The organism is Rathayibacter sp. AY1F6, from assembly GCF_002932035.1.
Lineage (GTDB): Bacteria > Actinomycetota > Actinomycetes > Actinomycetales > Microbacteriaceae > Rathayibacter.
In genome coordinates this window covers 1-55830 of the sequence record NZ_PSVD01000017.1, presented here as the reverse complement: position 1 = coordinate 55830, position 55830 = coordinate 1, and the positions used below count along the sequence as shown (strand labels likewise).

Sequence of the window (55830 nt, the reverse complement as noted above, 5' to 3'; positions counted from 1 at the left end):
CGGCAAGGACGGCGACTACTCCAACGAGCTCGACGCCGCCGACATCCGCCCCTACATCGACGCGGCGCAGGCGGCGGGGATGTACGTGGTGCTCGACCTGCAGTCGGGGCTGACCGACTTCCTCACCCAGGCGAAGCAGTACGCGGACCTCCTGTCGCTGCCCAACGTCGGCCTCGCGCTCGACCCGGAGTGGCGCCTGCTGCCCGGCCAGAAGCCGCTGCAGCAGATCGGGCGCGTCTCGGCCGCCGAGGTCGACAGCGTGTCGGAGTGGCTGGCCGACCTGGTGCAGAGCGAGGGGCTGCCGCCGAAGATGTTCGTGCTGCACCAGTTCCGGCTGTCGATGCTGCAGGACCGCGACAGCATCCGCCGCGACCGGCCCGAGCTGGAGTTCCTCATCCACGTCGACGGCCAGGGCTCGCAGCCCGACAAGCAGGCGACCTGGGACGCGCTGCACGAGGGCGCCCCCGAGGGCATCGGCTGGGGCTGGAAGAACTTCTACGACGAGGACGCGCCCATGCTCACCCCCGCCGAGACCATGGCCGAGGTCCGCCCCCTCCCCGACCTCGTCACCTACCAGTAGGCGGAGACCGAGGGCGGGCGTCAGCGGCGCAGGAGCTCGCCGGAGACGACGCCCGCCTCGACCTCCTCGAGGGCGCGGCCGCGGGTCTCGGGCACGCGCTTCCAGATGAAGACGAGCGCGAGCAGGCCGACGGCGCCGAACAGGAAGAACGTTCCGGTGATGCCGACGCCGGAGACGAGGGTGGGGAAGAACAGGCCGAGCACCGCGTTCGTGATCCAGTGGCAGAAGATCGCGATGCCGACGCCGACGCCGCGGATCCGCAGCGGGAAGATCTCGGACAGCATCACCCAGGTGACGATGTTGAGGAACGTCTGCATGCTCCCCACGAACGCGACGACCAGCACCAGGATCACGTACGGCCGCGCCGGGTTCCCCACGGGGAGCGCGACGGAGGCGATGCCGATCAGGAAGTGCATCGCGGTGGTCAGGGAGTAGCCGAGCAGGAGGGTCGTGCGGCGGTTCATCGTCTGCATGAGCCGCAGCCCGATCAGGCCGCCGATCACGGCGATCGCCCCGGGCGCGATGTTGGCGACGAGCGCGCCGTCGTGGTCGAAGCCCGCCTCCTTCAGCACCGACTGGCCGTAGTACATGATCGAGTTGATGCCGGTGAGCTGCTGGGCGACTCCGATCCCGATGCCGACCAGCAGGATGCGCACCGCCCAGCGCTCGCGCAGCGCCTGCAGCAGGGGGATCCTCGGGCCGTCCTTCGCGCCGATCGAGCGGGCGATGGTCTCCGCCTCCGCATGGGCCCGGTCGGGCGTCCGGATGGTCGTGAGCACGTCGAGCGCCTCGTCGCGGCGGCCGTGCGCGATCAGCCAGCGCGGCGACTCCGGGACCCGGGTCATGCCGAGCAGGAGGGCGGCGGCGGGGAGCGCGGCGACGGCGAGCATGATCCGCCAGACGCCGGGCAGCTCGCCCCAGACGGTGCCGATGACGGCGTTGGCCACGAAGGCGGCGAGCTGGCCGATCACGATCATCAGCTCGTTGCGGCCGGCGAGGGAGCCGCGGATCTCGGAGGGGGAGATCTCGGAGAGGTAGATCGGCACGACCACCGAGGCGCCGCCGACGGCCAGTCCGAGGACCGCCCGCCCGAGGACCATCACGCCGAAGCCCGGCGCCACCACGCAGACCAGGGCGCCGACGAGGAAGAGCACGGCGAGGAGGCGGATCGTGGTCCGCCTCCCGAGGGCGTCGGCGAGGCGTCCGCCCGAGATCGCGCCGATCGCGGCGGCGAAGAGGAGCGAGCTGGTGACGACCCCCTCGGTCAGCGCGGTGAGGCTCAGCTCGGCCGACATCGGCTCGAGGGCGCCGTTGATGACGCCGGTGTCGTAGCCGAAGAGGAGGCCGCCGAGGGTCGCGATGAGCGCGATGAGGCCGAGACGCCGAGTCGGCGCCTCCAGGGAGGTGGTGGTCATCCGCTCACTCTGACGCATGGCCGCGCGGTGAGCGAACCCTGGACCGTCGGGGGAACCCGGTGTAGCGGGTCCCCTCGACGGCCCGGGGCCCCTCGGCGGCAGGGAGGGGGGAGAGAGCGTGCGGAGGGGGTGCTCAGGAGGAGACGCGCGCGCCCTCGCGCAGGCCCTCCTCCTTGGCCTGCTGCACCAGGGCGGCGATGCGGCGGCGCGAGCGCGAGCGCCCGGCGAGCAGCGCCGCGAGGATGAGGGCGACCCCGAGGATCACGAGCAGCTGCGGGACCGGCACGGCGGCGACCGTGATCGACTCCGTCACGGGAGCGGTGGCGACCGGCTCCTGATCGGCGGCGGCGACGGTCGGTGCGATGGTCAGGTCGGCGCCGACCCCGAAGAGGGGCCAGATGCCGTCGAGCTGCACCGAGACGCTGCGCCGGTCGCCGGGCAGCAGCTCCTGCTGGGGCGCGTCGGCCGCGACGACGGGGGCGGTGGCGCCCTGGGCGCTCGCCGTGCCGTCGAGCAGCAGGCGCACGTTGCCAGTGTTCACCACGTCGGCGACGAGCGAGAGGGAGCCGGGCTGGAACGGGTTCCAGGAGAGGCGGTAGTCGCTGGCCAGGTCCTCGACGGAGAAGGAGGGGGTCACCTCGCCGGTCACGCGGGTCATCACGCGGAAGCCGATGCGGCTCTCCACGCCGACGTTCGCGCCTCCCGCCTCGGTGCCCTGCGAGAGCACGGAGGCGGCGATGCCGGCGGCGTGGTCGCCGGGGGTGGCGTTGTCGGGGACCGTCACGGTGAACGGCACCACGCCGCTGCTACCCGGATCGACGGTCACGGTCTCGGGGGCGGAGATCCACAGCCCGGCGTCGACCGACTCCTGGTCCGAGTTGAGCATGTTGAAGCGGCCGGTGTCGGTGAAGTAGCCGTCGGCGCTGGTGATGCTGAAGGTCACGGGCTGGTCGCTGAGGTTCCGCACGACCGCCTCGTCCGAGGCGCTCGCGCCGGGGGCGAGCTCGAGCTCGACCCACGCGCGCTTGTCGGGGACGCCGTCGGTGGAGGGGCTGACCGCCCAGGTGATCGCTCCGTCGGCCGCGACGGCCGCCGGAGCGACCCCCGCGCCGAGGAGGGCGACGATCAGCGCGAGCAGCGCGGGGAGGAGCGGGCGGCGGGGAGCGGCGGAGCGGCGCGGAGCAGTCATCAGAACCTCATGGTCGCACGGGGGAAGCACGACGCGGCCGGGCGGGCGGGCCCGGCCGCGTCGGCCGTGGTGGGATCGCGGCCGAGGGAGTGCGTCCCCCGGCCGCGACGGGTCACTCGAAGAGCGACAGGGTGATGGTGGACGAGTACGCGCCGGCGTCCACGTTCACGGGGGTGCGGAGGAAGAGGTCGGCGTCGGCGCTCCAGGAGCCCTCGGGGTTGACCTGCTGGGAGTTGCTGGCGACGATCGCGAGCAGCTCCTTGCCCTTCAGGCCGACGCCGTTGGCGCCGCCGTCGATGGCGGTGCCGACCTCATCGCCCGCGGCGACCTCGCCGAGGTCTCCACCGTCGACCAGGTCCGGGGTCCAGCCGAGGTTCTCGGCGCCGATGGTCGAGCCGTCGGCCGACGTGAAGTCGCTCGCCGTGCCGATGACGTACCACGCGGAGTCGGGGGAGACGTCCGCGGCGTCACGGGTGTCGGTGACCGTGACGGTGGGCAGGGTGCCGGTGAACTGGCGGCGGACGTTGTCCGAGCCGGTCTCGGTCAGCGTCGTCGAGTCCGCGGCGACGGTCATCGAGAGGGCGCCGGTCCCGGGGAGGTCGGCGATCTCGACGTTGATGTCGACGTCGTCGTTGCCGTAGTTGACCTCGGCGGCGAACGCCGTTCCGGCGACTCCGAGCAGGAGGACGCCTCCGGCCAGTCCAGCGGCTCCGCGGATCAGAAGGGATCGGGTGTTCATGTCGGGTGTTCTCCGTTCTCCGGCCGGCGTCGTCGCCGGCTCGATCTCAATGGGTGTGGGTCGTGCCCGCGGATCAGCTGCAGCTGGCCGCGGAGTAGGGGGCGGTCGCGGAGGCCGTGGCCGGCTTCCCGCTGATGAACGCGGTCGCCGTGGCGGTCGCGGATCCGTCGGTCACGCTCGTCGCCCGGGTGGTGAAGGCGGCCGAGACGGTGGCGCCGGGAGCGACGTCGGCGAAGCTCTTGGAGCCCCACGTCGTGCCGATCACGATCTTCGCGGCGAAGGCGTTCGGGTTCGTGGCGGTCGCGGTGACGACGATCTTCCCGGCGGCGCAGCGCGTCGTGGAGGTCGTGGTCACGGCGATCGCGGGTGCCGAGTCGGTCACGGGACCGACGGAGGCGGAGGCCGTCGCCGGCGTCCACTGCGGCTTCGCGGCGGTCACGGCCACCGAGATCGTCGCTCCGCGGTCGGCGGCGGTGAGCGTGTAGCTCGACGCCGTCGCCCCGCTGATCGCGGTCCCACCGCGCTTCCACTGGAAGCCGGTCGCCGTCCACGGGGAGGAGGCGGAGGCGGTCAGCGTGCTGCCCACCGTCGCCTTCCCCGTGATCGAGGCTGCGAGCGGCGCGGTGTCGACGATCGTCTGCGCGGCGACGCTGGTGAGGGTCGGGACGACCTTCTGCATGAGCCCGGTCGTCTTGTCGAAGGTCACCCGGTCGATCGTCGTCTCGCGGTGCTGGCCGTCTCCGCCGGGGATGGCGAAGCGGTGGTAGGCGATGTACCAGTCGTCCGTGCCGGGCACGTTGACGATCGAGTTGTGGCCCGTGGCGAGGATGCCCTGCGAGGTGTCCTTCTCGAGGACCACGCCGCGGTAGGTCCACGGTCCGTCGACGCTCGTCGAGGTGGCGTAGCCGACCTTGTAGTTCTCCGAGCCGGTGTCGTCGATCGAGTAGGTGAGGTGGTACAGACCGTCGCGGTAGTTCAGGAACGCACCCTCGCGGAAGTCGGTCAGACCGCTGATCTTCTTGATCGTGCCGGTCTTGATCGAGAGCATGTCGTCGGACAGCTCCCCGTAGAGCGGGTCGCCGTTGCCCCAGAAGAGGTAGCTCTTGCCGGTCTTCGGGTCGGTGAACGCGGCGGGGTCGATCGCCTGGCCGGACCGCACGGACTCGCCGTTGGTGATCATCGCGGTCGGCTGCGCCGTGAACGGGCCCATCGGGCTGTCCGAGACGGCGACTCCGATCGTCTTGCGGTTCAGCGAGGAGTTCTCGCCGGAGAAGTAGAAGTAGTACTTCCCGTTCTTCTCGATGATCGTCGGCGCCCAGGCGTTGCCGGTCGCCCACGGCACGTTGCCGTTCGCGCCGTCGAGCGTCAGGAAGGGCTGCTCCGAGCGGGTCCAGTCGATGAGGTTCTTCGAGGACCAGGCGTAGAAGGTCTTGCCGCCCCAGCCGGCGAAGCCGTCCGAGGTCGCGTACAGGTAGTAGGTGTCGCCGAAGACCGCGATGTTCGGGTCGGCGTTCAGGCCTGCGAGGACCGGGGACTTCATGACGACGGCCTTCAGGGTCCAGGTGGTCGCGGTGCCGCCGGCGGCGGGCGTGAGCACGACCGTCTGCGGGGTGGAGAGGTCGCGGACGGTGCCGGAGGCGGGGCTCGCCGTGACGCCGGCCGCGGTGGAGAAGGTCGGGGTGAGCTTCGTCAGGTCGGTCCCCGGCTTCACCGGGAAGGTGACCGTCCTGCTCGCCGAGTCGACGATCGGGGCCGTCTTCAGGACGTCGCCGCTGAGCGACAGGTCGACCAGGGCCGACGTGTTGCCGGAGGCGGCGAGCACCTCGGAGGCGCTGAGGGCCCGGTTGTAGACCGAGAACTCGCGGATCTGGCCGCGGAAGCGGTTGTCGGCGTCGTAGTTCGAGCGCCCGATGTAGTTCGCCGAGGTGGAGCCGCCGCCGATGTCCTTCGGGTCGGTCGTGACGGTGCCGCTGGCGACCTTCACTCCGTCGAGGTAGATCGTGCCGGTGGTGCCGGAGAGCGTGTACGTCAGGTGCGCCCAGGTGCCGCGGGGGAGGGCCGAGCCGCCGGCGACGGTCTGCTCGGTGGTGTAGTTCCCGGTCGCGATGCTGGTGCGGTAGTTGTTGCCCGAGGTGAAGAGGTAGCCGTCGCCGGCGCCGTTCGTGGTGTTGCCCAGGCCGTAGAGGAAGTAGGCGCCGCCCTGCGCGGGGTCGATCCAGACGTCGGACTGGATGGTGAGGTCCGTCACTCCGGCGAGCAGGTCGTTCGGCAGCTTGACGTAGTCGTCGGTGCCGTCGAGCTGCAGGGCGCCGTCCTTCCAGGTGCCACCCGAGGGCAGCGTGCCGTTCTGGTTGTTGCCCGAGCTATCGCGCACCGTGGTGCCCGAGCCGCCGTCGAAGGTGTAGCGGAGGATCTCGCCGGCCGCGTTGACCGGCTTCGCGGCGGGGCCGGTGCTGCTGGTGCCGTAGGCGGCCGTCAGGCGCGCCTCCTCAGCGCTCGAGAGGCGGAGCACCGAGCCGTGGCGGAAGGGCTTCGAGAACGAGTACGTGTTCGCGCCGGTGGTGCCGACGGGAAGCGCCGTGAACCGCATGTCCGCGAGGGTGTCGGTGACGTAGGCGGAGTACCCGAACGAGTCGCCCATGACGACCCAGCGGCCGTCGGGCAGCTGGTAGACGGTGAGGCCCTCGAGGTGGTCGGAGAGGCCGCGGGACTTCTCCTCGCCGAAGCCGATCACGCGGGTCCAGGGGCCGGCGAGACTCGGGGCCTTGTCGACGACCGTGCGCCAGTCGGCGGTGGAGAAGCGGTAGTACGTGTCCCCCTCCTTCGCGATGGTCGTGTCGATGATGCTGCCGCGGCTCCCGCCGCCGGCGGCGGGGTTCTCGTCCAGCCAGACCTTCGGGGTGGAGAAGCCGACGAAGTCGCGCGTGGTCGAGACGTAGACGCGCTGGGCGGAGGCCCCGCCGGTCAGCGTCTTGTCGCGGGCGGCCCAGTAGACGTAGTACTGGCCGGTCGCGTCGTCCCAGATCGCCTCAGGAGCCCAGACGTTGCCCGCGTCGGGGAAGCCGGCGAAGACGATGCTCTGATCGCTCCAGTTCACGAGGTCCGTCGAGCGCCAGACGACGAGGTTCTTGCTCGCGTTGGTCTGGTCCCAGGTGCCGCCGGGAGCGGTGCCCTCGGCGTGCAGGTCGGTGCCGATGATCCAGTACTCGTCGCCGGTGGGGGAGCGCACGAGGTGCGGATCGCGGACGCCGAGGGTGCCGCCGAGGTTGGCGAGCACGGCCTTGTCGTTGTTGAGCTTCGACCAGTGCAGACCGTCGGTGCTGGAGCCGAAGTAGATCTTCTCGTAGTCGGTCGAGGCGAAGTGGGTCCAGAGGTAGCCCGCGTCGTACTCGGTGTCGAGGTCCGCGGGAGCCGCGGTCACCGTGACGGGCAGCTGCCGGGTCGCGGTCGTGCCGGCGATCGTCGCGGTGAGTGTGACGGGCGTGGCGGCGGACCGGCGCTTCACGACGCCGGTCGTGCTGAGCACGGCCGTGTTCGAGGAGGACCAGGCGACGTCGTAGGAGCCGGCCTTCGCGGGCAGCGTCACGTTGCCGCGGACGTCGCCGGAGTTGACGATCGAGAGGGCGTCGAGCGCCTTCTGGGCGTCGGCGTTCACGTCCTTGGCGGGCACGGTGGCGGTGAAGGTGCGGGTGGCCGTGGCCGAGCCGCGGGTGGTCGTGGCGGTCAGCTCGACCGAGGCGACCCCGGTCGCGGGCGGCGTGACGACTCCGCTGGTCGAGACGACCGCGGAGTTGCTCGAGGCCCAGGCGATGGCGGAGCCGTTGGGGCCGGTCGTCGGGAGGGTGAGGTTCGCGGAGACCGAGGAGAGGCTCCCGAGGTCCAGGGCGGCGGAGTCGCGGGAGACGCGCGTGCTGTCCGGGGCCTGGAGGGTCGCGACGTCGGCCGCGCTGAGCGCCGTGCTGTAGACGCGGAAGTCGCGGACCGAGCCGGCGAGGGTCTTGTCCGCCGTGTAGACGGAGCGGCCGATCGCGTTCGCGGTGGTGGTGCCGTTGCCGATCGCGGCGGGAGTGATGGTCACTCCTGTCTGCTGCGCGACCTGGGTGCCGTCGAGGTAGAGGCGTGCGGTGTCGCTCGCGTCGTCGAGCGTGTAGGTGAGGGTCTTCCAGACGCTGCGCGCGAGGTTCGCGTTGGAGTTGACGGTCTGCTCGGTGGTCCAGTTGCCGGTGGCGATCGAGGCCTTGTAGCCGTTGCCCGTCGTGTAGAGGTAGCCGTTCCCGGCGCCGTTCGTCGTGTTGCCGAGGCCCCAGATGAAGTAGGGCGTGCCCTGGTTCGCGTTCACCAGGACCTCGGTGCTGACCGTGATCGAGTTCAGGCCCGCGAGCAGGTCGTCGGGCAGCTTGACGTAGTCGTCGGTCCCGTCGAGGGCGACGCCCGCGGCTCCGCGAGGAGCGGCTCCGTTGACGAGCGTGCCGGTGCGGCCCTTGCCCGAGCTGTCGGCGACGGTCGTGCCGCTCGTCTCGTCGAGCGCGTAGCGCAGGACGAGGCTGTCGGAGGGAGCTGCGCTCGCCGACTGGGCCGTCAGAAGGGGGACGGTGAGGGCCACGGCCGTCACGAGGACGAGTGGTCGCAGGAAAGGCTTCATCGCGCTTTGCTCCAGGGTCGGCACCATTGCTGAGGGGAGGGAGTGTGCCGGCTTCGTACGCGGCAATGTTCACGGTAACACTATGTTGACGACAACGTGAAGAGCCTAACCGGATCATTTCCCGACACTCCAGAGGAGAGGCGAACCGGTTCGACGAATCCCGGGTGCATCCTGGGGCGACGCGTACGCCGATGTCCGGTCGGATCAGCCGCGGTCGACGTCGCGCGAACGGCTCAGCGCGCGGTCCATCGCCCTCAGCGTCCGGAAGCCGGCCCGCTCGGCCACGGCCGCGCGAGCCGAGGGCGAGAGCGACGGGCTCGCGGCGAGCAGCGACGCGGCGAGGTGCACGCGCCGCTCGCGGAGGGTCGCGGCCACGGTCGTGCCCCGGCGGTGGAAGGCGCGGTCCAGCGTCGCCCGCGAGACGCGGAGCCGCATCGCGAGAACGCCGGCGGTGAAGTCCGCGTCACCCGCCTCCGCATCGATGACGGCGATCGCGCGGAGGAGGACGCCCTCGAGTCCGTCCTCCGGACGGGCGGGCGGCAGGCTCTGCTTGATCAGGGCCGACGCGGTCGCCTCGAGCGCGCGGCGCAGCTCGCTGAAGCCGGGATCGCCCGCCGCGAGGTCCGCGTTGAGGGTCGCGTTGACGAGGGAGACGAAAGCGCCGCTGTAGCTGTCGGCGGCGAGCAGGGTGCAGGACGGCCCGTCGGACTGTGCGCTCGTGAGGCCGAGCCTGCCCCAGGACGTCCTCAGCGCCAGCCAGGCGGAGTCCTCCTCCGCCCGGAACCGAGCGGAGTCGTCGCGTCGGAGGAGGGCGAGCCCGCCGGGCCGCAGACGAGCGGCCTCGAGAGGGCCGTCGACGACGATCTCGCCGGCGACCGGGACGATGAGGTCGACCTCGGCCCGGTCGGGGGCGGGGAGGGGCGGGTCGGTCCGGAGCGTGCCGGGTGTGTGCCAGAGGCGGCTCAGCCGGAAGCCGTCGACGGCGAGCACGTCCCCGGCGAGGTGCAGGGGCGGAGCTCCGTCGCTCGCCCAGCCGAGGCTCCTCAGCCACGCCTCCACGCGGGGACCGCTCAGCTGCAGCGTCTCGACGAGACCGCGCGGGGCGGCCGGCTGCTCGGAAGCGGTCACCGGGCTCCTTCGCAGCGGGGACGGGGTGCGCGGGCGGTGACCACGTTAGGCCGGGGGAGGGGCGCCGAGACGGGGTGGCGCGTTCCTCCTCGGACGAGGCGCCCGTCCTCGGCGGGAGGGCGGAGGCGGCCCTCCTCGCCCGCGGTCCGGCAGGACGCGGGCGGAGAGGGCCGCCGGGCGCGGATCAGCGGCAGTCGGTTCTCGCCTTGATCCAGTGGGGGTTCAACGCGCCGTCTCCCTGGGCGGTGATCCCGGCCGCATCGGGGCCGGTGCTGGCACCGGAGCCGATCTTGGTCCACGTGTTCTGCGCCGTGCTGTAGTACCAGATGTCGCCGTTCGCCTTCACGGAGACGTTCCCATCCGCTCCCTGACCGTAGGTGCGGACGAACCCGGAGTTCTCCGGAACGGTCGCGAGCCGGGTGCCGTACTGCAGGACCCCGTCCTTGATCCAGTGGATCTCGAACGTCCCGCCCGGCCGCTGGGTCAGTCCGGCGGCGCTCGGCTCGGTGCTGGCTCCGGTGCCGACGAGGTCCCACACGTTGCCCTGCGGGGTGTACCGCCAGATGTCGCCGTTCGACTTCACGGCGATCGTGCCGCGGGTGCCGAGGCCGTAGACGCGGACGAATCCGGAGTTGGTAGGCACGGTGGCCGCTGCGGTGCCGTACTGCAGGACTCCGTTCTTGATCCAGTGGACGTTCAGGGTCCCGGCCGGGTTCGCGGAGATGCCGGCCGCGCTCGGCTCGGTGCTGGCGCCGGTGCCCAGAAGGGTCCACTCGTCGGCCTGGCGGTTGTACCGCCAGACGTCGCCGTTCGACTTGATGGAGACGTTCCCGTCCGCGCCCTGACCGTAGGTGCGGACGAATCCGGAGTTGTTCGGAACGGTCGCGAGCGCCTTGCCGTACTGGAGGACTCCGTCCTTGATCCAGTGCGCGTTGTAGGTTCCGTCCGGCTGCTGCGTGAGCCCGGACGTGCTGGGCTCCGTGGAGGCGCCCGTGCCGAGCTTCTGCCAGCCGTCCGACCGCCGGTACTGCCAGATGTCGCCGTTCGCCTTGACGGAGACGTTGCCGTTCACACCCTGCGAGGAGGTGTGGATGAATCCGGAGTTGTCGGGAACAGTGGCGAGGCCCGTGCTGTACTGCAGGTCGCCGGTCTGGCGGACCGGGAACGGGGCGTTCGTCTTCGCCGAGCCGCCGAAGGCGAGGGCCGAGCCGGTCGAGGGGCCCGCGATGACGCCGCCGACCGGGATGGTGGCGACTCCGTTCGCGTCGGTCACGAAGGTGTCGGTCCCGCTCCCTCCGAAGCGGAAGCCGGGCGGGGTGTTCACCCGCACAGGGACGTTCGCGACGTTGCCGCCGGTGAGGGTCAGCGTGATCGGCGCCGTGTTGGGCATGCACGCGATCATGGTCGGGATGGAGCTGAACACGAGGGTCTGCGTGGCAGAGGCGGCGGCGGCCGGGGTGGCCGTCGCTGCGGCGATCACGGGCAGGGACCAGGTGGCGCCGGCGACGACGGTGCGTCGCCTCAGCGGACCCTGCTCAGCGGGAGAGTTGTCGGAAGTCACAGTGAAGCTCCTCGGTCTGTCTTCTCGCCGGCGGCCTGCTCGGAGGACGGTCGTCGTCCGCTCGGCCGCTTCGGCGGGTACGACGGGCGCCGTACCGCTGGGGAGTCTTCCCGCGGGCGGTGGGTCGGCCCAAGCGCTCGGGGGCAGGTGAGGAGGAAGTGGCGCCGCCGTGAGGAGGGAGTGGTGTGCTCCGGCGCCGTTCCGAGTCGCGATCGCCCTCCTGACCCGGTGATCCCGTCGGTCGCACGCTGCCGCCGGGGCGCCGCCGGCGCGGTGAGCGGGAGCGTCGCCGTCCGCTGTGACCGGTCCGGTGACAAACGGAGCACGCGCGGGCTGCGAATCACTCCCGTGGTGAGGCGTCAGCGTGCCCGCGAGGAGGGGGCGCCCGATGAGGTCGAGATCGGCCGAGATGTACCGGCGGATGGCCGAGCACTGGAACGGCGTCGAGGCCCGTTCTGGACTGCGGGTCGAGGCGACGGGCTCGCTCGGCTTCGAGATCGCCAGACTGTGGATCCCCGGTGGCTGCGTTCTCGAGCAGAAGCCGCAGTCGCGCTGCCCGCCGGGCGCGCATCTGCTGCTGGTCGTCGAGGGCGGAGGACGCATCCGACAGGACGGACGGATGCTCGAGTGCGGCAGTGGTGATCTGGTGGTCATCGACGCGGAGCCGCGGACCGGGGCGCGCTTCCCCCGCTCGACCGTGATCTACGCCTGGGTGCTCGGCGAGCGGGCGCTGGAGCAGCGCTGGCTCACGGAGCGCTTCGGCGAGGTCCTGCCCGTCGCCGGCTGCTTCCTGGCCCCGGCGCGGGCGCTGATGAACGGTCTCCTCGACGGCGACCACGCTCTGGCGGAGCAGCCCGCCGTCGCCCGGGCGGGCGAGGCCTTCCTGAAGGAGCTGGTCGAGGGCTCCGCACCGCGCAGGCGTCCCCGCGCCGAGGACGTCTACGGGGAGGCCATGGCCCTGATCGAGGAGCGCCACCGCGATCCCGCCTTCACCGCCGCCCGGCTCGCCCGCGAGCTCCTGGTGTCGGAGCTGACGCTGGCTCGCGCGTTCTCCTTCCTCGGGCGGACGGCCGACGACGAGCTCGAGCGGCGCCGGGCGGGCACCCTCCTGCTCCTGATCGGCGGGCGGTCCCTGGCGACGGCCGACTTCGCGCGCGCGGCCGAGGAGGCGGGCTTCGCCTCCGAGGGGAGCGCTCGCCGCGCGCTGTGGCGGCTCTCCCAGCGCCGCTGACCGGGACGGTCCCCGTGGCCGTCCTCCCGGTCCGGCGACGGCGTGCGGCCGGATTCCGAGCGCGAGGCGCGGAGGCCTGGGAGATCCGTGCGAACGTCCGGCGGTGATCGACAGATGAGGGATTCTGTTCGTTCGACGCGGAGGAGGCGGGAGATGGGGGCCGCAGAGGAGCGGATGCAGGCGTTCGCTCGCGCCTGGTACGAGCGCGGGACCGGCGCTCCCGGTCTGCGGATGGACGCAGCGGATGGACCGGGACTCGCGCTGACGCGGGTGTGGGGGCCGAACGGGATCAGGGTCGCCCCCTCGCCGTCGGTCGACAGGGCGGACAGGCCGGCGGGCGTTCACATCTCCCTGATCGTCGAGGGCGGGGGAGAGGTCGTCCTCGACGAGGGCGTGCTCGAGGCGACGCCGAACAGCGTCCTGCTCCTCGACGCCAGGGTCCCGGCGCGCATCGACTACCGGCGGCCGACCGTCTCGTACACCTGGAGCTTCGACGCCGCCGTGCTCGAGCACCGGTGGGTCCGCGAGCGGATCAACGAGGTCGTGCCGGTGCGCGAGTCGGTCTGGACGCCTGCCCGTGCCCTCGCCAACAGTCTGATCGAGGGGGATCCGGCCGTGCTCGGGGCCGCCGGCGTGAGGCGGGCGAGCGAACTGCTGCTGGAGGGGATCGTCGAGCACTGCGCTCCGCGGGTCCGGACCCGGAGCGCGGACCAGGTCTACGCGGAGGCGATCCCGGTGATCGAGGCGCGCCACCGCGACCCGGCGTTCTCCGCCGCGGTGCTCGCCCGGGAGCTGCTCGTCTGCCCCCGCATGCTCGCGGAGGCTTTCGCGTTCCTCGGCCGCACGCCGGCGGAGGAGATCGAGACGCGCCGGGCGGGCACCCTCCGGCGCCGGATCGGCCTGCGGCGGCGGGGCCCTGCCGACTTCGCCCGCCTCGCCGAGGAGTGCGGCTACGCCACCCGCGAGCAGGCCGCGCTGACGCTCAGCCGCTCCGCCTCCTGAGGCCGGCGGAGCGCCCCGGACACGACGGCGCCCCCTCGTCCGCGGAGGGACGAGGGGGCGCCGGGGGAGATCGGGCGGGAGCCCGGTCAGGTCTTGCTGCGGGCCATGACGGCGCGCTGGAGGAGGACGAAGACCAGGAGGATGCCTCCGGTGATGATCGTGGTCGCCTCCGGCGGGATGCCGCCGTCACGGGTGATCAGGACGTTCATCAGGCCGAGCACCAGGGCGCCGACCACCGAGCCGAGCACGAACCCGACGCCGCCGGTGAGCAGCGTGCCGCCGATGACGGTCGCCGCGATGGCGTCGAGCTCCCAGCCGGTGCCGGTGATGTTCTGCGCGCTGCCGAGGCGGGCGGTGTAGACCACACCGGCGAGACCGGCGAGCGTGCCGCTGATGATGTAGATGAACAGCTTGGTCCGCACCACCGGGAGGCCCATCAGGGCCGCCGACTGCTCGGAGCCGCCCATCGCGTAGACCGTGCGGCCCAGGCGGGTGCGGTGCAGCACGAAGAACGCGCCGGCCACGACGAGGATCGCGATGATCACGCCGGGGCTGATGACGAAGTCGTTGACCTTCGGGCCGTCGATCAGCTTGATCGGCGTGGCCAGGCTCAGCACGGCCGAGTCCTCGGGGAGGCGCTCCGGGACGGTGCTCAGCATGGAGGCGAGACCGCGGGCCAGGAACATCATCGCGAGCGTCGCGATGAACGGCTGCACGTTGAAGTACTGGATCAGGACGCCGGAGATCACGCCGAACAGGGCGCCGATCACGACCATCAGGACCATCACGAGCCAGGGGTTCCAGCCGGCGTTGATCAGGAGCACGCCGCTCACGCTGCTGAACGCGATCACCGCGCCGACCGAGAGGTCGATGCCGCCGGTGAGGATCACGAAGGTGAGGCCCACGGCGAGGATGATCAGGTGCGCGTTGTTGACCAGCAGGTTCGAGATCGTGCTCGCCTGCAGGATCCGGCCGTAGGCGGCCTCGCCGTAGACGATCATCCCGAAGAAGATGATCAGCGCGGCCAGGGTGGGCAGCTTGTCCAGGTGCTGGCTCAGCCAGCCGCGCGCCCCGGAGGTGCGCTTGGTGCTCGCCGGAGGGGCGGAGCGGGTCATCACGGCACTCATGCGGGGATCGCCTCTTTCTGCGGGACGCTGCGGCGCGCCTCGCGACGGGACTTGAAGGCGGAGCGGACGCGCTCGGACTGCAGGAGGCAGAGCGCGACGATGACGATCGCCTTGAAGGCGGGCGTCGCGGAGGACGAGACTCCGAGGAACACGACGGTCTTGTCGAGGGTGGCGATCAGGATCGCGCCCACGGCGGCACCGGTGATGTTGAACTTGCCGCCGGCGAGCGAGGTGCCGCCGATGACGACCGCGAGGATCGCGTCGAGCTCGAGCTGGTAGCCGGTGCGCGAGACGTCGACCGTCATCACGCTCGCCGTGGCGAACACGCCCGCGACTCCGGCGAGGATGCCGCTGCCGATGTAGGCGGTCATCAGCAGGCCCCGGCGGTTGATGCCCGCGAGGCGGGCCGCCTTCGGGTCCATGCCGATGGCCTCGATCATCAGGCCGAGCGCGCTGCGGCGCACCAGGACTCCGACGACCACGACGATGGCGATGGCGAGGAGGAACACGACCGGGAGCCCGAAGACGTACCCGTTCGCGAGCCAGCGGAAGGGCTCGTTGGTGGCGGCGGTGTTCTGGCCGCCGGTGATGACCTTCGCCAGGCCGCGGCCCGCGAGCATCACGACGAGCGTGCTGATGAAGGGCTGGAGGCCCACCACCGAGACGAGGATGCCGTTCACGGCTCCGAGCACGGCGGCCACCAGGAGGGCGACCGCGAAGGCTCCCGCTGCGGCGCCGAGCGAGTCGGGCGCTCCCGCGGAGTTGAGGAACTCCATCGAGACGGCGCCGGCGACGACCATGATCGAGCCGACCGAGAGGTCGATGCCCCCGGTCGCGACGACCAGGCACATGCCGACGGCGATCATCAGGATCGGAGCCGCGGCGCGGGCGATGTCGATGACGTTGCCGACGAGGTAGCCGGTGGTGGGGCTGACCGAGACGGCCAGGTAGCCCGGGTCCTTGACGACGTTGACGAGGAGGAGCAGGGCGATCGCCACGACTCCCCAGAAGTACTGGCGGCGGATGATCCCGCCGAGGACTGATCCCCGGGCGGGTCGGGTGTCGCTGCTCATGATGCGGCCTCCTGCGTGGCGCTCTCGAGGACGACGACGTCCTCGTCGACGACTCCCTCTGCGGCGATGGTAGTGACGATCGACTCCGCAGTGACAGCGGGACCGTTGAGGATCTCCGCGATCACGCGGTGGTCCTTCAGGACGATGATGCGGTCGCTGAGACGGACGACCTCGTCGAGCTCGGACGAGATGAAGACCACGGCGACGCCCTCGCCGGCGAGGGCGACGACCTTCTCCTGGATCTCGGCCTTCGCTCCGACGTCGATGCCGCGGGTCGGCTCGTCGAGGATGAGGATCTCGGGGGCGGTGGCGAGCCAGCGGCCGAGGAGGACCTTCTGCTGGTTGCCGCCGGAGAGCTTGCTGATCGGGCGGTCGGGGTCGGCCGGGCGCACGTTGAGCTCGACGAGGTACTTGCCGACGATCTCGTCCTTCTCCTTCTTGGAGAGGGGGCGGGCCCAGCCGCGCTTGGCCTGCACGCCGAGGATGAGGTTCTCGCGGACCGAGAGGTCGCGGATGATGCCCTCGTCGCGGCGGTTCTCGCTCGAGAACGCGATCTTGTGGGCGAGGCCGGCGGTCGGCGTCGGGACGTCGATCTTCTTGCCGTGCATCGTGATCTCGCCGGTGTCGGGCTTGTCGACGCCGTAGATCAGGCGCGCGAGCTCGGTGCGGCCGGAGCCGAGGAGCCCGGCGAAGCCGACGACCTCGCCGCGGTGCAGCGTCAGGTCGGTGCTCTCGATGGAGCCCTTCTTGCCGATGCCCTTCGCGGTGTAGAGCGGGGCGTCGCGGTAGAGGTGGTCCTGGCTCTCGCGCTCGGAGTCGAGGGAGCGCAGCGCCGCGATGTCCTTGCCGATCATCTTCGAGATCAGCGAGGTGCGGTCGAGCTCGTGGGTCAGGTACTCGCCGACGAAGGTGCCGTTGCGCAGCACCGTCAGGCGGTCGCTGATCGCGTAGACCTGGTCGAGGAAGTGCGAGACGAAGAGGATCGCGACGCCCTCCGCACGGAGGCGGCGGATGACGACGAAGAGGTTCTCGACCTCGTTCGCGTCCAGGCTCGAGGTCGGCTCGTCGAGGATGAGCACCTTGGAGTCGCTCACCGTCGAGCGGCTGATCGCGACCAGCTGCTGCATCGCGATCGAGAGCGAGGCGAGCGACTGGCGCGTGTTGAGGTGGCCGAGGCCGAGCTTCTCGAGCGCGACCTTCGCGGCCTGGTGCGTGGCCTTCCAGTTGATGCCGAAGGGTCCGCGGACCTCGTAGCCGAGCATCACGTTCTCTCCGATGGAGAGGTTCGTGACCAGGTTGACCTCCTGGTACACGGTGGAGATGCCCGCGGCCTGCGAGTCGGCGGTGCCGGTCAGGCGACGGGTCTCCCCGTCGATCACGATGTCTCCGCTGTCGATGCGGTAGACGCCGGTGAGGGCCTTGATGAGCGTGGACTTGCCGGCGCCGTTCTCACCCATGAGGGTGTGGACCTCGCCCGGGAACAGGCGGAAGTCGACGCCGTCGAGGGCTTTCACGCCGGGGAAGCTGATCGAGATGTTCTTCATCTCGACGATCGGAGGCGAACCTGTCATGTCGCGTCGTTCCGTTCTCGAGCGGGGCGCAGCCGAACAGGTGCGCCGAAGGGTCGGAGCGACCGGGGCCGGCGGAGAGCCGGCCCCGGTCGCTCCGGGGGAGTGGTGCCGCGTCGAGGACGACGCCGGGCGACCGGTGGTGCTGAGCGACTAGAACTTGCGGTCGGGCAGCGCGGTGGTGGCGGCCTCGGGCGAGTCGAAGGTCTCGCTCGGGACGACGATCGAGGACTCGACCGTCTCGCCGGCCAGGGTCTTCTCGACCGCGTCGAGGGCGGTCTCGCCGAACAGCGGGTTGTACTCGGCGACGAAGCTCAGCTCGCCGTCGGCCAGCGCCTGCAGGGCGTTCTTGGTGCCGTCGATCGTGGCGATCTTGACGTCGGTGCCGGGGGTGAGGCCGGCCTCCTGGACGGCCTGGACAGCGCCGAGGCCCATCTCGTCGTTCTGGGCGAAGACCAGCTGGACGTCGTTGTTGTTCGACTTCAGGACGGTCTCGAAGACGCTCTTGGCCTCTTCGGTGGACCAGTTCGCGGTCTGCGCGCCGATCTTGGTGAACTTCGAGTCGGCGCCGATGACCTCGTCCCAGCCCTCGTTGCGCTCGTTGACGACCGAGACGCCCGCGGGGCCCTCGAGCGTGAAGTACTTCGCGCCGCTCGGGAAGGTGGTCTTGGCCCAGTCGGCGACCGAGGTGCTGACCGCGATGTTGTCCGGCGCGATGCGGGTCACGTAGAGGTCGGTGTTGTCCGGCTCGATGCCGCGGTCGATCAGGATGACCGGGATCTCGGCCTCCTGGGCGCGCTCGAGCGAGTCCTCCCAGCCGGAGCCCTCCGTGGCGGAGAGCAGGATGATGTCGACGCCCTCGTCCACGAAGGAGGTGAAGGAGTCGATCTGCGACTTCTGGTCTCCGTTGGTGGCGGGTGCGTACTTCAGGTCGAAGCCGGCGTCCTTGGTGAACGTGTCCTCGATGTTGGTCTCGTTCGCCTGGCGCCACGCGCCCTCGGGGCCGACGGCCACGAAGCCGATGGTGGTGAGGTCACCGCTCGAGCCGGAGCCCGAATCGGTGCCGGAACCGCCCGAGCAGCCCGCGAGTCCGAACGCGAGTGCGCCGACTGCTGCGAAACCCAGGAACTGGCCGATACGCCTCGTCTTGGACATAGATCTCCTCCTTGAGATCGCGGGCACGAAGAGAGTGCCCGAGATGGTGGACCCCGAAGGGCCTCGAATGCGGGCCTAGCGGCCCGAGGTGCGGTGAGTGCAGGATGTGCAATGGGCGCCGGCCGAAGCAGCGCCACGTCGAAATGTTACCGTGAACAATTCTTGTGACGCAACAGCACGGCGGTGCGCTTCGGTAACGATCCGGTCGCGGGGCCCGCAGGGCCCGATGGCAACCCTCTGCCCGGTGGTCGGGCCCGGGAGTAGCTTCCCTGGCCATGATGCTCCCTCGATCGCGCTCCGTCCCCGCGACGGCCGCGACGGCGGCCCTCGTGCTCGCGCTCTGCGGATGCTCCGCGGACGGCACGGCGGCCCGCCGCGCGGCCGACGCCTTCCTCTCCGCGCTCGCCGACGGAGACGGCCGCGCGGCGTGCGCGCTGCTCACCGATTCCGCCCGCGAGGCCGTGGAGGACCGGGAGGGCGACTGCCCCGGCGGCGTGCTGGAGCTCGGGATCGCGGAAGACGGAGCAGGGGACGCCGAGGTCTACGGCCGGGCGGCGATCGTGCGCTCCGGCGGCAGCGCGGTGTTCCTCACCCCGGGCGACGACGGCTGGCTGGTGCGCGCGGCGGGGTGCACGCCGGTGGCGGACGCGCCCTTCGACTGCGTCCTGGACGGGAGCTGACGTGCGCACCGCTTCCGCCCTGTACTACGCCGTGATCGTGCTCGGCCTGATCGGGTTCTTCGCCGTCGGGATCCTCGGGAGGTGAGCCGGATGCGCCGCTTCCTGCGCGAGAACGGACTCTCGCTGTTCTTCCTCGCGATCTTCCTGCTCGCTCTCGCCGGGCAGTCGTTCGCGGGGCTCGCCGCGTACAACGACACCCAGGTCGCGGAGGGGCTGCGGGAGGTCGGCTACTGGCGCTTCGTCACCTCCTCCGACTTCGCGATCGACGTCGCCGAGAACTGGCAGTCGGAGTACCTCCAGTTCTTCCTCTACATCGGCGCGACCGTCTGGCTCGTGCAGCGCGGCTCGCCCGAGTCGAAGCGGGTGGGCGAGGAGGGCCTCGAGACCGACGAGCAGCAGAAGGCGGGGGCGTCCGCGGAGGACGACTCGCCGCCCTCGGCGTCCGCCGGCGGCGTGCGGCAGGCGCTGTTCTCGCACTCGCTGCTGCTGGTGATGGGGGTGGTGTTCCTGCTGTCCTGGGCGGCGCAGTCGGTGACGGGCGTCGTGGCCTACAGCGAGGAGCAGCTGACGAGCCTGGAAGCGCCCGTCGACTGGCTCGGCTACGTCTCCTCCGCCGACTTCTGGAACCGGACGCTCCAGAACTGGCAGTCGGAGTTCCTCGCGGTGGGCAGCATGGCGGCGCTCGCCGTGTTCCTACGCGAGCGCGGGTCGAGCGAGTCGAAGAAGGTGGGCGACCCGCACGGGCGGACGGGGATCTGAGCGGTCAGGGGGCGTCGGATCGGACGCGGATCTCGTCGCCCTCGAGGGCGAACCGCAGGGACGTGCCGATCGGGAACCGCTCGCGCAGGGCCTCCGGCGCCGCCGACGTCACGGTGAACTGCGCGACCGCGGGGAACGCTCCGGCCGTGCAGCCCTGGAAGAACAGGCCGTCCTGCGGCTCGGCGGTCCGCACGATGGAGAGGCACGAGCCGGCGCTCGAGGAGCGGCGCTGCCGGACGACGGTGAGCCCCGTGTCGGCGGGCAGGCTCTGCCGCACGACGGTGAGCCCGCCGAAGTCCTCGGTGGTGACCGATCCGTCGAACCCCAGTCCCTCCCAGCCGGGGAGGTCGGTGCCGTTCGACAGCGGCAGCACGGCGACCTCGCGGCCGGGCTGTCCGTCCTCGGCGGTGGCGAGGAGGGTGGCCCCCGCGGCGACGGCGGCCGTCGCGGCCAGCGCGGCGGGGAGGAGGAGGCCGCGCCGACGGGAGCGGCGGGGCGGGACGTGGCCGAGGGGGTCGGACGCCTCGTCGGCGGAGGCGTCCGCGGGAGGTGCCGCGTCCTCCGGCGCCGCGTCCCCGGAGTCCGCGGGAACCACCGCGCCCGGCAGTGCGGTGCCGAGGGCGGGACGGACGCGGGCCTCGAGCGCGGAGAGCCGGGCGAGCGCGCCGGGGTCCCGCTCGATGTCGGAGCCTCGGCCGTAGGCGCGCCGCTGCAGCTCCGCGAGCTCGTCCGGTCGCTGATCGTCCACCCCCGGATCCTCGCAGGCCCGGCGCCCGAGCGGGACCCGCCGGCGCGCCGAGGTCCTGGCGGTCGAGCAGCCCGGACGGCTCATCGAGACCCGGTGGACGGTGCGGCCGCTCGGCCGGCGGGGGAGGTCAGTCGTCGTCGTCGAGGTCGTCGTCGCGGTCGGCGGCGATCATCTCGACGATCGTGTCGACGGTGAGCCAGGGGCCGTTGCTGACCTCGCCGATCTTCTCGCGGTCCTTGAAGACGACGATGCGGTCGCTGAGGCGCACCACCTCCTCCAGCTCGGACGAGATGTAGACGACGGTCACCCCCTCCTTCGCGAGCTGCGCGATGTGCGCCTGGATCTCGACCTTCGACGCCACGTCGATCCCGCGCGCCGGCTCGTCGAGCACGAGCAGCCGCGGACGGGTCGCGAGCCACCGCGCGAGGACCACCTTCTGCTGGTTGCCTCCGGAGAGGTACTTCACCGGGATGTCCGGGTCGGCCGGCGAGATGTTCAGCGCCTCGACGTAGGTGCGCACCAGGGTGTCGGTCTCGGCGGCCGACAGCGGGTGCGCCCAGCCGCGCAGAGCCTGCAGGCCCAGCACGAGGTTCTCGCGGAGGGAGAGGTCGCCGATGATCCCGTCCTCGCGGCGGTTCTCGCTCGAGTGGGCGATGCGGTGGCGCAGGCCCGACACCGGGTCGGAGATGCGGGCGGGCTCGCCGTCGATCAGCACCTCGCCGGTGTCCGGCTTCTCGACCCCGCTCACCAGCGACGCCAGCTCGGTGCGCCCCGAGCCGCGCAGGCCCGCGAAGCCCACGATCTCGCCGCGGTGCAGCTCCAGATCGGTCGGGCCCACGGCGCCGCGGCGGCCGATCCCGTGCGCGCGGTAGATCGCCGGGCCGACCGGCTGGCGGCGGTGCTCGCGGCGGTCGGAGCCGATCTGCCGCAGCGCGTCGATGTCCTTGCCGATCATCTTCGCGATCAGCTCGGCGCGGTCCATGGTGTGCGCCGGGTACTCGCCGACGGTGCCGCCGTCGCGGAGCACCGTCAGCCGGTCGCTGAGGGTGAGGACCTGCTCGAGGAAGTGCGAGACGAACAGGATCGCGACGCCCTGGTCGCGCAGCCTCCGCAGCACCGTGAAGAGGCGGGCCACGTCGCTGAGGTCGAGGCTGGAGGTGGGCTCGTCGAGCACGAGCACGCGCGGACGGTCGACCATCGCGCGGCTGATCGCGACCAGCTGGCGGATCGCCGGCGCGAGCGAGCGCAGCGGCAGGTGCGGATCGAGGTCCTCCAGGCCCAGCTCGGCGAGCATCTCGGCCGCGCGGTGGTGGGTGCGCGACCAGGAGATGCCGAAGCGGCCGCGGACCTCGTGGCCGAGCATCACGTTCTCGCCGATGCTGAGGTTGTCGGTGAGGCGCTCGTCCTGGAACACGGCCGTGATGCCCGCTGCCTTCGCCTCCGCCGGGCCGCTGAAGCGCCGGGCGACGCCGTCGACGAGGATCTCGCCCGCGTCGGGCTGGTGGATGCCGGTGAGCGTCTTGATCAGCGTGGACTTGCCCGCGCCGTTCTCGCCCATCAGCCCGTGGATCTCGCCCGGCACCAGCCGCAGGTTCCCGTCCTTCAGAGCGGGTCCGGAGGCGAAGGAGACGCGGATGCCGGTCATCTCGACGACGGGTGCCGCGGAGCTCCGGGTCGTCCTCGATGAGATCGCCACGTGCCGTCCTCGGTTCGTGTGCGGCGCGCCGTCAGGGTCCGGCGTGCCAGGGGCTGCCGCCGATGATACGCGAGCGCATGCGGCGGGACGGGAACAGGAGGGTCACGATCGGGGAGCGGCCGTGGAGGAGCGGATCACCAGCTCCGTGGGGATCCGGGTGCGCTGCGGGATCTCCTGGCCGCGGATCCTCGCGTGGATCACCTCGGCGACCGTCGTCCCCAGCTTGTCGAAGTCCTGGCGGACCGTCGTCAGCGGCGGGAGGAAGTGGCGGGCGGTGGGCAGGTCGTCGAAGCCGACGATGCTCATGTCCTCGGGCACGCGGATCCCGCGCTCGACGAGGCCGTGGATCACTCCGAGCGCCATCTCGTCGTTCGCGACGACCATCGCGGTGAAGTCGGGCACCGACTGCAGGCTCGCGGCGAAGTCGTACCCGGAGTCCGGGGTCCAGTCGCCGATGACGATGGGGCGCTCGTGCATCCCCCACGACTTCGCGCGGCTGTGGAAGGCGCGCTCGCGGGCGCGCGCGTCGAGCCAGTCGAGGGGGCCGGAGAGGTGCAGCACGTCGCGGTGGCCGAGGTTCCCCAGGTGGTCGACGGCCTGGAACATGCCGGCCTGCTGGTCGACCGAGACGGTGAGGAAGCTCGGATCCTTGTCGCTCTTCACCACGAGCGTCGGCACGCCGATCTCGACGGTGCGGAGGGTCGCCACGGAGGAGGAGCGCGGCGCGATCACGCAGAGCGCGTCGATCCCGAGGCCCATCAGGTGGGCGATCGCGTCGGTGGGGGTCATCTCGAGGTCCGGCCGCAGCGCGACGGAGGTGATCGAGTACCCCTTCTCGCGGGCGGCGCGCTCGATCGCGCGGAGGGTGCTCGACGGCCCGTACTCGGCGCCGCTCTCGATCATCACGCCGATGCGGTCGGTGCGCTGCGTGACGAGGGAGCGGGCGGCGATGTTCGGCCGGTAGTTGAGCTCGTCGACCGCCTCGAGGACCTTCTGGCGGGTCGACTCCTTGATGTTGGGGTGCCCGCTGAGCACGCGCGACACGGTCATGTGCGAGACGCCCGCGACCGCCGCGACATGGCGGAGGTTCGGCCGATCGGCCATGAGAGGACCTCCTCCGCTCCCCGGGCGGGTGAGCCGCGCCACCCCGGCGCGGACGAGGCTCAGAGGGCTCGGCTGCTGGGGGTGGCACCAGCATAGTCAGGCGGGGCCGACCTCCCGGTGGGCGCCTCCTGAGCGGGCGGGCATCGTCCGTTCCGCTGCGGCATCCGCCGTGGCGCGGGGCGGGCGGGACCGACCCGGTCGCGTCGCTCTCACTGCGGTCCTCGATGATCGAGGGGGCTCCGGGGCGTCGTGAGCCCTCGCCAGAACACGTCGTGCAGGGAATGCTCGGCGACGAGCTCCGGAAGGATCGGGGCCGCGTCCGCTCCTCGTAGGAGGATGTCGTCCAACGAAGCGATGACGTCCACGACCGAGCGCGGAGTGAACTGCCCGGCGAGACGTTTCGCCTTCGCGCGGACGTTGTTGGGCGTGGGGCCCGCATCGATCACGGAGTGGTTCCAGAGCCGGCTGTGGTGAGCGCACCGGTTGCGCAAGTAGACGAGTGCGCGGACCCGGTAGGCGAAACCGGCTCGGGCGACTCCCAGACCGGACGCGACGTCCCCCGCAAGCGATCCTCGTGCCCCTCGCTCGATGCATCTCGACAGAGTTCCGAAGGACCAGGCCTCGACGGCCGACCACACCGGTAGCTCGCCGAAGGCGGCCGCGCCCCTGCCGCCGGGGAGCTCCGTGAAGCGGAGGACATGCCGTTCCCTGCTGCGCTCGATGTCGCGGAGGCACGAATCGACTGTCGACTCCGCGTTCGGAGACTCGGAGTAGAAGCTCTTCTCGAGAGAGCACTCGTACGGGCCGTGCTCACGAGCGATGACATGAGCCGTACGGCTGCGGAGAAGGATCTCGGCACGGGCCAGTCGAGCACGCAGGCTCTGCCGCAGCGCTTCATCTGCGTCGCAGACCGCTCGGACGTCCTCGAACGAGACTCCGTCCGCGAACGAGTCGTCCCCGTCGTGCGGAGCCCGCTGGAAGTAGCGGGCGTACCCGGAGAAGCGGTAGTGGTTCTGCGCGGCCAGGTAGCTCGTGCAGGCCTCCGCGTCGGCGATGCCGAGCCCGCGGTCACGGAGGAGCTGGACCTGCTGCTTCCACGACAGGCTCGGTTTCCGTGCCATCGCAGTACCTCGGTGCCGAAGAAAAAGGCCCCTCCCATGTGAGCATCGCGGAGAGGCTTGGGAGGGGGTCGATCGGATCGAATCTACCAGGCGTCCCTCAGCCGTGGTCCCTGCGGCGCCACTCGACCAGCAGGTGGCACGAGTGCTGATCGGACCATCGCAGCAGGACGGAGAGGGCCGACCGCCGCGGCTCCGAACGCTGCGGGTCTTCGAAGGCGCGGGGCGGGCGGGTACTCTCGGGAGCCTCATGGCACGCGACAACGAACCGACCGTCACCCTCACCGATCCGCTCGAGGAGCGCCTGCGCGCGCAGGTCGCCCGCGAGGGGGAGCGCAACGTCGCCCTGCGATCCGCGGCCCTGCTCACCGGCGGGTACGAGGGCGAGTCCTTCCTCCTCACCGTGGGCGGCGAGCACGCCGACGGGATCCTCAAGGGAGCGCCCTCCCTCTACTGGCCCGAGCTCTGGGGCGCCCGCGCGCTCCTCTACGTCTGGGACGACGACGCCGCCGACGCGGTGACCGCCGGACTCGCGAACCCCTCCTGGCGCGTCCGCGAGATGTGCGCCCGCGTCTGCGCCGAGCGCGTGCTGGGCGGGCAGAAGAAGCTGTCCCGCCTGACCACCGACGAGCACCCCCGGGTCCGCGCGGCCGGAGCGCGCGCTCTCGTGGCGGCCGCTCTGGCGGGGATCTCCTCCGGTCGCGACGCGAAGGGCGAGTTCGCGGCGAGCGTCGAGGCCGTCCTGACGGGCATGCTCCGCGACCCGGACCGCGACGTCCGCCGCGCCGCGCAGCAGTCGGCCGACGCGCTGCGGGACGCCCGCTCGGCCTGAGCGGACCGTCCGCCGGCGGTCGAGGCGTCGCGAAGGGCCGCCTCCCGGCTCCGATGACGACCGTTCGTGACGCCTCGGAGCCCCGGGGGCTCAGCCGACCAGGTGCGTCGCGCGCTCGAAGGCGCGCTTCAGCTCGTCGCGCTTGCGGGGCTGGCTCATCGCCCGCTGGCCGGGGCTCCACGAGTCGATGACCGTCGGGCCGTCGACCAGGTACGGCTCGATGTTCTTCTTCCAGCCGCTGGTCGGCGCGGTCCCGGCGTTGACGACGACCCGCAGGTCGGGGAGCAGCGGCAGGAGCCGGCGCAGCTCCATCGCGCCCTGCCGCACCTCGTCCGCGTCGGGGGCGCCGTCGAGCTGCCACGGCACGATGTTCCAGACCAGGGTGCGGGCGTGCAGTCCGACCTCGTCGCGGAGGGTCCAGGTCGAGGCGGCGGTCGCGTCGTCGTTGTCGACCGAGACGAAGCCGGAGCCGTCGGGGCCGGTCGACATCGGTCCCGGGGCCTCCAGCACGATGAGCGCACGCGCCTCGACGCCGGCCTCGGCCGGGTCGAAGTCGGGCACCACGGCACCCGGATGCCTGCGCATGCGCCGGGCGAGGAGCTCCTCGCGGAACGCCCGGAGGGGCTGCACCGAGGGCTCGTCCTCGAGCAGGGCCCGGCGCTCGTCGAGGGCGGAGCGGTCGCGGAAGCCGTACGGCTCGGTCAGGAACACCCTCCGAGGCTAGTCGCGATCGGCGCCGCCGCGGGAGGCGGGCCTGCGGGCGCCCTCCTGGGTGACCCCTGCAGGGCCTGGCTCGCGCCGCCCCCGGCTCCTACGGTCTGACTGCAGTCGAGAATCTGGACCGGAGGGGGTCACCGTGTCGGACGAGCCGTCAGTGAGCATCGGGGTTCCGTACGTCGAAGGGGGGTCGTCGCCGCAGGTGCTGGACGTGTACAGCAGGTCGGTGTCCCCGGCCGAGGACGCCGCTCGGCCGGCCGTCGTGCTGATCCACGGCGGCGGGTGGTTCCGGGGGGACAAGAGCAAGGAGCGGGCGCTCGCGACGATGCTGGTCGACGCCGGCTACCTCGTGTTCGCGGCGGACTACCGCGAGGCTCCGGACTCGGTCTTCCCGGCCAGCAGGGACGACGTGCTCGCCGCGGAGCGGTGGGCGGTCGCGTCCGAGTGGGCGTTCGACCGGAGCAGACTGGCGTTCTTCGGCGGATCGGCGGGCGGGAACCTGGTCGTGGAGGCCGCGATCGCCACCGGCCGGCCCGCCGTCAGCTGGTCGGGGATGTTCGACCTCCTCGGCATCGTCGAGGCGACCGACGACCTCCCGGCCACGCCGACGACGCAGGACCTCGACGCCATGAAGAGCGCCGACATCAACCAGACCGGCCGGAACGACGCCTTCCTGCGCTGGACGATCCTCAACGAGGTCGGGGGCGACCGCGGGCTGCTCACCGCCGCCTCCACGACGCGCCACGCCTCCCCGGACGGCGGGCCGGTGTTCCTGGCCAACTCGCTCGGCGAGTTCGTCCCCGTGAGCGACGCGCAGGCCATGCAGGCGGCGCTCTCCGCGGTCGGAGTCGCCAGCACGCTGCAGCTGATCCCGGGCACCCGTCACGCCGAGGGGTACACGGAGGCGGCCATCGGCCCCTCGCTCGCCTTCCTCCGCGACGCCCTCCCGCCGGCCCGAGCATGACGACGACGGAGTTCGCCGGAGTCGGAAACGTCTTCTACTTCGTCGACGACCTCGACGCCGCGATCGCCTGGTACTCGGCGCGGCTCGGGCGCGAGCCCGTCGTCCGCGGCGGGGCGCTCGTGGCCTACGACCTGGACGGCACCCGCCTGACGCTGCACGAGCGGGACGAGCTGAACCGGCCCGGACCCGACGGCACGAGCCCGTACTGGACGGTCCCCGACGTCGACGCCGTCGTCGCCGACTGGACCGCGAACGGCGCCGTCGCCCACCGCGGTCCGAAGACGGTGTTCACGGGGGAGCGGCTGTGCCAGCTGCTGGACCCGTTCGGCAACCTCTTCTCGGTGCGGCAGGCCGTGCCCCGTGACTGAGGACGTCGCTCCGGCTCCGGCCGCCCCGGCGCAGACGTCCGCGCCGGCGCAGCCGTCGGCCTGGGCGCCCATGGCGATCACCGCCTTCCGCGTGCTGTGGTTCGCCCAGCTGGGCAGCAACATCGGCACCTGGATGCAGACCGTCGGAGCCCAGTGGTACCTGGTCGAGGCGGCCGCGGGCGCGGCGGTCGTCGCGCTCGTGCAGACGGCGAGCCTGGCGCCCTCGATCCTCGTCGCCCTCCCCGCGGGCGTGCTGGCCGACTCGCTCGACCGGCGGCGGCTGCTCATCTGGGGGTCGTCGGCCAGCGCGCTGCTGGCGGCCGCTCTGACGGTCGTGGCGGCGGTCGGCGCGCTGACGCCGTGGACGATCCTGGCCTTCACCTTCCTCCTCGGCATCACCTCCACCCTGACCTCGCCCGCCTGGCAGGCGATCCAGCCGGAGCTCGTGCCCCGGAACCTGATCGCGGCGTCGTCGGCCCTCGGCGGGGTGACGGTGAACGGCGCCCGCGCGGTCGGCCCGGCCCTGGCGGGCGTCGTCCTCTCGGCGTTCGGCGCTCCGGTGGTCTTCGGCATCAACGCCCTGAGCTTCATCGGCGCGGTGCTCGCTCTGCTCTGGTGGAAGCGGCCGGCGCAGACCGGCCTCGACGACCGCGAGCAGTTCGGCGCCGCGCTGAAGGGAGGGATCCGGTACGTCGCCTCCGCGCACCTCGTCCGCCGGATCCTCCTCCGCTCCGCGCTCTTCGCCCTGCCGGCCAGTGCGCTCTGGGCGCTGCTGCCGCTCACCGCGAAGCGCCTCCAGCTCGACTCCAGCGGCTACGGCTTCCTCCTCGGGGCCCTCGGTGCCGGTGCCGTGCTCGGCGTCTTCGCCCTGCCGCTCGCCCGCCGGAAGCTCTCGGACGACGTCGTCATCGGGGCGAGCGCCGTGCTGTTCGCGGCGGGGACGCTCGCGGCGGCCTTCCTGCCCCTCGTCCCGGCGCTGCTGCTGCTGGTCCTCGCGGGGCTGGCCTGGATCGGCACCCTCACCGTGCTGAACGCGGCACTGCAGCTCACACTGCCGCAGTGGGTGCGGTCCCGCGGAGCCTCGATCTACATCCTGGTCTTCATGGGGACCATGGCGGTCGGCTCGATCGGCTGGGGCCTGGCCGCGCAGGTGCTCGGCACCGCGCCCGCGTACGCCGCGGCGGCCGCTCTGCTCCTCCTCGTGGCGGCCAGCGTGCGGGTGCTGCCCCTGCTGCCGGGGACGGGCACCGTCGACCGCAGCATCTCGATGTCGTGGCCCACGCCCACGCTGGTGTTCGAGCCGGAGCCGACGGACGGGCCGGTGATGGTGCAGATCTCGTGGACGGTCCGCCCCGACTCCCTCGCGGACTTCCGATCGGCCATGCGGCTGCTGGAGAGCTCCCGCCGCCGGACCGGCGCCTCGCGCTGGGCGCTCTACCGGAGCGGGGAGGAGGCCGACGTGCAGCTGGAGACGTTCATGGTGCCCTCGTGGGGCGAGTTCCGGCGGCAGGAGACCCAGCGGCTCACCGGCCGCGACCGCGAGATCCGCGCGGCGGCGCTGACCCACGCCGACGGCGATCCCGTCGAGCGGCACTTCTTCCCGAGCGCGACGCCCTCCTCCTGAGAGAGGGAGCGGCGGCGAGCCGTCCCCGTGATCGACGAGATGGCCGGCGTGCGAGCGGTGTCTCGGCGGATGTCTCGCCCCGCGTCCCGGGCGCGAGGGCGGAGGTGCGCTGCGGTCAGCCGCCGACGGTGGAGCCGAAGCCGGACTTGCCGGAGGAGCCGAAGCCGCCCGAGAGGGTCGCCTTCGAGCCGACGGTCGAGCCGGCCGGCGCACGCTGCACGACGTCGGGCTGGGTCGCTCCGCGGGCCGCGAAGCCGCCGGACGCGACGGGCGCCCAGCTGGTCGCCCGCGTCGAGTTCCAGCGCGAGGACGCGAAGATCAGCGGGCCGAGCCAGAAGCCGCCGGCGTAGTGCCCGCGGTACTCGTCGGTCGCCTCGCACAGCTGCTCGGGGTCGTCGCCGACCTCCTCGCCCTGCGCCTGGAGCTGGGCGATCTGCTCCCGCACGTCGGCGAGGCAGTCCTCACGGCTCGCGTAGACGGGGCGCTCGGCGTTCTCGGGGATGACGTAGTCCTGGCCGTCGGCTCCCGTGGCGACGACGCCGTCGGTCGAGGGGCCGCCGTTCGCGAGGGCGACGGCGAGGCCGACCGCGCCGACCGCCACCGCGCCGCCGATGAGCAGGCCGCGGCGGTTCTTCGCGATGCCGCTGATGCCGACGCTCCGGGAGCGGTGGGGAGCGGTGCGGGTGGAGCCGTCGCCGCGGCCGGTGCCGCCGCTCGAGCCTCCGCTCGGCGTGCCGGAGCCCGCCGCGGGCTCGCGGCTGCCCCAGTCGTTCCCGGAGTTCGGCGTCCCGGAATCGCCGGGGGTGCGGTCGTCGTCCGTCATCGGGTCTCCTCGTCCTGCGGGCGGGCCGCGCGGGTGTCCTGCGGCCGGTCGTGCTCGGGGGCGCCGTACTCGGGCGCGGGGGTGCCGGGCGCGGGAGCGCCGTAGGCGGGGGTGGCGCCGTGCCCGGGGCGGGAGGCGGCCGACGCGCCGTCCGCGGCCGACGCGACCCCGTCGCTCCGTCCGCCCTCGATGTAGTGGGGGACGAACTCCGCCAGGTCGCCGGTGATCAGGCCGCTCGTCTCGCGCACGTCGATGCCGGCCGGGGTCTCGCCGACGATCCAGCTGCCGATGACGACGGTCTTCCCGTCGACCCGGGCCAGCTCGGCGCGCTCCTGGTGGATGAAGCCCTCGGCGCCGTAGCTCCCGCCGTTCTCGGCGACGACCGAGCCGTCGGCGTCGAGGACCGTCACGTTCGCGCCCTCCCGGCCCAGGCACGGCTTGCGCACCTGCGCGGTGCCGGGCAGCGGATGCACGGAGGCGGGCAGCAGGTTCGGGTGGCCGCGGAACATCTCCCACAGCACCACCAGCAGCTGCTTGTTGCTGAGCAGGAGCTTCCACGCCGGCTCGACCCAGCGGGTGCGCTCGCGCCGGTCGAGGAGCAGGCCGCCGAACTGCTCGCCGAGCATCCACTCCCATGGGTACAGCTTGAAGACGTGGCGGATCGGCTCGCCGTCGCCGTCGAGGAAGCCGGCGCCGTCGAGCTCGTAGCGGATGTCCTCGACGAAGATCAGCTTGGGGTCGAAGCCGGCCTGCGCCGCGGTCTCGGCCATGTAGGCGACGGTGTCGGCGTCCTCGACGATCAGCTCGCCGTCTCCGGAGTCGTGCAGCGACGCGAGGTGCAGCCGGGCGCCCTCGTCGAGGCTCCAGCGCTCGAGGCGGAGGTGGCGCCACTGCTCGACGAGCTGCTCGTGCAGGCTGTTGAACTGGTCGGCGTCGGGCCCCTTCGTCTCGACCAGCCACTGCCACTGGGCCGCGGCGGTCTCGACAAGCGAGGTCGGGGTGTCGGCGTTGAACTCGAGCAGCTTCACCGCGCCCGCGCCGTCGTAGGCGAGATCGAAGCGGCCGTAGACCGTGGGGTCGTCCTCGTCCCACGAGGTGCGCACCAGCTCGTGGAAGCGGGGCGGGATGCCGAACTCGGCGAAGCGGCCCTTCCGCACCACGAGCTCGCACGCCTCCATGCAGAGGTCGAAGAGCTCCGAGGTCGTGCGCTCGAGCAGGTCGATCTCGGCGGGCTCGAAGGAGTAGGCCGCGGACTCGTTCCAGTAGGGGCGGCCGCCCTCGGAGGGGAGGTCGTAGAAGCTGAAGCCGATCTCGTCGCAGCGGGCTCGCCAGTCCGGTCGCGGAGTGAGGGTGTGTCTGCGCATGATGTCCGGCAAGTGTAGGTCGGGCGTCCGCGTGAGGGCAGGGGGTGGCGCCGTCCTCCGCGCTAGCCTCGACGGGAGCGAAAGGCCGTGCCATGACCGCACCCCTCCCGCTCGCGGGCGTCCGCGTCCTCGAGCTCGGCAACTTCATCGCGGCGCCCACGGCTGGCCGACTGCTCGCCGACTTCGGCGCCGAGGTGATCAAGGTGGAGCGGCCCGGCACGGGGGACGAGCTGCGCCGCTGGCGGCTGCACGAGGGGTCCGAGACCTCGCTCCTCTTCCACACGATCAACCGCAACAAGCGCTCGATCGCGCTCGACCTGCGCACGGACGAGGGGCGGGACGCCGTCCGCCGCCTGGTCGCCGAGTGCGACGTGGTGCTCGAGAACTTCCGGCCCGGCACGCTCGAGCGCTGGGGGATCGGGCCGGCCGTGCTCGACGAGGCCCGGCCCGGCATCGTGATCGGCCGCATCTCCGCGTTCGGGCAGACCGGCCCGCTGTCGGCCCGGCCCGGGTTCGCGGCGGTCGCGGAGGCGATGGGCGGGTTCCGCGAGCTGGTCGGCGACCCGGACCGGCCGCCCGTGCGCGTCGGCGTCTCGATCGGCGACTCGATCGCCGGGCTGTACGCGGGCTACGGAGTGATGATGGCGCTGTTCCAGCGCGAGACCCGCCGCTCCGCGGGGCTGGATCCGGCACCGCTGGCGGAGCGGGTCGTCGACGTCGCGCTGCACGAGGCGATGTTCTCGATGACGGAGTCGCTGATCCCCGACTTCCAGGCGCACGGCATCGTCCGGGAGCGCGTCGGCGGGCGGATGGAGGGCATCGCCCCGACCAACGCCTACACCTGCGCCGACGGGGCGAGCATCGTGATCGCGGGGAACGCGGACGCGATCTTCCAGCGGCTGATGGCGGTGATCGGCCGCGCCGACCTGGGCGAGGACCCGGCGCTCGCCTCGAACGAGCAGCGCTGGGCCCGGCGCGACGAGCTGGACGCGGCGATCGGCGCGTGGACGGCGGGCCGCACCGCCGCCGAGGCGCTCGCGGTCCTCGACGACGAGGGCGTCCCCTCCGGCCCGATCTACACGGCCGCCGACATCAGCGCGAGCGAGCAGTACGCGGCGCGCGACATGATCCAGGCCTTCGACGTCGAGGACGCCGGCGGCACCCTGTGCGGCGTGGGCTTCCCGGGGATCGTGCCGGTGCTCGGCGGCCGCTCCCTCCCCATCCGCTCGCTCGCGCCCGACCTGGGCCAGGACACCGAGGAGGTGCTGGGGATGCTCCGGCGCACCGGTCCCGCTGCTCCCTCCGCCGGCGGGGCTGCTGCTGCAGCTCCGGCCGCTGCTGCTGCTCCCTCCGCCGCCGCTGCCGAGGAGGCCGGCCGGTGACCGCGCTCGCCTCCGCGCGCCTGCGCGACGTCACCCTCCGCGACGGCCTGCAGCTCACCGGCAAGCTCCTGACGACCGAGCGCAAGGTCGACCTCGCGCGCACGCTGCTCGCCGCGGGAGTGCCCGAGCTCGAGATCGGCTCGCTCGCGCGCGGCGACCTCGTCCCTCCGATGGCCGACACCCTCGACGTGATCGCCGCGCTCACTCCCGAGGAGCTGGAGCGGTGCTGGGTGTGGGTCGCGACTCCGCGCCACGTCGAGCGTGCGGCCGCCGCGGGGGCGCGCCGCTTCCAGTACTGCTTCTCGGCGTCCGACTCGCACAACCTCGCCAACGTCGGCAGGCCGACCGAGGCGAGCCTGGCCGCGATGCCGGAGGCGGTCGCGCTCGCCGAGAGCGTCGGCGGGCGGATCCAGCTGTGCATCGCCACCTCGTTCACCTGCCCGTTCGAGGGCCCGGTCGACCCGGAGCGCGTGCTCGCGATCGCGCGTGACCCGCGAGCGGCGGGAGCGGCCGACGTGGTCGTCTGCGACACGCTCGGTCAGGCGCACGCCGGCCAGGTGGCGTCGCTCGTCTCACGCGTGGCCGCGGAGACCCCGCCCCGCGAGATCGTGTTCCACGGCCACGACACCTGGGGCTCGGGCGTCGCGAACGCGATCGCCGCCGTGCAGGCCGGGGCGGCGGTGGTCGACGGCGCGCTCGGCGGCCTCGGCGGCTGCCCCTTCGCGCCGGGCGCCAGCGGCAACACGGCGACCGAGGACCTCCTGTTCGCCCTGCGCCCCGACTGGTTCACGCCCGGCGCGCTCGCGGTCCTCGTCGGCGAGTCGGAGGCGCTGCTCGCCGAGCTCGGCGAGCCCGGCCGCTCGAAGGCCGCGCAGGGCGCCCGCTCGAACGCCCCCGCCTTCCCCTGGGCGCTCTGAGCGGATCGTCCCCGCCTCGACAGCGTCGTGCGGGGTCAGCGCGCGAGCAGCGCGCCGAGGCGTGCGCGCTCGGCGCGGAGGACGTCGACCAGGAGGGACCCCTCGGGTGCGGCGAGCCAGCGCTCCAGGGCGAGGTCGAAGAGGGCGGAGGCCGCGAGGGCGGCGAGGGCCGCGTCCTCCGGCGCGACTCCGGCGTCGACGAGGGCGGCGCGCATGCTCTCGGCGAGGGCGGCCGACTTCAGGAGCTCGCGCTCGCGCAGCTGCGGCTCGGAGCGCACGACGGCACGGCGGGCGGCGATCGGAGCGCGCCAGGTCTGGAGGTCGCCCGAGGCGGCCGCCTCGAGGCCGTGCATCACGAGGTCCATCGGCGCGAGGCCGGCGGGGGCGCCGGCGAGCAGGCGGCCGACGATCTCGGGGAACTCGCGCTCGCGGAGGAAGAGGACGTCACGCTTGTCGGCGAAGTGGCGGAAGAAGGTGCGGGTGGTGAGCCCGGCGCGCTCCGCGATCGCGGGGACGGTGGTGCCCGCGTAGCCGTGCTCGGCGAAGAGCTCCATCGCCGCCTGCTCGAGGCGGAGGGCGGCGTCGGGAGCCCAGCGTGACATCCGCCCAGGATAGCTGACGACACGACGTGTCATCAGGAGTAGTGTGACGACACGTCCTGCCATCACTTCCGACTGGAGCCGCCCGTGCCCGAGAACGCCGCCGCCCTGCTGACCGCCCCGCGGGCCGACCTCGTCGTCCGCCCCGCTCCGATGCCCGTCCCCGGTCCGGGGGAGGTCCTGTTGCGCAACCGCGCCCTGGCCGTGAACCCGGTCGACGAGATGAAGCAGTGGACGGGCGATCTGATGTTCCGCTGGGTGCCGTACCCGGCGGTGCTCGGGGAGGACGTGGCGGGAGTGGTCGAGGCGGTCGGCCCTGGAGTGACGCGCTTCGCCGTCGGCGACCGGGCCGTCGCGTACGCGGTCGGGATGGAGCGCGGGCGGCGGAACCGCGACGAGGGCGCCTTCCAGGAGTACACGGTCGTGCGCGAGGACCTGGCGGCGCCGATCCCCGACCGGCTGGGCTTCGAGGAGGCGGCGGTGCTGCCGCTCGCGGTCTCGACGGCGGCGACGGCGCTGTTCCAGCGGGACCACCTCGCCCTGCCGCACCCGAGCGTCCCGGTCCGCCCGACGGGCAGGACGGTCGTGGTCTGGGGCGGGACGACGAGCGTGGGGAGCAACGCGATCCAGCTCGCCGTCGCCTCCGGGCACCGCGTCGCGACGACCGCGTCGCCTCGCAACCACGAGCGGATGCGCGAGCTGGGCGCCGAGATCGTGCTCGACTACCGCAGCCCCACCGTCGTCGCCGACCTGGTGGCGGCGCTCGCGGGCCACGAGGTCGCGGGGGTGCTCGCGATCGGGACGGGCTCCGGTGCCCCGTCGGTGGCGGTGGCCGCGGGCACCGGAGCGCGACGCGTCGCCCTGGCCAGCCCCTCCGTCTCGTTCGGCTCGCTCCCGCGTCGGCGCGGTGTCAGCGCCGCCTTCGTGCGGACGATGCTGCGCGTGGTCGGCGGCACCGCGGCGCTGCAGATCGCGGCCCGGCGCCGCGGCATCCGCGCCCGCTTCGTCTGGGGCGGCTCGCTGATGACGAACGAGGTGGGGCCGGTGCTGTGGCGCGACCACCTGCCGGCGGCGCTCGCCGAGGGCCGTCACGTCTGCGCCCCGGCGCCCGAGGTGGTAGGTGAGGGGCTCGCCGCGCTGCAGCCCGCCCTCGACCGGCTGCACGAGGGTGTGTCGGCGGTGAAGCTGGTCGTCCGCCTCTGAGGGGCGGGCTCCGGGAGGCCGGGCTCCGACCGGCCCCGTGCGGAGGGATCGAGCGGGGTCCGGCCCCGAGCGACCAGCCCGGGGATCCGGCCGGGTTCCTCCGGTCCGCCGCCGCCCGCCGCAGCCGCCCCGCCCGAGCCGTGCCGCCGAGTGGCCGCAGCGCCGGAGCCTCGGTATCGTGGCGCGCTCCGACGCGACCCGAGGAGACCCCGTGATCCGCCGCACCGCCTCCGGAGCCGCCGCGCTCCTCCTGCTCGCCCTAGCCGGCTGCTCCGCCGGGTCGTCGCCTTCGGCGTCCCCGGCCGCCACTCCGGAGCCGGTCGGCGGCCTCGGGGTCGCCGTCTCGGCGCTCTGCGAGGCCGGCTCCGATCCGCAGTGCGTCCCGGTCGGCGGGCAGGACGTCCTCGTCGATCCCGAGGACTTCACCCGCGCGGGCGTCGCCGCGGTCGAGGCCGATCCGAGCACGGGAGTCGTCGACGTCCGGTTCGACGAGGCGGGCGCCGCCCTCCTGCGCCGCGGCTCGCAGGCGGCCATCGACGAGGGGGCCGACGCCCGGCTCCTCCTCCGCGTGGGCGACCGGGTCGAGTCTGCGCTCTCCGTCATGCAGCCGATCGAGGGCGACACCGTGCAGATCGTTCCCGCGGAGGGCGACGCGCAGGGGCTGGTCGACCGGATCCTCGCCGGCTGACGCCCGCCTAGGATCGGCGCATGGCGAAGGGTTTCCGCACGGAGCGCGCGCAGGCGCTCCTCCTCGCGCAGCCCTGGGCGCTCTCGCTGGTGAGCGCCGTCTTCGTGGCGGGGATGCTCTGGCTGGCGGCGGACGCGGGCTGGGATCTCGGCGCGGTCGTCGGCGGCGGACGCCGGCACGCGCCGCTGTGGCTGGTGCTCCTGCTCGGCCTGCCGCTGTTCGGCGCCGGAGTGGTGCTCGGCGCGGTCCGGCAGGTGCGGCTCCTGCGGCGGCCGGCGGCGCCGCCCGTCCCGAGTCCGGAGGCGGAGCGGCTGCGGCGCGAGGGCCCGGGCTGGCTCAGCCGGCGCGAGGACGAGCGGGCGGCGCAGGACGGGACCGGGAGCGCGCAGGGCGGCACCGGCGGCACTCCGGACGTGATCGGCAGCGCTCCCGACGGCACGGACGACCCGCGCGACGAGGCCCGCTGACCGCGCCTCAGAGGTGCAGCATCCCCCAGTCGATGATCACGGCCAGCGCCGTGTAGGCCGCGGCCACCGCTCCGACCGCCTTTCCCGCGCGGTCGAGGTCGGCCTGCGGATCCGGACCGGCGTCGGCGACGACCCGGAGCAGCGCTCCGACCAGCGCGATCAGCGTGATCGCCAGGATCCAGACCTTGAGCGACGCGTGCGGATCGACGTGCGCGAGCGTCAGCGCGACGACCGGCACCGCCACCACGAGCACCGACGCCAGCACCAGGAGGCAGCCGCGCCGGGTGAGGCCGGTCGGCCCGAAGGAGCCGCCGCGCATCCAGGCGCGCAAGCGCCGCCTCCGCGAGGCGGGCGGACCTCCGGCGGAGTCCGCGTCGGCCGAGGGCCCCCAGTCCTGCGCGGTCGTCATCGCGCGGTGCCGGAGCGGTCGGGAGTCGGGCTGGGCCGCATCGGGTCCTCCAGGAGACGAGGGGGCACGTCGGACGGTGGTGCCGACCCCTCAGTCTCGGGAGCGCCTCCGGCAGCGGCAAGCGCCTCTTCCGGACATGTCCGGAAGAGGACGCTCAGGCGCGTCCCTGCAGGATCAGATTCCAGTACACCCACGGCAGGACGCGGCGGTCGGCGAGGTAGGTGAGGCGCCGCTCCTTCGCCAGGCCCGTCCAGAAGGGGACGGTCGGCTTCGGGCGGTAGCGGTCGTCGAACTCGGCGAACACCACGCTCGACCGCGAGACCACGAAGGGGCAGACGGAGTAGCCGTTGTAGACGCGGGGGAGCGGGCGGCCCTTCTGCGCGGCGACGAGGTTCTTCGCGAGCGTGGTGGTCTGCTGGCGCAGCGCTCCTCCGGACTTCGAGTTGACCGTGGCCGCCGCGTCGCCGAGCCCCCAGACGTCGGGGAACCGCGGGTGCCGCAGGGTCAGCGGGTCGACCTCGACGAAGCCGCCCTCGTCGCCCTCGGCGGCCAGTCCGGTGCCGGCCAGCCAGTCGGGGGCCGACTGCGGGGGCACGGCGTGCAGCACGTCGTACGACAGCGTCTCGCGCGGGCCGTCGGTCGAGCGCCGCGCGCGGTCGGGGCCGGGGAGGGCGGTCGCGCGCTCGTCGACGGCGAGGACGACCCTCCGCTCGGCCGCGTCGACCTCGACCAGCTCGCGGCCGTAGCGGACCTCGATCCCGTACTCCGCCACCTTCCGCTCGAGCTCGGAGTCGATCAGCGGCATCCCGAACAGGGTGGGGGTCGGCACGACGAGCACGACGCGGATGCGGTCGAGGACGCCGGTCGCGCGCCAGTAGTCGCAGGCGAGGTACATCGGCTTCTGCGAGGCGCCGGAGCAGGTGCCGGGGCCGCCGGGCTGCGTGAAGACGACGGTGCCGGAGCGGACCTCGCGGAGCACCTGCGACGCCTTGCGGGCGTACTCGTACTCGTAGTTGGACACTCCGAACGGCGAGTCCATCGCCTCCTGGAGCCCGGGGACCGCGGCCCAGTCCTTCTGGATCCCGGGGCAGACGACGAGCTGCCCGTAGCCGACGGTGCGGCCGGAGAGAAGGGTGACCGTGTGCGCGACCGGGTCGATCGTCTCGACGCGGTCCTGGATCCAGACGACCCCCTTCGGCGTCACCGAGCCCTGGGGCCGGGTCGCCGCGGAGGCGGGTGCGGTGCTGCCCGCGACGTGGGAGAGCATCGGCTGGTAGACGTGGGTCGACCGGGGCTCGATCACCGCGACGTCGTCCACTCCGGAGCGCCGCAGCCGCCCCGCGGTCGAGAGTCCGGCGTTGCCGCCGCCGATGATGAGGACGTCGTGGCGGGCCGCGCCGGGATCGGTCATGGCCTCACCCTAGAGGCGCGCCGGGGCGAGCGGACGGGCTTGCGCAGACCCGCGGAAGGGGGTGCGCTCGGAGCGCCCGGGACGGTGATCCCGCACGGCCGCCCGGCTCGCGTCAGGCCGCCTCGAGCGCCTGGATCGCGGTCCTCGCGGTCGCGCAGGGGTAGGAGTCGTACCCGTCGTGGGCGTCGAAGGCGCGGCACTCGGCGCAGCGCAGCCGCACTCCGGCGCCGCCCTCGAGGACGCGCTCCGGGCGGTGCCCGTGCAGGATGACGGCGAGGCTCGCGACGAGGGGGTCGCTGCTCACCAGCGCGCTCCGCAGCGCCTCCGACCGGCGGCGGAGGTAGTCGTCCGCCACGGCGTCGATCGACTGCTCGGGGAGGTCCGGCTCGGGCCAGGAGGCGGGCCGCTCGACGGGCAGGTCGAGCTCGTCGAAGCCCATCGACCAGTCCGGGAACCGGCGCTGCTCGTGCACGCTGGTCCAGACGGTGACCACGCCCTCGTGCCGCGGGTCGGCGAGGATCCGCGCGTAGAGCGAGCGCACGTCCGACTCCTCGCCCTCGAGCAGCTGCATCACGCGGCGGCCGCGGAAGACGAGCATCCCCGAGACGCCGTGCTCGACGTTGTTGCGGCGGCTCGTCTCGAGCAGCCGGCGGATCTCCCCCGAGCCCAGGTCGCGGTCGAGCGTGCTGACGTAGACGACGGTGAAGACGAGGGAGTCGCGGCGCGGCGAGTGCTCGACGAGGTGGAGCGTCGCGGGGGAGCGGGCGCCGGTCTCGGGGTCCATCAGGGCCGCGACCTCCGGGAACTCGAGCCAGATCAGGTCCTCCGGAGCGCTCGGCTCCACGGCGGTGACCGCCGGGACCGCGTCCAGCCACTGCGTCCGCTGGCGGAGGTCGGCGGCGACCGCCTTCTCGTCGAGCCCGGGCAGGAGGCCTGCGGCGCCGGAGACGAAGAGGCTCGTCGCGGAGTTGAGCAGCAGCGTCACGACCGTCGCGTGGCCGTCGCCGGCGAGCACGGGGAGCTCGACACTGTCGGTGCGGCCGTGGGCGGCGAGCCCGGAGGCGTAGGAGACGAGTGCGTCGGCGACCGCGTCCCCCACCTGGAAGGTCGCGCCGGCGTACTGGATCTGCTTCACAGCCCTACGATGCGCCTGCGGCGGATCCACGGGTAGGGGTACCGGTGCCGGGTGGAGCGTGCAGGGGTCGCGGCTGCTCCCGTCCGAGGAGCACGGAGCGGCGGGACCGCGCCCAGTCGGCCGTCGAGCGGGCCGGCGTCCCCGTGATCCGCTCGACCTCGTCGGTGAGCACGTCGACGCCGTCCAGGCCGCGGCGGGCGACGACTCCGAACTGCCGACGGAGCCCCTCCGCCTGCCACGCGGACGTGCCGGCGAGGCGCAGGACCCCGGCGAACACGCGGCTGGGCAGGTGCAGGTAGCGGACGCGCCGCCCCAGGCCCGCGGTCAGCTCGCGGGCGGCGCCGGGTCCGTCGAGCAGGGCCGGTCCGGTGAGGACGGGCTCGGCGCCGGTGTGCCCTCCCGCCTCGAGGACGTGCGCGGCGACCCGGGCGATGTCGGCGGTGTCGATCCACGGGATGACGCCGCGCCCCATCGTCTGCGGGAGCAGACCGCGCGAGATCGCGGGCGCCGAGGGCTCGAGGTTCGTCAGGAAGCCCGAGGCGTGGAGGATCGTCGCGGGCAGCCCGGAGGCGCGCACCCGCTCGTCGGTCCGCCAGATCGCGCGGCCCCAGGGGAGCGGCGAGTGCTCGGCCGCGTCGCCGCCGGAGAGCTGCACGAGCGCGCGGACGCCCGCCTCCTGGGCGGCGCGGACGGCGGTGGCGCCGTGCTCGGCCTGGCGCGGGGTGGCGGCGGTGACCAGGAAGAGCTGGTCGGCGCCCCGGAGGGCGGCGGTCAGCGCGGCCCCGTCGCCGAGGTCGGCGATCCGTGCGTCGAGGCCGCGGGCCGCGAGGGCCGCCGCCTGCTCGGGCCGGCGGACGATCGCGCGGACGGGCGCGCCGGCCGCCACGAGCCGCTCGAAGGTCTTGCCGCCGACGTCGCCGGTGACTCCGGTGATCGCGATCACATCGCTCATGATTCCTCCTCGGTATCAACTAACTGATACTCGAAGACTACGCCGCTACGCTCGGTCCATGTCCTCGGAGTTCTCCCTGACCCGCGACGACGTCGACGCGATCGCCGCCTGGACGGTCATCCGCGCCGCCCGCGACCTGGCGAGGCGGGTCGGCGACGCGCTCGCGCCGGTCGGGCTCAGCCCGGTCGAGTTCGGCGTGCTGGCACAGCTCTCGGCGGCCGACGGGCTGACGCAGGCCGACCTCGCCCGCGCCGTCGGCGTCCGCCCGCAGAGCATGACCGCCCTGGTCGCCGGGCTGGCGGAGCGGGGCCTGCTCGACCGGGGGGCCGAGCGCGGCCGCGGCCGTCACTCCCGGATCGCCCTGACCCCGGCGGGGCGCGACCTCCTCGCGGCCGCCTACCCGCTCGTGCGGGCCGGCAACGCGTGGTTCGGCGGCGAGGAGCGCGCCGACGCCGTCGCGACCGCGCTGCGCCCGCTGCTCGGCGGGCAGTCGGGCCCGGGGCACGAGGTCCCCTGAGCGGAGGGGCCGAGGAGGCTCGGCAGCGGGAGAGGCGGCTCCTCCGCCGAGCGCTCGTGCACACCCGGCCCCCTCGCGGGTGCCACCGGTACCCTGGTGCGGTGCCCCTGACCCTCCCTCCGCTGAGCCGCGCCCGCGCGCGCGCTGCCGCGGCGTACCCGACCCGGCTGCTGCTGACCAAGCGCGCCTCGGGCACGAACGGATGGCTCAGCTCGTGGGGGACGAACGCGCACGGCGAGATCGCCGGCTGCCCGCCGCCGCGCGGCTGACCCGCGACCGCCCCTCCTCCGGAGTCCGCGGCCGCGTCCCCGCGCTCACCCACCCCTCCGGACGGAACCCCTCATGCCGCACCAGCCCCTGCCCGCCGATCAGGCCCCCCACTCGATCTGGCGGGGACTCCGCCAGACACTCCAGAAGGACACGGTCGGCGGAGCGTTCCTGCTCACCGCGACCCTCCTCGCCCTGATCGTCGCCAACAGCCCCGCGTCCGCGCTCTACAGCGCGGTCCGCGACTTCCGCTTCGGCCCCGAGGCCCTGCACCTCGAGCTGAGCGTCGGGTCGTGGGCGGCCGACGGCCTGCTCGCGATCTTCTTCTTCGTCGTCGGGCTCGAGCTCAAGGAGGAGTTCGTCGCCGGCAAGCTCCGCGACCCGAAGACGGCGCTCGTGCCGATCGTCGCGGCCGTCGGCGGCGTGGCCGTCCCCGCCCTGATCTTCACCGCGGTGAACCTGCCCCGCGGAGGAGCCGCGCTGGACGGCTGGGCGATCCCCGCCGCCACCGACATCGCCTTCGCCGTCGCGGTGATCGCCGTGGTCGGCCGCTTCCTCCCGCCGGCGCTGCGGACGTTCCTCCTCACGCTCGCCGTGGTGGACGACCTCATCGCGATCACGATCATCGCCGTCTTCTACACCGCCGGCATCGACGTGCTGATGCTCCTGCTCGCGCTGGTGCCGCTGGCGGTCTTCGCGGTCTGCGTGCAGCGCGGCGTGCGCGCCTGGTGGGTGCTGATCCCGCTCGGAGTGGCGACGTGGGCGCTCGTGCACGCCTCGGGCATCCACGCCACGGTCGCGGGCGTGCTGCTCGGCTTCACCGTGCCGGTCGTCGCGTCGAGGCGCGCCCGGGTTCAGGTGGGGTCGGACGCGGAGGGGCGCCCGGTCTACGACGGCCTCGCCGCCCACTTCGCCGACCGCTGGAGCGTCCTCTCGACCGCGGTCGCGGTGCCGGTCTTCGCGTTCTTCTCGGCCGGAGTGACGGTCGGCGGAGTCGCGGGCCTGGTCGACTCGTTCCAGGACTCGATCGCCGTGGGCATCATCGCGGGCCTCGTGCTCGGCAAGCCGCTCGGCATCGCCGGGAGCACCTTCCTCCTGACCCGGTTCCGCGGCATCGGCCTGGATCCGTCGCTGCGCTGGGTGGACGTGATCGGCATGGCGTTCGTGGCCGGCATCGGATTCACGGTGTCGCTGCTGGTCGGCGAGCTGTCGTTCGGCGCGGGCAGCGAGTCCGACGACCACGTGAAGGTCGGCGTCCTGGCCGGCTCGTTCCTCGCGGCGGTGATCGGAGGCGCGATCCTCTCGGTCCGCAACCGCCACTACCGCCGCCTGCAGGGCTGACGCCCGACGGGATCTCGCGGCGCCCGCGGTCCGGGCGGCTCGATCGGCACGCGCCTCCTGCTGGTCGAGCAGCCGCCGCAGGCGCCCTGTCGAGGCCCGCGCGGCTCAGCCGTGCAGGCCGTGGACGACCGCGTGGCCGCGGCCGCGGGAGATGAGCAGGCGGTTCACCGGGGTCGTGACGACGAAGGCCAGGGCCAGGGCGCCGGCGAGCGAGCCCCAGAAGAGGCCGGACGAGAGGCCCGCGTCCATCGCTCCGGGGATCGCGAGCACCACCGTGTTGTCGACGACCTCCATCACGGCGATCGAGACGGTGTCGGCCGCCAGCGCGATGCCGACGGCGGCGCGCCACGTCACTCCGGAGCGGAGCACGCCCCGCAGCGTGAGCGCGTAGCCGAACACGAACGCGAGGACGATCGAGAGGGCGACCGTCGCCAGGGCGGGCAGACCCAGGGCGGAGCCGATCACCATGCCGAGGACCTCGCCGATCGCGCAGCCGGTCAGGCAGTGCAGGGTCGCGAGGGCGGCGGCGCGCCAGGTGGTCGGGTGGTGGTGGGCGTGGTCGGTCATGGTGTCTCCTCCGGTTCGGTCCAGGGGAGTGCAACATACCCCCGGGGGGTATATTCCCGATCCGGCCGTCGGAGTCTCCTGCGGCTCCGCAGGCGCGCGAGCCGTTAGCCCGGGCGCGCTACCCTCGCCCCGTGCTCCTCCGAGCACCGCCCCTCGACACCAGGAGCCCCGATGGCCGCCCCCACCGTCCTCTTCGTCTGCATCCACAACGCCGGCCGCTCGCAGATGGCCGCCGGCTACCTCCGCGCCCTCTCCGGCGGCGCCGTCGAGGTCCGCTCCGGCGGCTCCGAGCCCGGCGACAGCATCAACCCGATCGCGATCGAGGCGATGGCGGAGGAGGCCATCGACATCTCGCAGGCCGTCCCGCAGCTGATGACCACCGAGCAGGTCCAGGCCTCCGACGTCGTGATCACGATGGGCTGCGGCGACGTCTGCCCCGTCTTCCCCGGCAAGCGCTACGAGGACTGGGACCTCGCCGACCCGAAGGGCCGACCCCTCGAGGAGGTCCGCTCGATCCGCGACGACATCAGGGCCCGCGTGCAGGCGCTCGTCGCGGAGCTGCTGCCCGCCTGAGCCGTTCGATCCCGTCCGGCCGCGTCAGCGTTCGGCGGGAGGCGGGAACGTCCGCCCGACCGGAGGCGAGACCGCCGGGAGCGCCGCGCGCGCCCGGTGCAGGAAGACGGCGGTCATGACGACCCGGGCGCGGGCCGGCGACGAGTCGAGCGGGCCGATCAGCTCCTCGATCCGCGCGAGCCGGTCGTAGAGGGTCTGCCGGCCGATGCCGAGCGCGGCCGCCGTCGCCGTCTTGCTCCCCCACAGCGACGCGAAGGCCTCGAGGGTGGCGAGCAGCTCGCCGCGCTGGGCGCGCAGGGGCCCGAGCACCTCCTCGACGAGGTCGTCCGCCTCCGGATCGTCCTGCAGAGAGCTCGCGAACCGCTCCAGGCGGTACTGGCGCGAGTCGACGACTCCGCCTGCGGGCGCCCACTCGCGCGCGCCGCGCACCTCCGCCAGCTCCCGGGGCACCCGCTCCTGCCCGCCGAGCCCGCTTCCGACGCAGAGCAGAGCGTCCGAGTCGAGGGCGGCGCCGAGGCGCAGGAGCTCCGTCCGGCCCTCCTCCATCGCGGCGGCGGTGGCGAACGGCAGCAGCGCCAGCAGCTCGGAGCCGACCACGCAGAGCACCGGGCCGGGATCCGCTCCCGCGCCCGTCAGGAGGCGGAGCAGAGCGCGGAGCCGCCGGTCGTCGTGACCGGTGTCGGCCCGGACGCCGAGGTAGCGCTCCCGGGATCCGGCGCCGAGGCGGCCGAGGAAGGCGTCGATCTGGAGGTCGGCCGCCGGGTCCGCGCGCTCGACGGATGCGATCGCGAAGAGCTGGGCGGTCAGCCGCTCGGTGACCGACGGCGGGCGGTGCCGGAGCACGGCGATCGCGAGGACGTCCGGCGCCCGGTCGAGCGCGACGGCGACGGCGTGGAGGTCGGCGTCGGCGTGGGCCCGCAGATGCAGGGTGCCCAGGAGGGAGTCGCCCGCGTGCAGCACGTTCGAGAACGTCCCGGCCGTCGGCTCCGTGTCGACGCCCGGCCCGGGCGAGGCGCGGGCGATCTCGTCGCCCGTGAGCGAGACGAGCGAGGCGGAGGCGCCCGTCGCGGAGGCGACGACCTGCAGGAGCTCGTCGACGCCGGCGTCCCCGGAGGCCGCGTCGGCCAGCAGACCGGACACTCTGTCCGCCAGTCGGATGCTCCGGAACTTCTGCTCGGTGAGGTGGGTGTTGATGCTCTCGCAGACCTGCACGAAGGGGACGCGCCGGGGCAGGGCGAGCACGGGGAGGCCGAGCTCGTCGGCCGCCGCGACGATCGGCGGCGGCACCGCGGGCAGGCGCGGCGAGAGCTCGAGAGCGAGGGCGCCGACTCCCGCGTCGACCAGAGACCGCACGTACTCGCGGCACTCCGCCGGGTCCTGGTCGGTCGAGAGGAGCGCGCCCTCCATCAGGAGCAGCTCGCCTCCGAGGAGGAGGGGCGCGATGTCGAGCTGCTCGCTCGTGTGGGCCCAGCGGATCACGGCGCGCTCGGCGGCCGCGTGCCCGGCGGCCACCACCGGGAGCATGGCGGCGAGGCGCGGATCCCGCATCGCGTCCGACAGCAGGTAGGCCATACAGAACGTCCTCTCGCGTCACGGCGAATTTACACGCGGACGCGCCGCCCGAAACGGGTCCGCACGAGAGTGGAGCCTCACCGGGCGCCCCGCCCTCCCCTTCATCCCCCTCCCCGAGAGGATCCGCCATGAGCACCGACACCCTGCACGGCACCGCCGACGCCGAGGACGCGCTGAGTCCCCTGCCCGACTCCCGGCGCACCGCCCGGCTCGACGGGCAGTTCTGGATCTGGGCCGGCGCCAACATCGCCCCCATCAACTGGGTGCTCGGCGCCCTCGGCGTGAACATGGGCCTCGGCCTGGCGGACACCGTCACCGTCCTCGTGCTCGGCAACGTGGTCGGGATGGCGGTGTTCGGCTTCTTCGTCCTCCTCGGCCAGCGGACGGGGGCGACCGGAATGCTCGTGGGACGGGCGATCTTCGGCCGGCGCGGCAACTACGTCCCGGCCGCGATCCAGGCCGTGGTCGTGATCGGCTGGTGCGCCATCAACACCTGGATCGTCCTCGACCTGGTCATCGCGCTCCTCGGCTCCGTCGGCGTCGTCGACCCGGAGCAGGCGAACGTCGGCTGGAAGATCGCGGTGGCGGCGGTGATCATGGCGGTGCAGGTCGCGATCTCCTTCCTCGGCTACCGCGCGATCGCCGCCTTCGAGCGCTGGACCGTCCCGCCGACCCTCCTGGTGCTGGCGATCATGTCGGTCGTCGCCTGGTTCTTCCTCGACATCGACTGGTCCTACGCCGGCCCCGCGGAGGGCGCGCTCACCGGCGGCGACCGCATCGCGGCCATGTCCATCGTGATGACCGCCATCGGCATCGGCTGGGGCCTCACCTGGCTCGCCTACGCCGGCGACTACTCCCGCTTCGTCGGGCCCCGCTCCTCGAAGCGGGGGCTCTACCTCGCCAGCGTCCTCGGCCAGTTCATCCCGGTGGTCTGGCTCGGCGTCCTCGGCGCGACCCTCGCGACGAAGAACGGCTCCGTGGATCCCGGGGAGCTGATCGTCGAGAACTTCGGCGCCCTCGCGATCCCCGTGCTGCTCCTGGTGGTGCACGGCCCGATCGCGACCAACGTCTTGAACATCTACTCGTTCGGCATGGCGACCCAGGCCCTCGACATCCGGCTCGGGCGCCGCGCGCTCAGCCTCATCGTCGGCGTGCTGGCCTTCGCGGCCGCGGTGTTCTTCGTCTTCCAGGACGACCTCGCCACCACGCTCGACGCGTGGCTGGTCGGCCTCGTCGGCTGGGTCGCCCCCTGGGGTGCGATCGTGCTGGTGCACTACACGGTGTTCGAGCCGCGCGTCCGCTCCTTCGGGCACCTGTTCGCCCCCGTCGGCTCGCCGCTGCTGCCGGACGTCCGCTGGCGGGCGCTGCTCTCCTTCGCGATCGGCGCGACCCTGACCTGGCTGTTCATGAACGGCTCGGTGCCCGCCCTGCAGGGTCCGGCCGCGACCGCCCTCGGCGGCGTCGACGTCTCGTGGCTCGCGGGCGGAGTCTCGGCCGGCCTCGCCTACCTCCTGCTCGGCCGGGACGCTCCCGCCTGGGTCGAGCGCCGGGAGTCGGCCGCGCCGGTCGCCGCGGAGCCCGAGCCCGTCCGCGGCTGAGCCCGAGCCCCTCCGCGGGCCGGCCCCCTCGCGAGCCGGCCCGCCCCGTCCCACCCCGCACCACGAACGGAACCGCCATGCCCCTCTTCCTCTCCGACGCCGCCGTGATCACCATGGACCCGGTCTCGGGCGCCGTCCCGATCACGGCGAGCATCCGCATCGTCGACGAGCTGATCGTCGCGATCGGCCCGGGCCTCGTCCCCGAGCCGGGCGACGAGGTGATCGACGGGCGCGACCGCCTGGTCGTCCCCGGCTTCGTCAACGCCCACACCCACTCGTGGGAGTACCTCTACAAGGGCCGCTACGACAACCTGCCGCTCGAGCTGTGGATGCTGCTGTCGTACCCGATCCTCGGGAACAGCCGCGTCGCTCCGGATCTGGTGCGGCTGCGCTCGTCGCTCTTCGCCCTCGAATCGCTGAAGGCCGGGGTCACGACCCTGGTCGACGACGTGCTCGAGAACCCGGACCAGGACGCGGAGCAGCTCGCCGCGGTCTTCGACGCGTACGACGAGATCGGAGTCCGCGCCAACATCTCGGGCCACGTGATCAGCAGGCCCTTCCACGAGACGATGCCGTTCCTCGAGGAGTACGTGCCGGCGGAGATCCTCGATCAGGCGCGGTCGGCGTCGCGCCCGACGACGGAGGGCTACCTCGCCTTCAGCCGCGAGGCGTTCGCGACCCAGCACGGGAGGGGAGGCGGGCGGCTGCGCTACATGGTCGCCCCGTCCGCTCCTCAGCGGTGCGGGCCCGAGCTGCTCGTGGGGGCGACCGAGCTGGCGCTCGAGCACGGGGCGGAGTGCCACATCCACGTCCTCGAGACGAAGACGCAGCTGGTGACCGGCGAGCTGTCCTACGGCTCGACCCTGGTCGAGTACATGGAGCGGATCGGCGCGCTCTCGCCGAACACGACCTTCGCCCACGGGATCTGGCTCACCGACTCCGACATGGAGCGGATCGCCGCCGCCGGCACGTCCGTCTCGCACAACCCGATCTCGAACCTCAAGCTCGGCTCGGGCATCGCCCCGTGGCGCGCGCTGCACGACGCGGGCGTGAACCTCGGCCTCGGCACCGACGGCTGCTCGAGCAGCGACTCTCCGCGCATGCTCGACGTCGTGAAGGCCGCGGCGCTCCTGCACAAGGTCACGGATCCGGACATCGCCACCTGGCCGACCGTGTCCGAGGTGCTCACGGCCGGCACGATCGGAGGCGCGCGCAGCGCCGTGCTCGACGACGTCACCGGCAGCATCGAGGTCGGCAAGCAGGCCGACCTCGTCGTCTACGACCTCGAGACGCTGAACTTCACCCCGCGCCAGCGGCTCGAGAACCAGCTCGTCTACTCCGAGAACGGCTCGTCGATCGACACCGTGATCGTCGCGGGCCGGATCGTCGTCTCGAAGGGCGTCTCGACCACCGTCGACGAGGCGGCCCTCCGCGCGGATCTCGCCGCGCAGCTGGGGGAGATCGTGGCCTGGCAGGACTCGCTGGACCGCACGAACGGCGTGCTCATCGAGCCGTTCCGGCGGATGCACGAGCGGGCGATGCGCCACGACGCCCCCGTCGACCGCTTCAGCGGCCGCCGGCTGGTCTGAGGGCGGTCCGGCTCCCGGCGGACTCCCGGCTCGGCACACGGACGGGCGGGGGCGCGGCTCCAGTAGGTTGCGCACATGAGGTGGCGAGCGGGAGCGGTGGCGGTGCTCGTCCTCGCGCTCGCCGGGTGCACCGCGCCTGCCGACCCCGAGCCGACGACCGGGCCCACGGCCGCCCCCGTCTCCGGGCAGGGGGTCGGCGGCTACGGCGACCTGCACGTCGCGCCCGACGGGTCGATGATGTTCTGCTACTCCGACCCCGACCCCGGATTCACGGGCGTCTGGCGCGAGTGCCAGGACGGGATCCGCGCCGTGAACGTCGACCCGGCCGCGATCGACGCGACCCTCGGGGAGACGGCGACGGCCGATCCGGGCGGGCACCGCTGGGTCGGCGCGGCGGCCGGGAAGCGCACCGCCGAGGACGGCACCGACGTCTACACCGTCTTCCTCGCGGGGACGCGCTCGGACGACGCCTTCACCGTGACCGCGGTCGGCGAGGGCTCCTACCGCGTGCCGTCCGAGTACCAGGAGCTGCAGCCGGGAGTGCCGGGCGGGTTCCTGGTGCGGCTCGAGCCGATCGGCTGAGCGGGGGCGGCGGCGCGGGCGGAGGAGCTGAGCGGGGTGCAGCGGCCGGGAGGGGCGGACTCGCACCCCCGCCCGACCCTCACAGCGGGCGCGGCCGGTACCGCTCGATCAGCGCGTCGAACAGGCCGTTCATCCGCTCGTCGACCACGCGGCGCGACTCGTCGGCGTCGTACCACTCCACGATCTCGCGGGCGCCGTCGCTGAAGCGCACCGAGGGGGAGTACGCCGGGACGAGGCGGCGGATCTTCGCGTTGTCGAACACCATCGAGTGCGCCTTGTCGCCGATGATCCCGGCACCGAGCTCGGGGTCGGCCGCGGCGATCGCGTCGGAGGCGACGTGCACGAGGCGTGGCTCGACTCCGGCCGCCGCGGCGAGGTCGCGGTGGATCTCGTCCCAGGTCGGCGTCTCGTCGCCGGTGATGTGGAACGCCTCGCCGATCGCGGCGGAGGCGCCGAGAAGACCGACCAGGCCGACAGCGACGTCGTCGGCGTGCGTGAGCGTCCAGAGCGAGGTGCCGTCGCCGAGGACGACCACCTCCTGGCCACGGCGCATCCGGTCGACGACGGTCCAGCCTCCGTCGACGGGCAGCGCGGTCCGGTCGTAGGTGTGCGAGGGGCGGACGATCGTGACCGGGAAGCCGCTCGCGCGGTACTCGGCCACGAGCAGGTCCTCGCACGCGATCTTGTCGCGGGAGTACTGCCAGTAGGGGTTCCGGAGCGGAGTCGACTCGGTGACCGGGAGGCTGCGCGGCGGCTTCTGGTAGGCCGAGGCCGAGCTGATGAAGACGTACTGGCCCGTGCGGCCGGCGAACAGGTCGATGTCCTGCTGCACGTGCTCGGGCGTGAAGGCGACGAAGTCGATCACGGCGTCGAAGGTCCGGTCGCCGAGGGCGGCGGCGACGGAGTCGCGGTCGCGACCGTCGGCCTGCACCTCGCGGACGCCCTCGGGCAGCGGGCGGAGCGACGTCCGCCCCCGGTTCAGCACGGTCACGTCGTGGCCGAGCCGCAGCGCCTCGCGGACGCAGGCGGCGCTGATGATGCCCGTCCCGCCGATGAACAGCACGCTGAGCGACATGGATCCTCCTCCGGCGGCGCCCGCGGCGGACGCCTCCCGATCCGATTCCCCCACATCGGGGCGCCGCACGCGAGTCCCTTGACCCGGCTACCGCTCGACGGGACGCCGGCGCTCGTCCTCCGGCTCGAGGGCGAGCAGCGCCTCCGGAGCGGCCGCCGCGGTCGGCACGTCGGGCGCCGTCCGCTGCTCGAGGGAGCGGCCCCAGGCCGTGCCCGCGAGGATCAGCGCGATGCCGAGGAAGCCGACCGGCGCGATCGGGTCGCGGGCGAGCGCGACTCCGACGACCGCGGCCCACACCGGCTCGGTGCCCAGCAGGAGGCTGACGCGGGAGGGGGAGGTGCGGCGGACCGCCCACGTCTGCACGAGGAAACCGAAGACGGTGCAGACCAGGACGAGGTAGAGGAACAGGCCGGCGCCCACGGAGTCGAGCCCCGCGACGTACTCGGGGATCGGCACGCCGACGACGAGCGACGCGGCGCTGAAGACGACGGCGCAGGTGCCGAGCTGCACCGTGGTCAGGCGGAGGGAGTCCATCGGCGCCCGCGCCGAGAGGCGGTGCATCGACGTGACGTGCACGGCCCGCACGACGGCGGCGCCGAGGATCAGCAGGTCGCCGGGGGAGAGCGGGCGGAGGGAGCCGTTGCCCGCGAGCAGCGCGACCCCGACGACCGCGACGAGGCATGCGAGCAGGAAGCGGCCCGGGAGTCGGCGCTTCGAGACGGCGGAGTCGAGGATCGGCGTGATCACGATCGTCAGGCTGATGATGAGGCCCGCGTTGGTGGCGGAGGTGCCGGCGATGCCGTAGGTCTCGAGCGCGAAGATCGTCGCGAGCAGCGCCCCGATGGTCACGCCGACCCGCCACTCCGCCGCGGTGATCCGGTGCCGCCGCGCCGCGACGATCACGGCCAGGCACAGGGCGGCGAGGGTCATCCGCGAGCCGAGCAGCGCCATCACGCTCGAGTCGGTGACGAGCTCCTTCGCCGCGAAGTAGGTCGAGCCCCAGGAGGCGGCGACCACGAGCAGGAGGAGGTCGACCCGGAAGCGGGAGAGGAGAGCGTGCACGGCTCATCGTGGCGGCACGGAGACCCGAAGGACAAGACTGCATCTTCTTCGCCGACGCGTAAGTTGGAACTCATGGAACTCGGACAGCTCAGGGCTCTGCGGGAGCTCGGCGAGCGCGGGAGCATCGCCGCCGTCGCCGCCGCGATGCGGGTGTCCCCCTCCTCCGTCTCGCAGCAGATCAGCGCGCTGCAGCGCCGCACTCCGACGGCGCTGACCTTCCGCGACGGGCGCCGGACTGCGCTGACCCCCGCCGGCCGCGCTCTCGCGGCGGCCGTGGTCGAGGTGGAGGTGGCGCTCGAGCGCGCGGCCCGGGCGGTCGCGGACTTCGAGGGTGAGCCGAGCGGCACCGTCTCGGTCGCCGCGTTCCACAGCGCGGGGCTGGCGATGTTCGGCCCGCTGCTGGAGGCGCTGCGCGCACCGGGTCGGCCGGGCGTCGCGCTCGCCGACTTCGACGTGGCGCAGAGCGCCTTCGCCGGGCTGACCGCGGATCACGACCTGGTCGTCGCGCACCGGCTCGCCGGCAGCGCCGAGTGGCCCGGGACCGTGCGCTCCACGCCCCTCCTCTTCGAGCCGCTCGACCTCGCGCTGCGGCGCGACCATCCGCTCGCCGCGAAGGACGTCGTCCGCCCCGCCGACCTCCGCGACGAGGAGTGGGTCGCGGTGCACGAGGGCTTCCCCCTGGAACGGGCGATCGACGCCATCGCGGTCCTCGCGGGCGGCGACGCGCGCATCCCGCACCGGATCAACGACTTCCTGGTCGCGGCGGCGGTCGTGTCGGCGGGCGACGGCGTCGCGCTGCTGCCGCGGTACACGACCGACCTGCGGCGCACGCCGGAGGTGGTGCTGCGACCGCTCGGGATCCCGGGGCTCGGCCGCCACATCGACTGCCTCGCCCGGCCCGAGACGCTGGAGCGCTCGGCCGTGCGGGTCGTGCTCGAGCAGCTGGCCGGGATCGCCGCGGGGCTCGCCGCCGCGCCGTAGCATCGTGCCGTGCACCGCCTGATCGAGACCACGGCCGGAGACCCGGCAGCCACGGACCTCTTCGCCCTGCAGGAGGCCGACCTCCTCGCCCGCTACGGCGGCGACGACACCGGTCCGCGTCCGCCCGCCGACGCTCCGACCCTGCTGCTCGAGGTCGACGGCGGGCTCGTCGGCTGCGTGGCGCTCGCGGTCGAGGACGGGATCGGCGAGATCAAGCGGATGTTCGTGGTGAGCGCCGCGCGGGGCCGCGGGCTCAGCCGCGTGCTGCTCGCCGGCGTCGAGCGGATGGCGGCCCGCGAGGGCGTGGAGCTGCTCCGACTGGTCACCGGCACGGAGCAGCCGGAGGCGATGGCGCTCTACGCGAGCGCCGGCTACGACCCGATCGCGGGCTACGGCTACTGGGGCGACGAGCCGAGCGCGCGCTGCTACGCGAAGCGGCTCGACCGCGAGGCGCTGCTCGCCGACGCGGGCTGACGCTGGGCTGGCGCTGGGCTGATGCCGGGCTGCCCGTTCGGCCGTCGGGGCGTGACGCCGGGCTGCCCGTTCGGCCGTCGGGGCGTGACGCCGGGCTGCCCGTTCGGCCGTCGCGGGCCGGCGCCGGACTGACGTCGGGTGCTGCGCTCGCCCGTCGCGGGCTCTCCGGGCCGCTCGGTCCGGGGTGCTCGCGAGTCGGGCCGCCCGCTCGGAGGGTCCGTATCGGCGAGTCCGACGGGGCATCTGCGACGTCGTCCACGACTGGTCGGCGCTGCGGAGAAGTCGCTGAGGATGAGGCGCGGGGGGCGCGGCGCGCCGCCTCAGGGCAGGTTCGCGCCAGAGCGGCCTCGAGCGGCGTGCCCCGTCGCGGAGCAGGCGACTCTGTCGGAGCGGCACGGGCATCCTCCCGCGCCTCTCACCCGACTCTGCCCCCGATACCCAGGGGTGCACGATGACAGAAGGACTCCGATGCAGAACGAAGACACCAGCACGCCGACCGGCGCCCCCGATCGTCTGACCCAGCGCCGAACCGTGGTGAAGGGCGCCGCATGGGCGATTCCTGTTGTGGCCGCCTCGATCGCCGCTCCGATGGCGTCGGCCTCGACCGCCCCCCAGTGCGCCCTGCAGGACGCGCAGCGCATCGACGCCACCTCGACCACCGCGCTCGCGGCCCGGACGATCCCCGTGCCCGCGGGAACCCAGTGGGTCCGCTTCACGGCGGTCGGCGGAGACGGCGGCGGCGTCCGCACCGGGTCGGACGTCACCAGCGCCGGTGCGCGGGTGACGGGCACCATCCCCGTCGACGCGCTCGGCGGAGCGTCCGAGATCGTCATCACCGCGGGCTCGGGCGGCAGCAACCAGGCCGGCGGCCGGGGGCTCGGCAACGGCGGGGCTCCGGGCACTCCGGGCTACATCGGCTCCGGAGGAGGGGGCGGGGCCAGCGGGATCACCGCCGCGGGCTCCCTGCTCGTCATCGCGGGCGGCGGCGGCGGTAGCGCAGCCGGCTTCACCTCGAACGACGTCACCCGGTCCGCCCGCGTCGGGCCGAACGCGGGGTCCGGCGGTCCCGTCGGCGGCTCCGGCTACGACAGCGCCGTCTCGCGCGCGGACAGCAGCACCGGCTCCACCGAGCAGGCTCCGAGCACCGGCGGAAGCCAGACCGGGCCGGGGCAGCCCGGTGTGACGACGGTGAACGTGACCGAGTCGGTTCTCGGCAGCCCGGGCTCCGGGCGCGACGGCGGTGCCGGCGCACCGAGGACGAACGCGAGCCGCCAGGTGACCTACGCATCCGGTGGCGGTGGCGGCGGCTACTTCGGCGGTGCCGGCGGCGGCACCTCCCTGTGGGTGCGCGGTGGCGGCTCCTACGCGGCCAACGCGTCGACGGGCGCAGGAGGCAGCAGCTTCGCCGCGTCCGGCGTGACCGTCGAGAACTCCGACGTCGACACCCGTTCGCAGACGATGGGCTACGTGGAGGTCGCCTTCTTCGTCTGCGAGTAGCGCCTGCCCGAAGGCCAGACGAGCCTCCGTGGTCGTCCGCTCCGGCGCGCGACCACGGAGGCTCGTCGTCGTCACCGTCCGCTCCACGTCGTCCCCGTCCTCCTGATGTCCCATCACCATATCAGTATGGGAAGGAAGACACCAGCCCTCACTCCTCCTGCGGCTCCGCGCCGTCGTGCTGCAGGCGCACCAGGACGCGGCGGAGGTGCATCGCCGCGAGGACGCCGGGCCCGAGGGTCCGGGAGGTCGCGGCGGTCCGCTCGTCGACGACCTGCACGAGGTGCCGGATCGCGCGGGCCGCGCCCCCGATCGCCCGGTGCGCGGCGGGGGAGCCGGCGTCATCGCGGTCGATCGCGTCGGCGACCGCCCGGCAGGCCTCGCTCAGCGGCGGGCCGAGGGCCGGATCGAACGGGAGCGCGCCCGGCCGCTCCCAGATGGTGTCCGCGAGGGCGCCGCTCAGATCGCGGACGTGGAAGAGGATCGCGTCGAGCGTCTCGAGGCGGAGGTGGTCGGGTCGGGAGTCGCGCCGGTGCAGCAGCGCGCGCGGGTTGCCCTTGCGGCTCTCGTCCGCGTCCGCGAGGGCCGCGCGGACCTCCTCCGCCGTCCGGGCCAGCTCCTCGCCGTTGCGCGCCCACGCCTCGTGCTCGGGTGGCCACGTCTCCTCGAGCGCGGCGGCCAGCTGGCGCAGGTGCTCCGCGAGCTCGCGCTGGAACGCGTCGACCCGGGCGGAGGCCGCCTCGACGGTGAGCCCGGGGGCGACGACCACGTTCACCAGCAGCCCCACCACCACGCCCACCGCCATCTGCACGAGGTAGCCGAGGGAGTAGTCCTCGGCGTCGGCCCCGCCGATGATCAGCACGAAGAGGGCCGCCATCGGCACGTACTCGCGGCCTGCGCCGAACCACCCCGTCCCCGAGAGAACCACGCCGATCCCGACGACGAGCGGGATCGTCCACCAGGTCGGGCCGACGGTGACCACCACGAGGGCGGCGAGCCCGATCCCCGCCGCCAGGCCGAGCAGGGTCTGCAGTCCGGTGCGGACCGAGCCCATCAGGGTCGGGTACATGCTGACCAGGGCGCCGAGCGGCGCGTAGTACGGGTACTGCTCCGCGACTCCGGGAGCGAGCGGCGCGACGGCCCAGGCGATGCCGACCGCCAGCGCCGTCTTGAGAGCGAGCATCAGGCGCGAGCCGGTGACCGCCTCCCGCCAGGCGAGGGCGGCGCGGGACGTCCGGGTGCGGGGCATCCCGGCACCCTAGGCGAGGGGCGCGGACCGTCTCTCCCCTCTTGACAGCGGCGGCGGAGGCGCGAGCGGCGGTGGAAGAAAGAGGACGGCGGCTCGGGACGGCGGTGCTGATCACGACTCACGACGAACGTCCGATCCGGCCCACGTCGCCTGCGCCGTTCCACGGGGCGCCGCGGATCCTTCCTCCGTGACGAAAGCGACCGCGCGGACCGCAGGCGCCGTGAAGTGATGCCACCCCCGCTCACGGGGGCCGTTGAGTTTGCGCAGACGCCCTGTTACCGTGAACAAACCGTGCAGCTGGCGGCGTCGGAGGCCTCGAGGTGGAGGTCGCGCCGGATCCTGCGAGTCACGGCGAGCTCTTCTCCGAGGTCCACCGGGCCTCTCCCCTTGGCGCCCTCCGGCGCCTCTCCGCAGCCCCCCCGCCCCCGGGGGCGGGGGGGCTGCGGAGAGGCGCCGGAGGGCGCCAAGGGGACCGGCCCGGCCGACCTCGCAGAACAGCCCGGCGCGACTCGCCAGATC

At 73.2% G+C, this 55830-nt stretch carries 51 protein-coding genes (1 of these 51 only partly in view); 24 read left to right on the top strand and 27 right to left on the bottom strand.

The annotated features are described in order from the left end of the window. Positions 1-580, top strand: partial view of a hypothetical protein gene (locus tag C5C44_RS13025; RefSeq protein ID WP_104335989.1) — the 3' end only. Its footprint begins 1154 nt before the window's first position; the window shows 580 of its 1734 coding nt (coding positions 1155-1734); the start codon falls outside the window, past its left edge; the stop codon is at positions 578-580. A 20-nt stretch (positions 581-600) separates the two neighbouring features. Here C5C44_RS13025 and C5C44_RS13020 read toward each other — a convergent pair whose 3' ends face one another. The 6 genes from C5C44_RS13020 to C5C44_RS12995 form a co-directional block, all read right to left on the bottom strand. Then, positions 601-1995 carry a sugar porter family MFS transporter gene (locus C5C44_RS13020; protein WP_258066742.1) on the bottom strand — a complete coding sequence of 465 codons (1395 nt, stop codon included), beginning with the start codon at positions 1993-1995 and terminating at the stop codon, positions 601-603. A 133-nt stretch (positions 1996-2128) separates the two neighbouring features. Further along, a complete protein-coding gene (locus tag C5C44_RS13015) occupies positions 2129-3184 on the bottom strand; it encodes a WxL protein peptidoglycan domain-containing protein (RefSeq protein ID WP_104222384.1) in 1056 nt (351 codons plus the stop codon). Positions 3185-3296: 112 nt separating this feature from the next. Further along, complete coding sequence (locus tag C5C44_RS13010) at positions 3297-3923, bottom strand: hypothetical protein (protein WP_104227017.1); 627 nt, start codon at positions 3921-3923, stop codon at positions 3297-3299. Between the two features lie 73 nt (positions 3924-3996). Next, positions 3997-8565 (bottom strand): family 43 glycosylhydrolase, encoded by a 4569-nt coding sequence (locus tag C5C44_RS13005; RefSeq protein ID WP_181074597.1) that lies wholly within the window; start codon positions 8563-8565, stop codon positions 3997-3999. Positions 8566-8769: 204 nt separating this feature from the next. Then, the gene (locus tag C5C44_RS13000) at positions 8770-9693 is read right to left on the bottom strand and encodes a helix-turn-helix domain-containing protein (RefSeq protein WP_104222387.1); all 924 of its coding nucleotides are present in this window, start codon (positions 9691-9693) and stop codon (positions 8770-8772) included. Positions 9694-9877: 184 nt separating this feature from the next. Continuing rightward, positions 9878-11254 (bottom strand): hypothetical protein, encoded by a 1377-nt coding sequence (locus tag C5C44_RS12995; RefSeq protein ID WP_104335987.1) that lies wholly within the window; start codon positions 11252-11254, stop codon positions 9878-9880. Between the two features lie 388 nt (positions 11255-11642). Between C5C44_RS12995 and C5C44_RS12990 the strand changes: the two genes are divergently transcribed. Next, a complete protein-coding gene (locus C5C44_RS12990; protein ID WP_146078996.1) occupies positions 11643-12485 on the top strand; it encodes a hypothetical protein in 843 nt (280 codons plus the stop codon). 153 nt (positions 12486-12638) lie between these two features. Beyond that, positions 12639-13487: a hypothetical protein gene (locus C5C44_RS12985; protein ID WP_104329231.1), complete on the top strand. Its 849-nt coding sequence runs from the start codon at positions 12639-12641 to the stop codon at positions 13485-13487. Between the two features lie 86 nt (positions 13488-13573). Here C5C44_RS12985 and C5C44_RS12980 read toward each other — a convergent pair whose 3' ends face one another. The 4 genes from C5C44_RS12980 to C5C44_RS12965 form a co-directional block, all read right to left on the bottom strand. Then, entirely contained in the window at positions 13574-14614 is a 1041-nt protein-coding gene (locus C5C44_RS12980) for a sugar ABC transporter permease (RefSeq protein WP_104222391.1), read from the bottom strand. Next, positions 14611-15687 (bottom strand): ABC transporter permease, encoded by a 1077-nt coding sequence (locus tag C5C44_RS12975; RefSeq protein WP_104227011.1) that lies wholly within the window; start codon positions 15685-15687, stop codon positions 14611-14613. The genes C5C44_RS12980 and C5C44_RS12975 overlap by 4 nt, the downstream gene beginning before the upstream one ends. Continuing rightward, the gene (locus tag C5C44_RS12970; RefSeq protein ID WP_104222393.1) at positions 15684-17258 is read right to left on the bottom strand and encodes a sugar ABC transporter ATP-binding protein; all 1575 of its coding nucleotides are present in this window, start codon (positions 17256-17258) and stop codon (positions 15684-15686) included. Before C5C44_RS12970 ends, C5C44_RS12975 begins: the two co-directional genes overlap by 4 nt. Positions 17259-17408: 150 nt before the next feature. Further along, entirely contained in the window at positions 17409-18410 is a 1002-nt protein-coding gene (locus C5C44_RS12965; protein ID WP_104247802.1) for an ABC transporter substrate-binding protein, read from the bottom strand. A 275-nt stretch (positions 18411-18685) separates the two neighbouring features. Here C5C44_RS12965 and C5C44_RS12960 point away from each other — a divergent pair, with 275 nt between their 5' ends. Together C5C44_RS12960 and C5C44_RS12955 are read left to right on the top strand one after the other, a co-directional pair. Continuing rightward, a complete protein-coding gene (locus tag C5C44_RS12960; protein ID WP_104335986.1) occupies positions 18686-19090 on the top strand; it encodes a hypothetical protein in 405 nt (134 codons plus the stop codon). Between the two features lie 90 nt (positions 19091-19180). After that, positions 19181-19849 carry a DUF6766 family protein gene (locus C5C44_RS12955; protein WP_104335985.1) on the top strand — a complete coding sequence of 223 codons (669 nt, stop codon included), beginning with the start codon at positions 19181-19183 and terminating at the stop codon, positions 19847-19849. A gap of 4 nt (positions 19850-19853) precedes the next feature. Here the strand turns inward: C5C44_RS12955 and C5C44_RS12950 are convergent, their stop codons facing one another. From C5C44_RS12950 to C5C44_RS12935, 4 genes are all read right to left on the bottom strand, one after another. After that, a complete protein-coding gene (locus C5C44_RS12950) occupies positions 19854-20597 on the bottom strand; it encodes a hypothetical protein (RefSeq protein ID WP_104222398.1) in 744 nt (247 codons plus the stop codon). Between the two features lie 127 nt (positions 20598-20724). Then, a complete protein-coding gene (locus C5C44_RS12945) occupies positions 20725-22242 on the bottom strand; it encodes a sugar ABC transporter ATP-binding protein (RefSeq protein ID WP_104335992.1) in 1518 nt (505 codons plus the stop codon). A 153-nt stretch (positions 22243-22395) separates the two neighbouring features. Then, positions 22396-23397: a LacI family DNA-binding transcriptional regulator gene (locus C5C44_RS12940; protein ID WP_104222399.1), complete on the bottom strand. Its 1002-nt coding sequence runs from the start codon at positions 23395-23397 to the stop codon at positions 22396-22398. A gap of 209 nt (positions 23398-23606) precedes the next feature. Next, on the bottom strand, positions 23607-24518 hold the full coding sequence (locus tag C5C44_RS12935) for an Abi family protein (RefSeq protein WP_104335984.1): 912 nt from the start codon (positions 24516-24518) through the stop codon (positions 23607-23609). A gap of 247 nt (positions 24519-24765) precedes the next feature. Between C5C44_RS12935 and C5C44_RS12930 the strand changes: the two genes are divergently transcribed. After that, positions 24766-25347, top strand: coding sequence for a HEAT repeat domain-containing protein (locus C5C44_RS12930; protein ID WP_244230570.1), 582 nt, complete (start codon positions 24766-24768; stop codon positions 25345-25347). Between the two features lie 90 nt (positions 25348-25437). Here the strand turns inward: C5C44_RS12930 and C5C44_RS12925 are convergent, their stop codons facing one another. After that, positions 25438-26058 (bottom strand): hypothetical protein, encoded by a 621-nt coding sequence (locus C5C44_RS12925; RefSeq protein ID WP_104227008.1) that lies wholly within the window; start codon positions 26056-26058, stop codon positions 25438-25440. A gap of 232 nt (positions 26059-26290) precedes the next feature. Between C5C44_RS12925 and C5C44_RS12920 the strand changes: the two genes are divergently transcribed. Genes C5C44_RS12920 through C5C44_RS12910 form a run of 3 tightly spaced genes read left to right on the top strand, consistent with a single transcriptional unit; the run spans position 26291 to position 29020 of the window. Then, a complete protein-coding gene (locus C5C44_RS12920) occupies positions 26291-27028 on the top strand; it encodes an alpha/beta hydrolase (RefSeq protein ID WP_159940689.1) in 738 nt (245 codons plus the stop codon). Further along, positions 27025-27396, top strand: coding sequence for a VOC family protein (locus C5C44_RS12915; RefSeq protein WP_104250023.1), 372 nt, complete (start codon positions 27025-27027; stop codon positions 27394-27396). The genes C5C44_RS12920 and C5C44_RS12915 overlap by 4 nt, the downstream gene beginning before the upstream one ends. Continuing rightward, positions 27389-29020 (top strand): MFS transporter, encoded by a 1632-nt coding sequence (locus tag C5C44_RS12910; protein ID WP_244230571.1) that lies wholly within the window; start codon positions 27389-27391, stop codon positions 29018-29020. Before C5C44_RS12915 ends, C5C44_RS12910 begins: the two co-directional genes overlap by 8 nt. 115 nt (positions 29021-29135) lie before the next feature. Here C5C44_RS12910 and C5C44_RS12905 read toward each other — a convergent pair whose 3' ends face one another. Beyond that, positions 29136-29843: a hypothetical protein gene (locus C5C44_RS12905; RefSeq protein WP_104335983.1), complete on the bottom strand. Its 708-nt coding sequence runs from the start codon at positions 29841-29843 to the stop codon at positions 29136-29138. Continuing rightward, a complete protein-coding gene (locus C5C44_RS12900; protein WP_104335982.1) occupies positions 29840-31207 on the bottom strand; it encodes a glutathionylspermidine synthase family protein in 1368 nt (455 codons plus the stop codon). Before C5C44_RS12900 ends, C5C44_RS12905 begins: the two co-directional genes overlap by 4 nt. Before the next feature lie 92 nt (positions 31208-31299). On the opposite strand from C5C44_RS12900, the gene C5C44_RS12895 reads away from it, so the two are divergent. Together C5C44_RS12895 and C5C44_RS12890 are read left to right on the top strand one after the other, a co-directional pair. Beyond that, positions 31300-32589, top strand: coding sequence for a CaiB/BaiF CoA-transferase family protein (locus C5C44_RS12895; RefSeq protein WP_104335981.1), 1290 nt, complete (start codon positions 31300-31302; stop codon positions 32587-32589). Beyond that, complete coding sequence (locus C5C44_RS12890) at positions 32586-33506, top strand: hydroxymethylglutaryl-CoA lyase (protein WP_104288155.1); 921 nt, start codon at positions 32586-32588, stop codon at positions 33504-33506. Before C5C44_RS12895 ends, C5C44_RS12890 begins: the two co-directional genes overlap by 4 nt. Positions 33507-33541: 35 nt before the next feature. On the opposite strand, the gene C5C44_RS12885 is transcribed toward C5C44_RS12890, so the two are convergent. Beyond that, positions 33542-34108: a TetR/AcrR family transcriptional regulator gene (locus tag C5C44_RS12885; protein ID WP_159940693.1), complete on the bottom strand. Its 567-nt coding sequence runs from the start codon at positions 34106-34108 to the stop codon at positions 33542-33544. 84 nt (positions 34109-34192) lie between these two features. On the opposite strand from C5C44_RS12885, the gene C5C44_RS12880 reads away from it, so the two are divergent. The 3 genes from C5C44_RS12880 to C5C44_RS12870 all read left to right on the top strand — a co-directional run bounded on the left by C5C44_RS12880 (position 34193) and on the right by C5C44_RS12870 (position 36463). Next, positions 34193-35308: a zinc-binding alcohol dehydrogenase family protein gene (locus tag C5C44_RS12880; RefSeq protein ID WP_104335980.1), complete on the top strand. Its 1116-nt coding sequence runs from the start codon at positions 34193-34195 to the stop codon at positions 35306-35308. 211 nt (positions 35309-35519) lie between these two features. Beyond that, entirely contained in the window at positions 35520-35996 is a 477-nt protein-coding gene (locus tag C5C44_RS12875) for a hypothetical protein (protein WP_104335979.1), read from the top strand. Positions 35997-36016: 20 nt separating this feature from the next. Continuing rightward, complete coding sequence (locus tag C5C44_RS12870) at positions 36017-36463, top strand: hypothetical protein (RefSeq protein WP_104335978.1); 447 nt, start codon at positions 36017-36019, stop codon at positions 36461-36463. A gap of 7 nt (positions 36464-36470) precedes the next feature. On the opposite strand, the gene C5C44_RS12865 is transcribed toward C5C44_RS12870, so the two are convergent. The 4 genes from C5C44_RS12865 to C5C44_RS12850 form a co-directional block, all read right to left on the bottom strand. Further along, positions 36471-36794: a hypothetical protein gene (locus C5C44_RS12865; protein WP_104305349.1), complete on the bottom strand. Its 324-nt coding sequence runs from the start codon at positions 36792-36794 to the stop codon at positions 36471-36473. A 232-nt stretch (positions 36795-37026) separates the two neighbouring features. Further along, entirely contained in the window at positions 37027-38283 is a 1257-nt protein-coding gene (locus C5C44_RS12860) for an NAD(P)/FAD-dependent oxidoreductase (protein WP_104335977.1), read from the bottom strand. Between the two features lie 112 nt (positions 38284-38395). Continuing rightward, positions 38396-39418 (bottom strand): BLUF domain-containing protein, encoded by a 1023-nt coding sequence (locus C5C44_RS12855; protein ID WP_104238673.1) that lies wholly within the window; start codon positions 39416-39418, stop codon positions 38396-38398. A gap of 4 nt (positions 39419-39422) precedes the next feature. Further along, entirely contained in the window at positions 39423-40370 is a 948-nt protein-coding gene (locus C5C44_RS12850; protein ID WP_104226996.1) for an NAD(P)H-binding protein, read from the bottom strand. Positions 40371-40428: 58 nt separating this feature from the next. Here C5C44_RS12850 and C5C44_RS12845 point away from each other — a divergent pair, with 58 nt between their 5' ends. The 3 genes from C5C44_RS12845 (at position 40429) to nhaA (ending at position 42495) form a co-directional block, all read left to right on the top strand. Continuing rightward, a complete protein-coding gene (locus tag C5C44_RS12845; RefSeq protein WP_181027218.1) occupies positions 40429-40887 on the top strand; it encodes a MarR family winged helix-turn-helix transcriptional regulator in 459 nt (152 codons plus the stop codon). 101 nt (positions 40888-40988) lie between these two features. Next, positions 40989-41156: a hypothetical protein gene (locus C5C44_RS17090; RefSeq protein ID WP_159940701.1), complete on the top strand. Its 168-nt coding sequence runs from the start codon at positions 40989-40991 to the stop codon at positions 41154-41156. Between the two features lie 73 nt (positions 41157-41229). Next, positions 41230-42495, top strand: coding sequence for a Na+/H+ antiporter NhaA (nhaA, locus tag C5C44_RS12840; protein ID WP_104335976.1), 1266 nt, complete (start codon positions 41230-41232; stop codon positions 42493-42495). 105 nt (positions 42496-42600) lie between these two features. Here nhaA and C5C44_RS12835 read toward each other — a convergent pair whose 3' ends face one another. Continuing rightward, positions 42601-43062: a DUF4396 domain-containing protein gene (locus C5C44_RS12835; protein ID WP_104234357.1), complete on the bottom strand. Its 462-nt coding sequence runs from the start codon at positions 43060-43062 to the stop codon at positions 42601-42603. A gap of 171 nt (positions 43063-43233) precedes the next feature. Here C5C44_RS12835 and C5C44_RS12830 point away from each other — a divergent pair, with 171 nt between their 5' ends. Beyond that, positions 43234-43635: an arsenate reductase ArsC gene (locus C5C44_RS12830; protein WP_104335975.1), complete on the top strand. Its 402-nt coding sequence runs from the start codon at positions 43234-43236 to the stop codon at positions 43633-43635. Positions 43636-43659: 24 nt separating this feature from the next. On the opposite strand, the gene C5C44_RS12825 is transcribed toward C5C44_RS12830, so the two are convergent. Beyond that, complete coding sequence (locus tag C5C44_RS12825) at positions 43660-45207, bottom strand: PucR family transcriptional regulator (RefSeq protein ID WP_104335974.1); 1548 nt, start codon at positions 45205-45207, stop codon at positions 43660-43662. A 128-nt stretch (positions 45208-45335) separates the two neighbouring features. On the opposite strand from C5C44_RS12825, the gene C5C44_RS12820 reads away from it, so the two are divergent. The 3 genes from C5C44_RS12820 (at position 45336) to C5C44_RS12810 (ending at position 48976) form a co-directional block, all read left to right on the top strand. Then, complete coding sequence (locus tag C5C44_RS12820; protein ID WP_104222421.1) at positions 45336-46805, top strand: cytosine permease; 1470 nt, start codon at positions 45336-45338, stop codon at positions 46803-46805. A gap of 77 nt (positions 46806-46882) precedes the next feature. After that, positions 46883-48394: an amidohydrolase family protein gene (locus tag C5C44_RS12815; RefSeq protein WP_104335973.1), complete on the top strand. Its 1512-nt coding sequence runs from the start codon at positions 46883-46885 to the stop codon at positions 48392-48394. A 75-nt stretch (positions 48395-48469) separates the two neighbouring features. Then, positions 48470-48976, top strand: a complete 507-nt coding sequence (locus C5C44_RS12810; protein WP_146084342.1) for a hypothetical protein — start codon at positions 48470-48472, stop codon at positions 48974-48976. A 79-nt stretch (positions 48977-49055) separates the two neighbouring features. On the opposite strand, the gene C5C44_RS12805 is transcribed toward C5C44_RS12810, so the two are convergent. Together C5C44_RS12805 and C5C44_RS12800 are read right to left on the bottom strand one after the other, a co-directional pair. Continuing rightward, complete coding sequence (locus C5C44_RS12805) at positions 49056-50051, bottom strand: SDR family oxidoreductase (protein WP_104335971.1); 996 nt, start codon at positions 50049-50051, stop codon at positions 49056-49058. Positions 50052-50138: 87 nt separating this feature from the next. After that, positions 50139-51113 (bottom strand): DMT family transporter, encoded by a 975-nt coding sequence (locus tag C5C44_RS12800; protein ID WP_219827852.1) that lies wholly within the window; start codon positions 51111-51113, stop codon positions 50139-50141. Positions 51114-51185: 72 nt separating this feature from the next. On the opposite strand from C5C44_RS12800, the gene C5C44_RS12795 reads away from it, so the two are divergent. From C5C44_RS12795 to C5C44_RS12785, 3 genes are all read left to right on the top strand, one after another. Continuing rightward, positions 51186-52094, top strand: a complete 909-nt coding sequence (locus C5C44_RS12795; RefSeq protein ID WP_104335970.1) for a LysR family transcriptional regulator — start codon at positions 51186-51188, stop codon at positions 52092-52094. A 9-nt stretch (positions 52095-52103) separates the two neighbouring features. Continuing rightward, entirely contained in the window at positions 52104-52568 is a 465-nt protein-coding gene (locus C5C44_RS12790; protein WP_104335969.1) for a GNAT family N-acetyltransferase, read from the top strand. 468 nt (positions 52569-53036) lie between these two features. Then, entirely contained in the window at positions 53037-54065 is a 1029-nt protein-coding gene (locus tag C5C44_RS12785) for a hypothetical protein (RefSeq protein ID WP_146084341.1), read from the top strand. Between the two features lie 148 nt (positions 54066-54213). Here C5C44_RS12785 and C5C44_RS12780 read toward each other — a convergent pair whose 3' ends face one another. Further along, positions 54214-55311, bottom strand: coding sequence for an aromatic acid exporter family protein (locus C5C44_RS12780; RefSeq protein WP_104283006.1), 1098 nt, complete (start codon positions 55309-55311; stop codon positions 54214-54216). Between the last annotated feature and the right edge of the window lie 519 nt (positions 55312-55830).

What these genes read in the sequence shown, in the direction of transcription:
- C5C44_RS12810 (WP_146084342.1), top strand. Translation starts at nt 48,470, where the DNA reads ATGAGGTGGCGAGCGGGAGCGGTGGCGGTGCTCGTCCTCGCGCTCGCC.
- C5C44_RS12915 (WP_104250023.1), top strand. Translation starts at nt 27,025, where the DNA reads ATGACGACGACGGAGTTCGCCGGAGTCGGAAACGTCTTCTACTTCGTC.
- C5C44_RS12835 (WP_104234357.1), bottom strand. Translation starts at nt 43,062, where the DNA reads ATGACCGACCACGCCCACCACCACCCGACCACCTGGCGCGCCGCCGCC.
- C5C44_RS13005 (WP_181074597.1), bottom strand. Translation starts at nt 8,565, where the DNA reads ATGAAGCCTTTCCTGCGACCACTCGTCCTCGTGACGGCCGTGGCCCTC.
- C5C44_RS12805 (WP_104335971.1), bottom strand. Translation starts at nt 50,051, where the DNA reads ATGTCGCTCAGCGTGCTGTTCATCGGCGGGACGGGCATCATCAGCGCC.
- C5C44_RS12825 (WP_104335974.1), bottom strand. Translation starts at nt 45,207, where the DNA reads ATGGCCTACCTGCTGTCGGACGCGATGCGGGATCCGCGCCTCGCCGCC.
- C5C44_RS12870 (WP_104335978.1), top strand. Translation starts at nt 36,017, where the DNA reads ATGGCGAAGGGTTTCCGCACGGAGCGCGCGCAGGCGCTCCTCCTCGCG.
- C5C44_RS12860 (WP_104335977.1), bottom strand. Translation starts at nt 38,283, where the DNA reads ATGACCGATCCCGGCGCGGCCCGCCACGACGTCCTCATCATCGGCGGC.
- C5C44_RS12980 (WP_104222391.1), bottom strand. Translation starts at nt 14,614, where the DNA reads ATGAGTGCCGTGATGACCCGCTCCGCCCCTCCGGCGAGCACCAAGCGC.
- C5C44_RS13015 (WP_104222384.1), bottom strand. Translation starts at nt 3,184, where the DNA reads ATGACTGCTCCGCGCCGCTCCGCCGCTCCCCGCCGCCCGCTCCTCCCC.
- C5C44_RS13020 (WP_258066742.1), bottom strand. Translation starts at nt 1,995, where the DNA reads ATGACCACCACCTCCCTGGAGGCGCCGACTCGGCGTCTCGGCCTCATC.
- C5C44_RS12780 (WP_104283006.1), bottom strand. Translation starts at nt 55,311, where the DNA reads ATGCCCCGCACCCGGACGTCCCGCGCCGCCCTCGCCTGGCGGGAGGCG.
- C5C44_RS12895 (WP_104335981.1), top strand. Translation starts at nt 31,300, where the DNA reads ATGACCGCACCCCTCCCGCTCGCGGGCGTCCGCGTCCTCGAGCTCGGC.
- C5C44_RS12830 (WP_104335975.1), top strand. Translation starts at nt 43,234, where the DNA reads ATGGCCGCCCCCACCGTCCTCTTCGTCTGCATCCACAACGCCGGCCGC.
- C5C44_RS12955 (WP_104335985.1), top strand. Translation starts at nt 19,181, where the DNA reads ATGCGCCGCTTCCTGCGCGAGAACGGACTCTCGCTGTTCTTCCTCGCG.
- C5C44_RS12985 (WP_104329231.1), top strand. Translation starts at nt 12,639, where the DNA reads ATGGGGGCCGCAGAGGAGCGGATGCAGGCGTTCGCTCGCGCCTGGTAC.
- C5C44_RS12940 (WP_104222399.1), bottom strand. Translation starts at nt 23,397, where the DNA reads ATGGCCGATCGGCCGAACCTCCGCCATGTCGCGGCGGTCGCGGGCGTC.
- C5C44_RS12935 (WP_104335984.1), bottom strand. Translation starts at nt 24,518, where the DNA reads ATGGCACGGAAACCGAGCCTGTCGTGGAAGCAGCAGGTCCAGCTCCTC.
- C5C44_RS12845 (WP_181027218.1), top strand. Translation starts at nt 40,429, where the DNA reads ATGTCCTCGGAGTTCTCCCTGACCCGCGACGACGTCGACGCGATCGCC.
- nhaA (WP_104335976.1), top strand. Translation starts at nt 41,230, where the DNA reads ATGCCGCACCAGCCCCTGCCCGCCGATCAGGCCCCCCACTCGATCTGG.
- C5C44_RS12850 (WP_104226996.1), bottom strand. Translation starts at nt 40,370, where the DNA reads ATGAGCGATGTGATCGCGATCACCGGAGTCACCGGCGACGTCGGCGGC.
- C5C44_RS12820 (WP_104222421.1), top strand. Translation starts at nt 45,336, where the DNA reads ATGAGCACCGACACCCTGCACGGCACCGCCGACGCCGAGGACGCGCTG.
- C5C44_RS12885 (WP_159940693.1), bottom strand. Translation starts at nt 34,108, where the DNA reads ATGTCACGCTGGGCTCCCGACGCCGCCCTCCGCCTCGAGCAGGCGGCG.
- C5C44_RS12960 (WP_104335986.1), top strand. Translation starts at nt 18,686, where the DNA reads ATGATGCTCCCTCGATCGCGCTCCGTCCCCGCGACGGCCGCGACGGCG.
- C5C44_RS12945 (WP_104335992.1), bottom strand. Translation starts at nt 22,242, where the DNA reads ATGACCGGCATCCGCGTCTCCTTCGCCTCCGGACCCGCTCTGAAGGAC.
- C5C44_RS12970 (WP_104222393.1), bottom strand. Translation starts at nt 17,258, where the DNA reads ATGACAGGTTCGCCTCCGATCGTCGAGATGAAGAACATCTCGATCAGC.
- C5C44_RS13010 (WP_104227017.1), bottom strand. Translation starts at nt 3,923, where the DNA reads ATGAACACCCGATCCCTTCTGATCCGCGGAGCCGCTGGACTGGCCGGA.
- C5C44_RS12905 (WP_104335983.1), bottom strand. Translation starts at nt 29,843, where the DNA reads ATGACGGACGACGACCGCACCCCCGGCGATTCCGGGACGCCGAACTCC.
- C5C44_RS12965 (WP_104247802.1), bottom strand. Translation starts at nt 18,410, where the DNA reads ATGTCCAAGACGAGGCGTATCGGCCAGTTCCTGGGTTTCGCAGCAGTC.
- C5C44_RS12930 (WP_244230570.1), top strand. Translation starts at nt 24,766, where the DNA reads ATGGCACGCGACAACGAACCGACCGTCACCCTCACCGATCCGCTCGAG.
- C5C44_RS12975 (WP_104227011.1), bottom strand. Translation starts at nt 15,687, where the DNA reads ATGAGCAGCGACACCCGACCCGCCCGGGGATCAGTCCTCGGCGGGATC.
- C5C44_RS12785 (WP_146084341.1), top strand. Translation starts at nt 53,037, where the DNA reads ATGCAGAACGAAGACACCAGCACGCCGACCGGCGCCCCCGATCGTCTG.
- C5C44_RS12900 (WP_104335982.1), bottom strand. Translation starts at nt 31,207, where the DNA reads ATGCGCAGACACACCCTCACTCCGCGACCGGACTGGCGAGCCCGCTGC.
- C5C44_RS12990 (WP_146078996.1), top strand. Translation starts at nt 11,643, where the DNA reads ATGAGGTCGAGATCGGCCGAGATGTACCGGCGGATGGCCGAGCACTGG.
- C5C44_RS12815 (WP_104335973.1), top strand. Translation starts at nt 46,883, where the DNA reads ATGCCCCTCTTCCTCTCCGACGCCGCCGTGATCACCATGGACCCGGTC.
- C5C44_RS12795 (WP_104335970.1), top strand. Translation starts at nt 51,186, where the DNA reads ATGGAACTCGGACAGCTCAGGGCTCTGCGGGAGCTCGGCGAGCGCGGG.